Here is a 51,272-nt window from a genome sequence, read left to right as displayed (position 1 = left end):
AGTCTTCTTCGACGTCATTTGGCATCTCCATTTAGAAAGTAGCACCGGCGATATTCCTAAGGATAGTGCTACTGACTTAACGGTGTCAGAAGAATCGAGAGATCGCTGAACAGCTTCTCGTTTAAATTCGTCTGTATATTGTCTTTGTGATTTTACTTTCATTACACTCAATGCTCTGTATTAAGTGTCTACTTTTATGGGGTCACATCAAAAAGCAGATACGGGATTCGAGTGTCGAGACGCGAATAGATTAAAACGGATGCGAGATTCGGGTAACGGGATGCGAAAAGACTAAAAGCGGATACGGGATTCGAGTGTCGAGATGCGAATAGATTAAAACGGATACGAGATTCGGGTAACGGGATGCGAAAAGACTTAACAGCAAATTAGCGACACGCGCTATGAGAGGCAAAAAAAGAGCGGATAATTCCGCTCTTCGTATCTCTCATCTCGTATCCCGAATCCGCTACTAGCCAATAACGCTAATTGGGATCTCAGCCAATTGGTTGCCTTGATTAGCAGGGTAAACGATGTATTCACCGTGATACTTCACTGCAGACTTATAGTCCGTTACTTTGTGAAGCATGAACCCCGCTTCCATCGCCGCTTGGATGAACTCAGCGTGGTTACCACGAACAAACCAGTTCATAGGCTTAACCATCAACTCACCGTCAAAAGAGTCGTCGCACTGTTTGCCACACAAGGCAAAAGAGTGCTCACCATCGGTGAAGAATTGGATCTTGCCGCCAGTCGTTAGCTCGTCTTCACTCGATACGCTCCACCCCATCTCGTACATTTTGTCCATGAACGCTTCAACATCACTGTCTTTTAGTGCTTTAGGCTCTTCGCCTTCAGGGAAAAAACGTCCGTAAAACGCAGAAATACGTTTAAAGGTAAAAGTTAAATCAGAGTTGTTGCCTTTTGAGCGCCCCTGTTTCTGCCAACGAACCAAGTCCGGCACAATCACACGATCATACGCTTGAGACTTAATCGCTTTTGTTACCCAGCGAACAAGGTAAAGGTTGTTCGCGATAGGCGCATCGATCGCTTTACCTGACTTATGTAGAGCATACAGTTCGCCTAACGCATCGTTCACTAACTTCTGAATTTCAATATAGTATTTTGACATTATGCCTTCTTTCCTAATGTCCAATATAGTAATGCTGACAGTATTGCACAAACTGCCATCACCATAGCCATTGGCCCTGCAGTGTCACTTGGTAGCATTGCAACAATTGCCCCTACCACAGAACCAGTACCAAATCTTAATGTGCCCGCAAGCGAAGACGCTGTGCCGGCCATATTCGGGTATCCGCTTAAAAGCAGTGCCATTGAGTTACTACCAATAGTAGACAGTGTGCCGATAAACAGCATCACAAACGGCACAATACCCCACAAACCGATATCCAGCATCCAACCGACGAGTAGGCCTAAGCCAGCAAATAGTTGAATGGTTAAGCCCACTCTAAGCATGGCATGAGAGCCCACTTTCTTAACGATTCGACCATTGATGCTCGTCATCAAGATCATCGCAACAATGTTCAGACCGAACAGGTAGCCAAACAGATCAGGGCGAACACCATAGATATCAATGTAAACGAATGAGCCAGCCGTTAAGAACGCAAACATGCCTGAAAAAGAGAATGCACCAGAGAAAATCAAGCCCATCGCCGTTGGGTTCTTACACAAACGCGCGTAATTACGAATCGTTGTTTTAAAGCGCAGTGGCTGTCGCTTTTCTGCGGGGAGCGTTTCAGGGATCTTCATCGATACCGCTAGAATTACGATCACAGAGAAGATAGCCAGCACCCAGAAAATAGAGCGCCAACCGAACCACAACGCTAAGTAGCCGCCAATCATCGGAGCGACCAATGGCGCTACCGTCATCACTAAGGTAACGAAAGACATGGTTCTCGCGAAATCTTCACGATCGAACATGTCTCTTACCACCGCTTGGATAATAACCGCTGCGGCAGCACCAGCAAAACCTTGAGCAGTACGGATGTAAGTCAGCGCTTCAATGCCGTGTGTTGTCGCACTCACCATAGACGCGATAGCAAACAAGAACACACCAATGAGCAATACAGGTTTGCGACCGTAGCTATCTGCCAACGGACCATGCAGCAACTGCCCCAGTGCGAAACCCGCGGTATACGCTGTTAGCGTAATTTGTACCTCACCCGCCGTCACACCAAGATCTTTGGCAATGGTAGGCATCGCAGGCAGATACATATCAATGGCGAGCGGAGTCAGTGCACCAATCGCACCTAGAATCAAAAACAGCACTAAGCCTAATTGAGGGGGTTCTGGTTGGGAGCTTGGGCTCTGTGGGGGCGATGTTTGCATAACTCTCCGGCTAAGTACTAGGTTTTATTTGTGCACGAGCATGCACGCAGCAATATACGAATACGCACAGTGATACACGAATATGCGCACACATACATGAACATATAGTAATAATGGCTGAAACTGTCCTAGTACCAGTCAAAATAATCAGCCGACGCTATCCTTGGTCGGCTACATCCACGATTGAAAGGATTACTTCCAGATAGAGTCGACTTCTTCTTGCGTTAGGTAGCGGTATTCACCTAGCTCTAAAGATTCGTCCATTTCAATTTCGCCAATACGTTCACGGTGCAGCGCTTCTACCTTATTACCAAGTGCAGCAAACATACGTTTAACTTGGTGGTATTTGCCTTCATGAATCGTTAGCAATACTTCGCGCTCTGCACGAACTTCTAGGTGTGCTGGAAGTGTTAGGCCATCTTCGCTCTTAAGCTGAATGCCTTCTTTAAATTTTTCAACGTAATCGTCTTCAACCGGTTCAACCAACCACACACGGTACGTCTTCTCGCACTTATGCTTTGGTGATGTGATACGGTGAGACCACTTACCATCATCAGTAATCAACACAAGACCCGTTGTATCAATATCTAGACGACCAGCGAAATGCAGCTTATCCATTTTGATTTCATCGAGTAATTCAAACGCGATACGATTTGCGCCATCTTCATGCGAACAAACAAAGCCTTCTGGCTTATAAAGCATGATGTAACGAGGGCCATGCACATTCAGTTCATTGCCTTGCCATTCGACAACACACTCTTCAGTTACCTTGAGTGAACCGCTTTTTTGAATGACATCATTAACTGTCACTGCCTTGGATTTTAATAAGTGTGTTGCTTCTCTTCGAGTGACGCCTAATGCATCGCACAGAAATTTATCTAAACGCATGAATACCTCAACTAATCTAAGTCGGGTATTATAGTCACCTTTGCTCAATTAGTTGAGCTATTTCACACTATTTGTTTTCCACCTTACAAGACGCGATATGTATACACTCCGCCCGTACCAAGCTGATTCCGTAAAATCAGTGATTCATTACTTCAGAAAACACCAAACTCCGGCTGTTCTTGTGCTTCCGACAGGTGCTGGAAAAAGCCTTGTAATTGCAGAACTGGCAAGGCTTGCGAAAGGTCGTGTACTGGTACTTGCTCACGTAAAAGAGCTGGTTGAGCAGAACCATGAAAAGTATGAAGGCTACGGGCTGAAGGGTTCGATCTTCTCTGCGGGTTTAGGACGTAAAGAGACCGACCAACAAGTCGTGTTTGCTTCGGTGCAATCCGTCGTTCGAAACCTCGACTCATTCTCTAACCAATTTTCACTATTGGTGATCGATGAGTGTCACCGTGTTCCCGATGAAAAGACCAGTAGCTATCAAAAAGTAATCACTCACTTGCGTGAGAATAACCCGGGCATCAAGGTGCTTGGATTAACCGCTACCCCTTATCGTCTTGGTATGGGGTGGCTTTACCAATACCACACACGTGGACAAGTTCGATCTGAAGAACCTCGCTTTTTCAGAGACTGTATTTTCGAACTTCCAATTCGCTACCTGCTCGACGAAGGCTTCTTAACCCCTGCACGTATGATCGATGCGCCAGTTTTAAGCTATGACTTTTCACAGTTAAAGCCAGCGAGCACTGGTCGCTATAAAGAAGCCGAACTCGACATGGTGATCGAGCAATCTAAACGCGCTACTCCACAAATTGTCGACCAAATCATTGAACTGGCCAAAGACAAACTCGGCATCATGGTATTTGCTGCGACGGTTCGACACGCACAAGAGATCCTTGGCTTATTGCCAGAAGGCGAATCATCAATTGTAATTGGTGACACGCCTACGCTAGAGCGCGATCAAATCATCAACGATTTCAAAGAACGTAAGATCAAATTCTTAGTCAACGTATCGGTATTAACCACAGGCTTTGACGCGCCGCATGTCGATTTAATAGCGATTCTACGCCCAACTGAATCCATCAGCTTGTACCAGCAAATCGTTGGTCGTGGCTTACGTTTGTCTCCTGGTAAAAAAGAGTGTTTAGTGCTCGACTATGCGGGCAACAGTTACGATCTATACCAACCTGAAGTGGGTGACCCAAAACCCGATTCTGACAGTGAGATCATCACCATTCCCTGCCCTGCTTGCGGCTTCAATAATAACTTTTGGGGTAAATTAGACAGCAACGGCTTCTTACTTGAACACTTTGGTCGTAAATGCCAAGGCTACTTTACCGACGAAGACACAGGGGAACGCGAGCACTGTAACTATCGTTTTCGCGCAAAGTATTGCGGTGAATGTGGGGCCGATAACGACATTGCCGCGCGTATTTGTCATGAGTGCGATGCAACCTTAGTCGACCCAGACAAAAAACTTAAAGAGGCACTGAACCTAAAAGATGCTTTGGTATTCGAGTGCTTAGAAATGGACCTCAACGTGCTTAAAGATGATAAAGGTAAATCACAACTTAAAGTCACCTATCGCGGTGAAAACCAAGCGCAAGTGCATGAGTTTTGGTCATTAACCACCAAAAAGCAGAAGCAGAACTTCAAAGACCAGTTTGTTCGCCCTCACCTTGCAGACAGACACCGCCCTTTTGAAGAAGCGTCACCAACGAAAGTGGTTGCTCACCAACACAGATTCCGGCCACCTCAATTCGTCATCGCACGTAAAGTCGGACGCTTTTGGAAAATGAGAGACAAGATATTCGAAGACGAGCTTCAACAACGCTAGATATTATGTTCTTAACACTCAATGGTTAGTCTGCTGTTATCAAGCCTTTAACCAATAAGTTTGAAGTTTTTAGGTTCAAATTCTCATTATTAATCAGGTTCACTTTCTGTTCAGAATTACTTTTTTATACTGAACGCTATCAACCTTCTCTAGGATTCGCTATGTTTAGTAAAGCTATGATTTCTTTGTTTTCTATAAGCTTAGGCTTATTTGTTTCTGCTGGCGCATGGGCTGACTCACATCATAATGGTCACGACCTAGTACAAGACGTTCACAAAGCAGGAACTCGTATCGAATTTGAAGAAGATCAAGACGAAGTCTATGAAGCGGTTCGAGAAGGTTATATCCGCCCTTTCTCAGAAATGTATGCAGCGGTTGAAAACGATCTTCATGGTCGAATTATTAAAGTAGAGCTAGAAGAAGATGACGACATTTGGGTGTATGAACTAAAAATCAATTACCAAAACAACATCATCAAAGTCGAATACAACGCTGAGACGTTAGAAATGCTCATGATTAAAGGACGAAACTTTAAAGACGCAATTAAACACGGTGAATAAGTAAGAGCCGCAACTTTAAAGACACCATTAATCACGACGAGCAATTAAGCACAACGAACAGTCATTACAAGAATTAAGAAGAAGAACAATTATGAAAATTTTAGTCGTTGAAGACGAGCCTCGTTTGGGCCAACAAATTATTGAAACACTTGAGGGAGCCGACTGGGTTCCAGAGCTTTCTCAAGATGGTATTGATGCACTCTACCGTGCAACATCAGAAGAGTGGGACGCGATTGTTCTCGATTTAGGTTTACCTAAGCTTGATGGCCTTACCGTATTAAAAGGCATTCGAGACGAAAACATTAACACACCAGTAATTATCTTAAGCGCTCGTGACACCCTAACTCAGCGTGTTGAGGGCTTGAATGCAGGTGCAGATGATTACCTAACTAAGCCATTCGAAATGGTTGAACTTATCGCCCGCATTCGTGCTCAACTACGCCGAGCGTCAGGCAGTGCGGCACCGATACTTCAAATTGGTGATTTAAGCCTAGATACACGCAGTTCTAAAGTGTTATGGCAAGGCCAAGCCGTCAGCTTGACAGCATTGGAGTACAAAGTTGTTGCTTACTTCATGCATAACCAAAACAAGGTTATCTCGCGCACTGAGTTGGTTGAGCACATCTACAAACAAGACTTCGACCGCGATTCAAACACCGTGGAAGTGTTTATCGGGCGTATTCGTAAGAAAATCGCACCTAAGATCATCAAAACCGTTCGTGGCCTTGGCTACCAACTGAATGCTGAATAATGCTGTATTTAATTAAGCTAAGAGCAGTCGTCAATTTAAGCACAACCATCAATTAAGTGGACAGCCTGTGCTGACCATCGTTGTTCTCATAGCAAGATGAGCAAAGACAGGCTGATAACGTATGAATCTAAAAAAACGAACACTTAAAAACGTCAGTCTAAAAAGCCGCTTGCTCCTCGCCGCGGCTTTTTGGCTAGGTGCGATGATATTAGCGGCAGGCGTTGGAATACCTAAGTTGGTTAACGATTACTTGGTCGATGACGTCAAGCAACAGCTCAGCCTAACCATGGACGAGTTAACCGCCAACATAGAAACCAACGACAATGGTAACCTCATCATGGCAGAGCGTCTGTCTGACCCTAGGTTTAACCAACCCTACAGTGGTATTTATTGGCGAGCTGCTACCCAAGACCAGATTATTCGAGCTCGATCTCTATGGGACAAAGACCTCACCATCAAGCGTTCTCCTATCCACACATCGGTCAAAGGGCCACAAGATGAGAAGCTGATTTACATTGAGCAAGACATCTACTTACCTGAACTAAATGAGCCCGTTACCATCACCATAGGTATTGATGAAGACCCACTAGAATCCACATTGACCGAGCTTACTAGTCAAGTATGGTTGATTCTGATGTTGTTGTTTGTGGGTGTACTACTGCTCATCGGCATTCAAGTCAGTTGGTCACTATTGCCACTCAGTAAGATGCAACGTGAACTGGTGATGTTAAGAAACGGCGAGCAACAAGGTTTAAGCGACAACTACCCGAAAGAGGTTTCTCCATTAGTTTCTGACCTCAATGCCCTACTCTTCCACTATCAAGAGTTATTGGAGCGAGCGAGAAACCATGCAGGAAATCTATCTCACGCGTTGAAAACGCCACTGTCGGTTCTGAAAAATGAGATAGAGCGACTGCCCGAGGATGACAAAGCACTGCTGCAACAGCCCATTCATCAGATTCAAAGCCAAATAGATTATCACCTTGGCCGAGCGCGTATGGCCGGTGCAATGAACATTCTTTCAGTGAAGTCTTCACCTTGCGAGCGTGTCGAAGCGATCTCAATGGCGTTTGATAAAGTGTATGCCGCCAATGAAGTCACCATGATTAACGAGCTAGACTCTGAGATTGAAGTGGCGGTAGAAAAAACCGATCTTGATGAAATGGTCGGTAACCTACTCGAGAACAGTTACAAGTGGGCGAGCAGCATTATTCGAGTCCATGCAAATGAACTCGACGATGGCAACATAGAATTGGTGATTGAAGATGATGGCCAAGGCATTCCTGAAGAGAAACTTGAGCAAGTGACCAAACGTGGCGTTCGACTCGATGAAACCACACCAGGAACAGGCTTGGGGCTTAACATCGTAAATGAAATGGCGCACAGTTACCGAGGCAGCTTAACGCTCGGCAAGAGCTCAATGGGCGGATTAAAAGCCTCTCTGGTACTTAAAATAAGTAAAGGCTGAACAAGCTAAGTAAAAGTTAAACACAATAAGCCCTAACGTAATGCTAGGGCTTAGTTCTATCGACCTTATATACAACTCTATATATCGTTCACAGCGACATCCCAAGCTTGGGAATCATCACTCAGGGTCGTTGCTCCAATCATTAAAATTCTACCATCAGTATAATAATCATGATCTTCATCGATCACTTCCACAGTTGCCAATGGATACTTATCTAACTCAATATCAGGCAGTAACGTACGAATCTGATTAGCGAGCCTATCTCGCTCTTCATCAACATTAGGGTCAATGTTGTGAAGTATGGTCACAATACCTGAATAAGGAGTGACTTTAAGGCCATCATCATAGCTGATTGCGCCTAACCATTGAGGCTGATTAGTTTGAATATCAACACCAGCACGCCACCAGCGAATATGGCTGCGCTTCATCAGGTTACCCGGCAATTGAAACGCCATATCTTGCGGCTTGTCTCGCCAATATAAATCGGACACTGGCGGCGTTTTGTCTCTGAGCAATGCGAGATAACCAGCCCATTCAATCTCATTTCTAGAAAAGGTTTGATTCTCTATCCAGCCTAATTGCTGCATTAAATCTCTTGGGGTTGAGCCCACATAAATCACGTTGATCGCTTGTGCTGAATAGAATGACGATTTCCCTGGGAATGCTTTATAGGAAACCGAGTTCCAATCTACTTTACTAATTTGAGCCGTACCTTGTTGATTCTGAAAATCATCGGCCTTCCAGAAAAAGTGTGCGTAGTTTGCAAACAACACCCACGCCAACAACAGCGCACTCGACTTAAGAACCAAGCGTCGCCACTTCATTCGGTAACCGATAATGGTGAAGACCAATACCGCGAACACACCCACGATCAAGCTATTATGCTCAGAGATAAATATCTTAAGGCTATTAAGCCACGGAAAGCTTTCAACGCCATGCGCCAGCAACATGCCCCAAACAATGAACTGTCCACCACCAAGAACCAAACCAGTAAAGGCCAACACACTGAAATTGCGCCACGGTACACGATGCGAGCCAGCAATAAATGGTACAACCCAAGCAATAGGTCCTAACAAACGAGCAAAAAGAATGATATATGTGCCTTTGCGAGCAATCAGATAGCGGCAGCGCGCAATTAATCTTTTGGTTTTAGGGCGAAACTTAATGAGCCTTCGTTGCGCCTTAGCACCGTATTTATAACCTATAAAATAACTGAGTTGATCACCAAGCAAGCCACCTAGCATCACTAAAACTAACGCCATCCATGCACCTGAATACAGTTGAAAGCCCGCTGCGATAAAAAAAGGCTCTCCCGGTACAAATAGGTTTGGGCCTATGAGAGCATCACCCAATGCTCCCAAAAACAGCCCTAGTCCATCAAACATAACAACCTCAAAGCTTACTGTTCTTTATAGTGACCAAACTTGTAATTCATCTCATTGTTACGCATTTCTCCTTTAAAGAAGCGTCTGACATTGGCTTTAAGGTAAGTTGAGCCTGTCTTCACAACGCCATCTTGATCTAATCGACGTGGGTCAAACCCAAAGGTCAGATTTAGAAACCTAAAGCGCCATGTCTTGCTTGCACGTTTAACGTAGTCACAATCTTCACACAGTACGATCTCTTCATCGAAACCACCGATTTCTTCATGTGCTCGTTTCGTCGAGAAAATACACGCGCCAATCGCCGTAGGAAAAAAGAACTGGGTAGTAAACAGGCCTGCGTTAAATAGCCCATAACCAAACTTGTGCACAAGCGGCAAACCTTTCGAACTCATGTACACACCTGCGACCTCAAGCTTGTTCTCTTCTAGTTCATAAAGCGCTTTTGCAAGGAAGTTTCGAGGCAAGCTCACATCGGCATCTAAAAAAAGGATTCTGTTGTACTGAGCCAAAGAAGCCCCAGTATTTCTGCCAAGGCTCACACCACGATTTTCCATATGATGAACAGTTAATTTTGGCAACGCGCTTTCATAAGCTTGTGCCACTCCTCTTGTGTTGTCTTCACTGTTCGAGTCGACAACAATCACTTCAAACTCTTGGTGGGTTTGCACGCTCAACTCTTCCATTAAGCGGCTAATACGTTTCTCTTCGTTTAGTGTAATAACGACAATGCTGACCGGTTCCATATTTTCACCTATTCATTCTGCTGTTTAATTAACACTAAGATTAACTAACCAAGCCTTAACCAAGCCTTAGCTAAGCATTCATTTTCCGTTCATTAACTTGATGATTTAGCAGCGATATAAATAGATAAGAATGGCGATGTAATAGGGGCTAAAATGGGCTCAACAAGCATTAGCGAACGTTTTATCTCCAAACGAACCCGTTATTGAAGGAAATTCACTTTGAGGTGGGCTTCTGACTTGCTCATATTGGAATGTGATGTTAGTATCCGCGCTCGCTTAAGCATGAACTCGTTTATGCCTAGGCATTACCACATACTCAAGGTCGCATTGAGGTGTGAAGTTAATTTTTACTAATTTGAGAGTAAAACTATGAAATTTGAAGCAGTAGTACGTACTGAACTAGGTAAAGGTGCGAGCCGCCGCCTACGTCACGCTGGTAAATTCCCAGCTGTAATCTACGGTGGCGAAGCAGCAGCTGTAGCTATCGAACTTGTTCACGCTGACGTGATCAACCAAATGGATAAGCCTGAATTCTACGAAGCAATCACTCTACTGATTGACGGCGCAGAAGTTAAGGTTAAGCCGCAAGACGTTCAACGTCACGCGTTCAAGCCAAAAGTTGAGCACATGGACTTCATCCGTATCTAATTCCCTACCAAGGAATAAGATTGGATTAATCCAAGCCTTCTGCATAGAAAAGATAATCGATCTTACCAGTCGAGAAATCTAGAAATTCGAAACCCCGATGCTACCAACATCGGGGTTTCACCGTTTTTGAGCCCTCAAAAACGTCGTAAATCTCGCGCAATACACTGAAAATAATCAACTTTCCCCTTCCCCACTTTATCCCAATCTTGCTTGGGTGGATTAAGGGTGGACGAAAGGTGGACTTATACAGTAGTTTTTCTAACAGTAAGACTAGACCGCTTTTTCGCTAGGTTCAACACACTACTCAAACAAAAAGACAAAACCGACTAGCATCTAGAATGTTACTTGTATGGCCTTGTACGCACTTCTAAACGAATAGAGTAATCAAGAATAAGAACTATTCCTTTGGCATAACTCGCTAGCGCTGAGAGCCGCCTACTTACATTCATGTATATTGGATTGGGCTTTACCACCACGTAATACACTCCAGGCTAATCAAACAACACTGAAACGCGATCAAGAAAACACTTCTAGCCTTTCGTTCATTCTTAACACCACCTTCCAGTCTAATCCTTCAATTCTCATTTAATGACATAACATGCCTGAACTACCCACCAGCAAGTAAACCTAATAGTCCAGTATTGAGAACTTTAAAGGCCTATAGGCACTCACAGATCCGCACAGTCACTTTTCAAAACATAACACTCGACTTCCCTGACCAAAAATCATGGATTCGGAATCCGAATAATCGCTAGAACGTCTATGCAAACCAAAAATATTGAAGAATTTGGGTCCAAGAATTTGAGATGGTGGGGCTCTGGTCGCATCACAAGCATAAACCTCCCGCAACCCCCACCCTAGCGCACTCTAGGTGACACTTTCAGTTCACCTAGAGCGCACGGATTTAAAGGGCTAACGAGAGATTTTATTGACCAAGTAATGTTGACACTTTTTTGGAAGAAATCTCAATCCAGATTCTAGTGCTAATTCTTAAAAATCAACGGCGTTTTGAAGGAGAAAAAAACGAGTAACTCTACGATTTTCAATACAACTCGTATAATAAAACTCGTATAAGTGAGGTTGCCGAGGCAAAATTGTAGCGGATATCCGAGTTCGCGAATAAAAAGGAGGAATATTGAGATGGTTTCAGCTATGAAAAAGAAGCGGCCTGATTAGCCAACTTTCCTTAGGCTCTTCTTTCTAGAATACTCGTAATGTCTTTTTTGAGTTCCTCAGAAAGGCGTTCAAATTTTTCTGGTGCAACCAAACCTTCCTCACACATTTGCATGAGCTGGATAAATGCACGGCTTCGAGAATGGCCGTCAAAAATAAGCTTCATTTGCTTCTGAGATTCTTTGGAGTGCTGACACATAAAGTTGAACCTTTCCCCTACAGGTTCTGATTCATCAGTAATCGTTTTGATTGCTTCATCTAGCTGTCGAGTACAAAACCGTTGCGCAGCTACACTCTTTATTTCGCAAAAGATTTTCCAATCAGACTCTTTGATATTCATACCGACCTCCATAAAGTGTTATTTTTTAGGGTAGGACATGGCGCCTTAGACACTTGTTATACCGCTGAGTTCTCAGTAACAAAACCTTCCGATTCAAGATCCAACTTTTCACCACAATGCTGACAATGAGCGAATAAAGGAACTGCTTGTTTCATTGTGATATGAGCAATATCGGTTTTATCGCATTTACCACAAGTAAACTTATGAGTTGATACCTTTGGTAGAGCTGGCAAGTTTCGTAGTGCTCTGTATGCGGAATACGCTAGTTCTTCAAAATCCTCTAATTCATGATTAGTTAGTGAAAAGCCTTCTTCGTGAACAAGCTTATTCCTTATCGTAGCAACGGCTCTCAATTCTTTGACGAGCTTAGTCGGTAATATGCTAGAAACTGAAGATGTTTTCTCATGTAAACCTTTTCCTGTAGCCCCTATTTTTGCCAAGCGCCCTTCAAGGTCTTTGCTGTTCTCAATAACAATTTCGTAAGAGCTTTTCTTATGCTGAACAAGTTCAGTGCTACGCGCGAACGATAGTGAACTCGATGCTTTAGTATCTGAACTTGATTTGGAGAAGAAATTATACGTGTTCGTTGCTAGCTTAACTTTGTAAAAAATTAAGCCTGCCCCCACCGACACTCCAATGCCCATGAGTGGGTTAACTGAAAACAATATTAGAAGGATGAAACCAAAGATTACTATTAGAGAAACATGTACTAACTTTTGGATTAGATCTAACACCTAAAAGTCCTTATGTAGAGAATACAACAAGTTGAATATCTTACACTTCCTTTTATACGTCTTCACTTAGATTTTTTAAATACTGTGCAGTAGCCCAACAAGGGGTATAACGCCGCACTAAGGTGTGAGCGGCGCTTGGCTATGCTTGAGCGAAGCGAAACTGCCAAGCGTTGCGAATCACTATTAAATGCTTTGTTAGCTCTCATTTTCTTTTTGAGCCGCAGCTTTTCTTCTTTTTAGCTCCTCTTGGAGCCACTTATCATTATCAATAGCAGAAGCTATAAACTTCATTTTTACGTTTGCAGCAAGAATATCATTCTTGTTTTCAAAAAAATCATTATCACCTTGAAACTCTAATGTCGGAGCTTGGAAGGAACGTCCCTCAGCAAACATAAATGGAAGCCTCTTTTCTTTATACTCAAAGTTGTTGCTTTTTTGCCTCAATTCAGGAAGAGAGTTGATTTTCTCCGCCATGTCCTTTGTTACTGGCAAGCCAAGAGCACCTCTAAACTGTAAGTTCAAATATTGCTCAATTCCATTTATCACAGGTTTTTTATACCAACCGATAGAATAAAACATCCGATTTTCATTTCTGACCAATCTCTCTATTTCAGACTCAAGAGCCTTATTTACAAAATCAAAATGTTCCGACGGGACGTCTTCTACTAACAACAGTTCTTTAGCTCTTTTTTCAACCTGATTTGCAGTCTTGTACTGTAGATCCAGCTCTGAATAAACTCCCCAAAACCAATCGAAATGATTTTTAGCTATTTCAATCTGTCCGGTAGTACCGTAACGCTCCAATTCATCAATATAATCTGAGTGGTCTTTTAATGACTTTCGCAGGTTTTCGTGTTTTTCAGATAACTCAGAAGGAGTTAACCCATAACCTTCACCGTATAAGGCATAGAGTTCTGAATATGCATTATTGAGAGCAACCATTGATGCTGCACCTTCATCATAGAGTTTTTTATGTAGGTTGAAAGCAAATTTCTCTTTTTCACCCTCTGCCTCAAAGTATCCCTTAGCGACAAATCCTGAAGAGGCAAGAATAGCACCCACTAGCGCCATTATTAGGTTATTCTTTAAATCCAAGTTCATAACTTTCCTTTGAGAGCTAACGAATGACATAGATTCCCCCTACCGAGGATCTGCCACACTTATGTGGTACTTAAATGCATCGGAGGCACCATGTCTGATTATTCTTATTTCTGCGGTATCGACCTAGCTAAAAACCACTTCAGTCTTCATGCCGTAGACCAAAATGGTAAGGTCATACTTCATAAGTCAGTAACCCGCTCTAAACTACTGACTACAATAGCAAATATGCCACTCATGAGTATAGGCGTCGAAGCGTGTGGTGGTGCACATTATTGGGCAAGAACACTCAATAAACTGGGGCATGACGCCCGTATCATGGCCGTTAAATACGTGGTTCCTTATCGAACTAAAGGGAAGAACGACCTTAATGATGCAGTCGCTATCTGCGAAGCTGTTCAGCGTCCATCAACTCGCTTTGTACCCGTAAAATCCCCCGAGCAACAAGCCATCCTATCGGTACATAGAATGAGAGAGCATTGGGTTCGTGAACGCACCGCGCTTATGAATCGCATGCGTGCCCTGCTTTCTGAATTCGGATTAATCATTCCTGTTGGTCGCTCTTCATTGTTGAAACACGTTCCCTTAATGCTCGAAGATGCAGAAAATGAACTGCCACACCTCGCAAGAACAGTCATTGCCGATGCTTATCACCACCTTGGTGAGTTGAATCAACGTATCGCCGATACAGAACAAGTCTTTGACTCTTTTGCTAAGGTCAGCGCTAATGTTCAACGAGTGATGAAGGTTCGTGGCATTGGACCGCAAACCGCTACTGCGATACTTGCGTCGATAGGCAATGGTTCTCAATTTGATAAAAGCCGTGATTTCTCAGCTTGGCTAGGACTAGTACCAAAACAATATTCGACGGGAGGAAAGCCTCGCTTAGGTCGGATAACCAAACACGGCGACAAATACTTACGAACACTATTAGTTCACGGAGCAAGGACCGTGATTGCCAACCTTGGCGACAAGCAAGATAAATTAAGTCAGTGGTGTCGGGGCGTTCTAGAGCGGAGAGGAATGAACCGAGCAATAGTGGCACTTGCTGCGAAGAACGCACGAATTATATGGTCGCTTTTACACAATCAAACAGAATATGAAAACTATGCTGCTTAAGTAAAAACCTAAGCAGCATAAAGAGTTAAACCCACCGGGTCATTGCAGACGCTAATGATGGAGATAGGTTAAGACCACTTGCGGAGAGCCTGTTAATGCGGCGGACACACTAGATGTCATCTAACGAATTAGGCACCGCAGTCGCGCAAGTCATCAGGGCCACGACGTATGCGAATCGTCGATAAGTAGGCCGAATGTAGAGCGGCAGTCCAAAACCCATCAACATAAGTTTAGCGGATGTTTGACAACCTGGGGGGAATCCATGTAGCCCTGTTAAGATGTCAGCAACGTAATACCGAAGCTCCCGCATACCACCTTAGACACAAAACTCAACTCACAGCACAAATGCCACGCGTTACGAACCCCTCTTGAACAGTTTGTTAAACGAATAACAACGCTAATGTGAGAGCAACCAAAACATGATACTAACGAACAAACCTGCTCCCAATCCATAAGACCATGAACTCACCAAACGAGAGACAGGAATATGTATAGTTGGCGTATTCACATCAGTAGCTTCTATTAACTCTGGAGAATCGTTTTCCGGTTTCATATTTAAACAACTTAGTGAAATAAATATGGCGATAGAAGAAAGCACCCAACATAGAAACAAAACATTTCCATTAACATTGCTCTCACCGTGCTTACTAAAGTTCTCTAAGCTATGTAAGAACGAATTAGTGGAAGTCGAGTGAAACACAGCAAGTTCAACTAGCGGAGCAAAAAACACCATAGCTAGAAGTGAAAATACTACTGAAAAAGCAAGACGCTGCTCTCTACGTACAACAGACTGCCAAGAATAAACTAAAACAATCACCATTAATGAAAGTCCTATGGCGGAACTTACAAAAGAAAACTTACCACTACCAGCTAGAATAGAAACACTGCCGGCGACAGAAGCAGCAGCCAATGCTGCAATATCATTATTGTTATGAGTAGACATCTTTATATCGAAAAAACAAAAGGTGCGGAATTTTAACGAAGAAATTATAAATATCCAGAACTTTGTCTTGCTGTCACACGAAGTACTATCCCCTACCTTATTCGTTTAACACCGCACTAAGGTGTGAGCACCGTAATACCGATGCCGACGTGTACCACCTTAAACACCAAACGCAACGCAACGCAACGCAACGCATAGCAAAAATGCCAAGCGTTACGAATTACTCTTAACCAGATTTTTATATGCTTGTTTACATCGGTGCTCCAACAACCACGGACCCGCCCCAGCGCCATTGATGGTAGATCTGATTCAACGAATTAACGTATGTTTGTCCCGTCCAAGGGTCTGAAACTATAACTCCCCCTTGGTTGTTTATCCCCTGAAGAACAATGAAATGCCCTACGGCGCCACTACTAGGCCTCACAAATGCGATAAGTTTCCAACCACCAGCTAGAGTTTGGTACAGCTCACTAGGTGAAGCAGGTCTGTTAACTGCCCAAGCTCTAAAGTGGTAGTAGTTTAATAACCCAACAACTTCATTTACATGAGCCGGCCTATTTCTCGGCCAGCCATCCAATACTGTGGCAATTTGTTGTTGAGTTTGATTTACACCCGCTTGCCTTAAAACGTCTTGGATTGAAGCAGCCCAACACCAGTTCTGCTCTAGTTGACGCTCTATAGAGTAGGACGAAAATGAAGCGAGAATTAATAAAGTGAAAATTACTTTCTTAGCGATATTCATATGTTTCTCTCCTAGCCTGACGAAACATATGAATTATAGAAGGCTACACAAGTGCTGGTTGCAGATAACACCAAATTAAGTAGTGAGCTACGCCACCACGAAACCTAACTATGCCACTGTAAACACAAAACCCAACGATGGAATGAAAGATGCTAAGCGTTGGGAATCTGTCTTAAACGTTTGTTATGCTGAAGCTGATTTAGAGCTACTTCTGAAACTGCTTAGGAATGTCCCTACCATTGCTACAATTACGGAAATTAATATACCGAAATAGACCTTAAAATTATCATCAATTTTCGATGACATGTCTTTAAGATCATTATTTAGTCTATCGATCTGCTTCTCTTGTGATGCAACTTTGTTTAACAAAGCGTTTAACGTTAACTGTTCCTCAGAGCCAATTGATAGTAGGTCTTTAATCTTGCTCATTTCGCCCCTCAACTCTATTAGCTCAGCCTGTTCGCTTATAATTGCTTCAGGCTTTGTTTCATCACTTTCTTTTAATTTCATCGGAACTAAGTGCACGTTGATTGAGTTAAATCGCTTCTTTCTAACAATTTCACTGAAACTCTCCGTTGAATAAAACCCATCTTTCTCAGCTGTTAATTTATAAATGCCGGGGTTTAATTTAATTTCAAATGGAGTGACTCCAACTGGCTTATCATTAATCGTAATCAATGCTCCTGATGGTGAAGAGCCGACCTGAACTACTTTTTTCGATAACCCCCGATAATTATCTGCGACCCCTAAAAGCACAATAGCTGTAAGCAACCCTAACACTACTATTAACTGACTGATTTTATGAAACATTAATTATATACTCTCAAACAAAAGCTTATGGCACTCTGAAACATAACGCCGCGTTAAGTGGTGAGCAACGCCAATCACCCAGCCTAACGCATTGTGACATAAACACTTACCCCAAAGTAAGCTGAAAATGCCGAGCGTTGGGAATCAATCTTAAACACTTTATTAAGTAGCATTCAAATTGCGTGCACTGCCTAGCGTAAGCAAGATTATCTTGTTGACCATAGGTACCATTAGCTTAGACTACTCACAATATGAAACTTGGCTCTATATAACGTAATGAATACATGCATTGAAGTGCTCTCCTCCGAGCAACTGTCAGCAATTTATGCACAGCAAACATCTGGTTTGATGGCTCAAACTTATTCTTGTGGCATAAAGTGGAACGATGGAAAAAGCTCTAAAGCGTTTGTTAAACGTTTTAGCAAAACACGTACATTGGCTTTAGTGAACGAAATCACAGGTTATATCATCGCCAAACACTGTGGTTTGCCTGTCCCGCTACATGCCGGATTAATTAATACCACTCCACAACAATTTGATGATGAAACAAACCAGTATGAAAACTGGGCGTTCGTTGTTAGTAGCCTCGATGGCGCAACCCCAGGTAGCTTCTACGAAGTTGAAGATATCAAAGAATGTACGACTTTAATGAATTTGGTTGCTGGTTGGGATAAGGTCTCTGATGCAATCGCATTTGATGACTGGGTTGCCAATGAAGACAGGCACCTAGGCAATATAATGGTTGCAGGGAAAAACCGAATTTATCTTTTTGACCATAGCAATTTACCTATTACGCTGAATTGGCAAGCAAGCCAATTGGATCCTAACCACGTAGCAAAAAATGTTTTAACTAATAACCTCTTCGCTTTAAACTGCACACCATTACCAGTAAAGTCGATGGTTGCTCACGCAACGAACGCTCATGAAGAGGTCTATAATAACATAAGGCAGGAGCTATGTTATTGGTGGGATGTTTTACTTGCAAAAGATCCTGAAAGGCGTGAAGCCCTTGAAACATTTATTGAAACAAGAGCTACTTTAGGTAATGAACGTGTTTGCGAAAGCTTGAGAATGTTGGCATAAATGATGGATACCTTAAACGATATTTTAAATTCCACCGCGCGTGTGACAAATGTTTCTGGTAACTGGTATCAGTTTCAGTGGACACCAGATATTTCAACGGGCGAGACGCTAAACATTGGCGTAGGATTCAAAGAGCAATCTGGTGAGTTCAGCGTACAAATGCTTGACTACTACGAGCGCATAAATTGTTTTTACGGTAAAGAAATGCAATTTCAGCTTGAACTAGCATGTAACGTTGCCCGAGAACTGGTCTTTAGAAAAGAGTTAAACGACTCACAAAACCTAACCCCACAAATAACATTAAAACGAATTGGTTTTGCCCAAGGGAAAGACGTTGCTGACGTACTGAATAATTTATATAAAAACACTATCCCATTGGGCAAAAAAGTACGTAAAGTTGCTACTAATCGATTCTCGTCAACGTCGAGAGATAACGTTTACAATAGTTTAAAGGAAAAACTCAAAGCTAATTTGGATGTTACGTATTCAATGCATGTACCTGAGAATCCATATCAAACGGTCAGTGAAGGAAACGTAATACACAACCTGTTTTTACCTTATAAGAAAGCAAACGGTACAGCCACGCTTGTATCTACAGCCTATTCAGACGTTCAGCGAGTAAAGTGCAATTTGTTTGATGGTTATAGAGACATAGATATTGCCTCGAACCACCTAAAAACCCATGCTAATGCAGTGTTTTTAATGCTACCTAACGACTCATTAAAAAGAGAAACACAGATTGAGATTGAAAACGAATTAGACAAATTCATTTGGCTTCTAAAACCACATAATTTCCATGTTGGTTCGCATGTAGAGATAGACTCATTAGCCGATGAAATTTCGGAGTGGTGTAACGTCAACGTTGCGTAATGCTTTCGATGCAGCTTGTATCTAAGTTACTGTTTACAAGCTGCTACTTAACGCCCAATTAAGTTGCGAGCAACGCTGCCACATTACCTAGACACTCATCGTAATCACCAAAGATATTGAAACCAAAAATGCCGAGCGTTGCGAGTTAGCTTGAATTGTTTGTTATGTGGTTGTTACCAATAAACATTTAGCTCGTTTATAGACAGTGGATCTAACAGCATGGTTTTCATTAACTTCAAGATACTTGTACAAGCCAAAGCAAGTTCATCAAGACCAATATCCTGCGTTTTGTTGATAGTTAAATGAGCTACACCATTGTTTGTTTTAAGCGTAACATTTTTAATAGCTGTAACTTCTTCGTCTGTTAGTGATTTAAAAATATAATTATCACTTTCAGACTCTTTAGATGGTTTCCCTAAGCCAAAACTTTCAATTGTAAGGTCATCTGGGCGAGCGCTATATTCTTGTAAAATAGAACCGCTAGCGGTTGCTTTTACCGTGTAACCTAAAAACTGCACCATCACACGTACCATTGTGATACCAGTGTCCAATATTGGATCTGTCAAGTCACGATGATCTGCACCTACATCAATGCTTAAGTCACCAAGTTTAAACTCTGCACTTTCGAAGGTTTCACTTGAATTGAACATCTTTTTACTAACCACACCGCACAATGAAATTTCTTTCAGCCGTGGTTTAATACGGTTGTTAACGGTAGCGATTTTATCTTCATCAGATGATAGTAGATGCATAATAACCTCTAGGAAAATTAAAAAGGTATACGCTATCATACTGATTTAGCATGATTTGTGATATTGCTATCGCTTTAAAATTTTATAAACTCAGACGACTACTTTCGCACCACATAACGCCCTGTTAAGGTGTGAGCAACGCAATACCGATGCTTCCGCATACCACCTAAAACACTAAACGCAACGCATAGTAAAAATGCCACGCGTTGCGAATCGCTCTTAAACAGTTTGTTATGTGAATATTTTCCCACCGGACTTCTCAATACGGCTCTTGGTAACTTCCTCAAGTTTATCGATGTTTTCAAATCTAACATCCATATTTCTATAGGCGGTTTTATAGTCATCCCAACTAAATGTAGGCTCAACATATTCTTTTTCACCACGAGCATGATCAAATATATAATTGATTAACACTTGAATTTCACAAGCATCATAGATGCAATCTCGGCAATAAATAAAATTTGCTCTTTGCTGTGTCGAAATGTCAGGCATTCTTGAATTATGTATTTGTAACTTCATAAGTATAACTGCGAGGTAATTACCAACATCCGGTTGGGCATGTCTTATACATTCTTTGAAGACGTCCAATTCAGCTAAAGGCTCTTGAGGGGTTTCAGCTTTCTTTGACTTGGATTTAGACGCAGCATTAACATAAACTTTCGTGCTAGCTTTCATAAACGAGCATAGTTGGCTCAAAGACCTAGGCAAGAAAGCCTTTGCGGCTAAATAGTCTCTTTTTCTTTGCTGTTCAGCGTTGTAACGAGAAATATTGAATGCAATTAAACTTGAAACAAAAGCTAGAACACCTACATTTAATGACTGCCAAGTATGCCAAACATCATGAACATAAGCCCAATCGCCATCAAACCAAGGCTTTATAAACATAAATACCACATACACAACAACCAATGGCAAACCAACAAAGTTCATTAGTGTCATATAAGTTTCGGCTTTTAAAAAAGCAGACTTCACAAATGTAATACCTCTATATTCACATAACGCCAAATTAAGTAGTGAGCAACGCTACCACCTACTTCAAGCATTGCGCCGTAAACACTAAAGCTGATTCAAACCAAAAGTGCCAAGCGTTGCGAATCTGCTTAAATTTATTGTTAAGTGAAATCACCAGTTTCGGAAAGGAATTGAGCTAGGACGAACTTCGAATTGGCAAGTATAGTCACCACCTACAGGAGGGTGATTCTTAGTTAGAAATGCTTCGGTCGATCTAACCGCAAGCTCAGCATGTGGCGTATGCCCTACAATGATATCGTCAATCAAAGCCTTTGTATCCTCTCCCAATGAAAAGCGGAAATAAGGCGTCAACATTGATCTTCCAGCTCTAAAATTAAGCTCCTCGAATGTTCTTGTCGAGAACAAACGCCACTCGGATTCTTCGGCAAAACTAACGTCTTTTATAATTGGAGATATTGCACCGAGCTTCTCCCTAAAACTATAGCCAACATCGAAAACATCCCACTCTGCATCAACGAGGGCGTGCTGCTCTGCCTCATTTATTACACTATCAATTGCTTCTCGCACCATTCTTACTTGTTCTTGAGGGTCATAGATGCATTTAACCAAGTGAAAGCCCTGACTTTCGGCCAGTTGTTCTAAAGCAAGTTTATCAAAACCAATAGAATACCCTCCTAGACATGTTGAATATCCTCTCCACTGACTTAACAAATCACCTTGTTCACTCAATGAACATACACAAATATTCGTATCGTTAACATATCCGATATTCTCTATAAGTTCTTCAATGATCTCTTCCTCAGACTCATCTGCTGCAGAATCAAGTAACTCCTTTAAATATTCATCAGCTAAGCTAAGCGCTAATTTATATTCATTTTCATCATTGAGGTACTGTATCTTGGTTGCCCAAAGCTCTTTGTTCTCGATAATACTCATGAATGCGTTTTGATCCGCATAATGATAAAGCAACATTTTATCTCTTACCTTTATTGTGATTACACTTAACGCCCAATTAAGGGGGGAACAACGCTACCACCCATACCTAAACACTAAATTTGAAGTAGAAGCAAAAATGCCAAGCGTTGTGAATGATCTTCACCCAATAAAATGGACACCCTATCTTCTTTAACCCGTCATGACTTCATATTCATGCGGGCTTCGATATAATTATTCGCTTCTTCAAAGCCAGCTCTTCTTGAGCATAGCGACTTGGCTTTCTGCCTAGCCATGCGTAGTAGCCCGACTTAGAAACAGATAGAAAACGGCACATCAATACAATGGAATAACGTGTTTTGTAATGGTCTATGAATCGGAATTTTGTCGATTTTCTTGGGCAACGAATCGTTGCCACTTTTTTAGCAAGTCATTCTCGAGCTTAAGTTGTTCGTTCTGACGTTCAAGCTCTGCAATCCGACTCAACTCTGTTTTCTGGCTCGGGATCTTAGTCCTTTTCTTACGTTTATCTTCCATAATAACCCCTTCTCTATAGTCCTTTCGCCATTTAGAAAGCATATAAGGGTGGATATCTAATGATAGCGCCACGCCTTTAACTGTAGCTCCTTCTCGAAGCGAAAGTCGGACAGCAGTTACCTTAAATTCCGTAAGATATTGTTGAGTTTTTTTACCTGATTTATAAGCTGGCATAAACACCTCCAATTGCTATTAAAGGTGTCCACTAGATCGGGTCAACTACAGAATCCCTCTTAAATTGCTTGTTATATGCCCGCTAAAAAGGAATGTCATCGTCGAAGTCCATCGGAGGTTCATTGTACGAATTAGGAGAATTCGGCATTAACAAAGGCAGATTCAAAACCTTATGAGCACGCTTGGTTGTATCACTTATATCTTTGGTTAAAGATAATGCACTCTCAGGCAGATTTTTTAGGTATGTGAGTTTTTCGATCCCCAAACCTACGTCACGTACAATATGAGTTAATTCTTGTCTAATTGACTCTTCTCTGGTTCCGAGGTCGTATACTTCAGATGTTAGCCTCTGAATTTCTTCTCGATAACTGGATATTTCGTTATCAATCTTAGCCATTTTTTCAGCATGTTCGGCTCTAAACTGGATGATAGTTTCTGACATTCGTTGCTTTTCATCAGCCCATGTATCTAGCTGTCTATCGCGCAGCTTTCGGTTTTCTTCTTCGTCTGAATCCAGCTTGGCGATAGTTGTTCTTTTAACGGTATAATAATGCTCTTGCAAAGTTTTTTGCTTAAATGCGTTACGATACTTATTAATTACTCCATCCACTATACGCTCGTAAAGCATATTTAAGATAGGCACCACTAGCAGATAAACAAGAGATATACCTAATGGAAATAGTAAGTCATTAGCTAATTCAAAGGTAGATTCATTGATCATCTTTATTTTCTCAGCATTACTGCTGAGAATAAACAGCATTACATCTGCAATATTCCAGATTGTCCATGAAAATACGTAGGCTCCTACCAACGGATTCTTAAGTCTACTGACAGTATTTTCTTGCAACGAATTGATCAATGTTTTCAAAAATATACTCCTAAAATTATCACGTCACCCTTGGGCATATAACGCCCAATTAAGGTGTGAAGCACGCTACCACAAAACTCAATTTGACTACCGTAAACACTAAACTAAATCCAAACCCAACATGCCAAGTATGCTGAATCACTCTTAAATTGTTTGTTATGCAACCAAATTGTTGACGGCCATACCACTTAAAGATAGTATACATAAAATCAATAACTTAACGCCATATTTCATGAGCTGCAATACCTTTTGTGATTACGCTTTCTCCATTGTTAGTGGGTTTGCACTATCCCTACTCCTTACAATTTTAAAAATGAACGAATTTCATGTAATCGGATTTTCTGCAATATATATTATTGGTGGACTGGCGACTACAAATGCATATAAAAACTATACCTCCATGAGTAAGAACGAGTTTGATAAGGCAACTAAAATTCGTCTCTTCACATTAACGGTCGTAGTAGTGCTAATTTGGTTGGGTTTTGAAGCAGCAAGCAGCTCAATTGATATAGAGATACGCAAAAATTTTAGTCGTTTAAAAGATAGTGGAATTGCCATACTTCTTGTATATCTCGCTATCTGGTTTGCTTTCCTTTCGGACAAAAATCGTACTAGTGATACTTTAACAACGCCCCAAAAAGCCAATATTTTCTTCATTATTTCAAACGGTATATGTGCGTGCTTTGGGTTGTTCACTGAAGGCTACATAAACCTAATAATACTAGCAATATTAACTTTGGTCTTAATTGGGGTTGAAACCTCATTTGGCCTATCTAACATCAAGAATAAAAGCCTTGTTCAAGTTGGGATTACTAGTTTTGCTGCAATCATCAATTTAGGTTATTTAAATTATGCTTGGCCACAGCATTAAGCCAGACATGCTAGTTGCATAACGCCCAATTAAGTTGTGAGCAACGCTGCCAACGCATTCAAATACTTCACCTTAATCACCAAACAAGTTGAAACCGAAAGCGCCGAGCGTTGAGAATCAGCTTGAATTGTTTGTTATGCGGATTCTACGGTGAGACTGCTTTAAGAAAAGAGTCACCCGAGCTTGTTCTATGCAGAATAGTTACACCATTTGAGTACCGTTCTGTATCTACGGCTAGCAAACCAACAAAACGAAACTCATGCAACAAAATACAAGAATAATTCCACTCGTTTAACTTATTTTCATCACCATTTATTATCCAGTGAGTGAAACTGTCATCGTTATATGAAATATATCCTCCACTATGTACGGTAACTTCATCTTTAGATCTTAGTGATACCAATAAACGCGCTTCACTCGGGCTAAAGTGGGAAAGAACTTCTACAAAATGAGGGTGAAAAGTATGGCTGACTAACTGTTCTGCCAACAAGTTTTCCCACATTTCATGTAATAGCGGGTCAGTCTCTTTAGATGCTTCATCTAGTGTTTTAACGAAACTCTTATAATGTATTGGTGGCGAAATTGCTTGCCCTGAAGCAGCAGATTTCTTTTGCGCTTTTAATACTGCATTTTCTAATGTATATGTTGCAACCGCTTTCTCAACATCTACCATATTGTCAAATTTCTGCCTTATATATCGCCCCAAACCATCAGTTGTTTCTGTTATTGGGGCTACCAACTTATTAAAAGTAGATAAAACAGTTCCCGTAGTTTGAACATATACTTCTGGTGGTATTGATTTTGCTACCTCTCCCAAACCAGTAAGATCCAAACCTTTGTTTTCATTTGTCATATTATTATTCCTGTCTTACGCATAACGCTTAAGTATTTATCCGTTGTCGTAGCACAATGGATAAATACCTGTTGGACTTGGCCGCTTCTATCTATGGAGTTTGCTTTTTAGGACTGACTTGCGTTCTACTCTTATCATTAAGACCGGCACCCCGTCAGCCGTCCATTTCCCACTTCTAGCCGCCAATTTATCCACATCGAATATACCCGTTGCATAATCTTTTTAAAAGCGAACAATGCCCCTCTCTCGCCATAACACAACGATGATTTTATTCCTTACAATCAGACAACTAGGTCAGTCGGTGCTCTGAAACGACTATCCTAGGTCTAATATTGATGCACACGAGTACCATAATGTTGTTATGGCAGTTCGGACAACACGGTTTATCTTTCGACACTTCCGACTTCTCTGCGGGTCGCTTTCGTAAGCTTTGCCTAATTTCCGCTATCGCTTTTACCCGTACAGCATTAGCTAAAAAGCCATAGTAGCGTATTCGCATTAGCCCTTTAGGCAACACATGTAAAAGTAAGCGTCGAAGTAACTCGCCCGCATTACAACACATTCTTTGAGTCCCATTGGTTCGATAGTCTTTGTAACTCATCGTGATACGGCCATCCACGTTATAACTTAATTGGTTTGGATTTAACAAGATACGATTGCAATACCGAGATAGATAACCCACCACCGCTGTGGGCTCCTGAAGTACAGGTTTACTGTACACAACCCATCTCTTACTAGCGGCTTCCTCTTATCAGTTCTTGATAAATGAAATTCGGATTCCGAATTCTGAAATGACTTCATAATCACGAAACAGGGCACTATCACCTGCTCTTAGGGCTGAGGCCTCTAGTCACTCCAAAAGCTCAATAACAATTTATGTGTGTGCTTTTCTCTGCAGCAATGGCTGCGTATCACCTCTTATTGTTGCGCCACCATTACCTATTTACAACTTTCATGGCGCTCACAACGCCTTACCACACTCAATAACTTGATACCTAACAAACACATTATTAAACAGCGGGTTGCAGGTTTCCTACTCTCTACTTCGAGCTTTCGAAAAGAGATATTTCACAATTTTCATCAATAACAGTGTTCGAAAAAGAACATATGTCTCAAAAACATACACACTATCAATATGAACAAGACTGCATGGTAAACTGCTTTTATAAAAAAGCAGGAATAAAGAATGATTACTAAGGATAGAGATTCAAAAATCGACAATAGTCTTCAACAGAAAGCTGGCGCAAAAGTAGAGCAAGATGTCGCGTTTTACTTACGCAGAGAGTTTGGAGATGCAAATGACGTTTTCATTATCAATGACCTACGCATACAGTTTAAAAATGAAACTGCTCAGATCGATCACTTAGTCCTTTATAACAAAGGATTTATCATTATTGAGTCGAAATCGATTCGTGGTGAGGTTAAGGTCAACAATCAACTCGAATGGAGCCGAACCGTAAGAGGGAATTGGACTGGAATGCCCTCGCCTATCGAGCAAGCTAAGTTACAAACCAAACTATTGAAAGCACTTTTAAATGACAACGCTAAGTCGTTACTAGACCGAATTGCATTTGTACAAGCGTACTTTGGTGGTCGCTGTTGGGATCAACTCTGTGCCGCGTCTAATGACGCTCTAATCGATCGAACTTCTATACCTAAGGATATATCGAAGAAGCTCATTAAAGCCGAATCTATTGGTAGCTGCGTTAAGAGTCTCATCAAAAAGCACCGCGTAGGTTCAATACTAAATCCGAATCCTACGTTTAATCGTGATGAACTGTACCGCCTAGTTCACTTTTTAAACGAACAACATGTGCCTACGTCTTCTCCGGTTCCCAAAGTACATATCGCAGAATTGAGCGAAACTGAAAAGGTAGACTTGGTTCCAGCTCAAGAAGCAATTGAAGAGGCCAAAGTTCCACAAATAAGGCATGGTTTTAATTGTAAGAAGTGTCAGAGCCCGCAGACCGAACCGAGGTATGGAAAGTATGGGTATTACGTCTACTGCCCACAATGTAAGGTGAATACTGCAATGCGTATTAGTTGCCATTCTTGCCAATCTAATTCAGCTAAAGTCAGTAAGAAAAAGAACACGTACTCAATTGCATGCTCTTGTGGTGAAGGAACTCAAGTCGTATTTCCTTAATCTAATAATTCGGAATCCGAATTGTGCCGCTATTTAAAGCGATACGGATTCGAATTCGGATTCCGAATTCCTCCAAAACTAAACAACTAACACAAATCACTTCAGGCCACTTTTCGGCATAACCTCAACAGGTGGTACTTGGTGCCAAACAATGTCACTTGTGCCTGTATAGATTTTTGTTGTTTTAGCGTTCGCGTGTGCCATTCGCTCGGTAGCACTCTGCCCTTGTTGTTCAATCATTCGAGCAGCCAGCCCTCTAATTTCATGATAGGTCGGCCTCAGCGATTTCTTTAGGTGGCTATAAAGCCCTAATGAGTCTCGAACCTTACTGAACTCTTTACTTATATTATGGTGATGCACTTGGTAAAGATGGTCGGTCTCTTTTGAAATACCACGTTGCTGCTGTTTGGGTTTACGGTGAACGATATAAGGACAAATCAATCTCGATGTTTTAGAAAGATCGACAATGTCTTTAATCGTCTGAGTGACAGGAATGGCAACAGTGGAAGCATCGGACTTTTTCACCTTCTCTCGGTGAACATAAAGCATTCCATACACTGCATGCCCATCCACATACTCCACCTCTTTGTCAGGGTTCCAAAGAATCCCACAAACACCTTCCCGTGGTTTGTATATACGATAACGAAGCCTATAGATCTCCCTCACAGCATGAGTCGTTTCAAGTGTTAAGCTCATTGCGACCTTAAGAAACAGTGGCGCTGTATCGTAGACCTTTTGGTAGTTTTCGATATCTAGGTCGTGGCGAGCTTTGGTGTAATCTTCTCTGGTCAATCGACGCTGTTTTTTATTGAGTACAAAATTACTCTCAATAGCGCTCTCATCAGCAAGGTAGGAAAATACCTTTTTAAGATTACTGATCTTATTGTTGAGCTGACGATTACTTAACTCTGAATAGTATTTCGAAAGGAACTCATTGATGTGCTGTAACTTGATCGATTTGGTTGGCAACCGCCCCATGAACTCATCAAGGCGGTAACAGTCCCTCTCCAAATTTCGATAAACGTCTTTGGAAAGCCGTTCTTCTTTCTTCACACGAGACAACACTAATGGAAGCCACTCTTTTAAAGGCCGATTGAATTTGTCCTTGCGGCCTTTAGAGACAGCTTTGCGGAATGGGGTCATCTCAGAAAGCGAAAATGCGCTTCCTAGTTCAGGACGATATTGCAAGTTATAAACATGCGCAGCTTGTATCGCTTCTTGCTCTACCGTCCCGATAGGAAATAACTTCTTCACACCATCTACGGTCGTAAACCGAAATCGAGATTGACCCCTATGGCTCATTTTCACCAAGAATGGAGGGTAATGAGCCGTTTCTTTGCTTCTAGCTCTACCAACCATTTATGACTCCAAGAATCTCAGAAGTTCACTCACCCTGTCTGCAGGGTTCCCTATCTCGTCGTCAACACAAACTAAATATCGGCCCGTTGGCGTTCTAGTACCCTCAAGCTTGCCGTGTTTAATCCAGTTTATGATGGTGGTATTGCATATCCCTGAATCAGGGTAAAACTCATCAATAAATTGTCTAGGTCTGATTTTACGCGTCGCCATGTCGTTCTCCTTACCTTTCTCACTACGTGAAAATTAAGATTTTTCATCTACTGGTAGAAAAACTATGCACGATTTTTTCAGTGACATTCTATTTGCGCAGCAATTAACGAAAAGGATTCCCGAAGCGTAAAATGATTCAACGAATCGATTTCAAGCCCACTTTAGGGTGGACTAATACAGTAGTACCCAGTTGCTAATGTATTGATTTTATTTGACTATCTCATTGGCCTTTTTAACCGTTTTTTAGGCCAATTAGAGTTTAATCACCAGCTCTAAACACATGAAATTCATATAAATCAATACCATACAGCTAAGATTACTACCAACATCGGGGTTTCACCGTTTTTGGGCCCTCAAAAACGTCTTAAACATGTTATCGAATCCAAACTAAAGATAACTACCCACTCGCTCCACTTCTCTCAAAGCAATACCATCGGCCGCTATACCAACAGGAGCAGTATTTAGCGAATACCACGCGATGCTGTCAGCTTCTTGTGCGATTATCTCCCCTTCCCATTGGGTTACCACAAAGTAATGAATCAACTGGGTCTCTGTTGTTGGGTGGTAAAGTGAACATAAGAACGTGTATTCAGTAGGAGTAACGTTGAGCTCTTCTTTAAGCTCACGAAACAACGCCTGTACCTGACTTTCACCGCGCTCAATATGACCGCCAGGTATGGTAATCAATCCCGGATCCGTCTCTTTAGACTCGCTGCGTTTTTCTAACAATACTTGTGATTCGTTCAGCAAGATAAAAGAAACACACTCATGGACGTCCATCGATTTTTCCTTAGGCCGAAGTTTAGATAATTAGACTTTCTTTACGACAACAGAACCTGCGATGAAATCATGAATCGCTCTGCGTTTGTGATTAAATAGCATCGAGATGAACTCTAAAAGAACCCAACCAATCATTGCGTAGCCAACAAAAATAAAGGCTCGTCCTTGCTCTAAACTTTCCCAAGTTTGTCCGTAGAAAGACAGCTGCGCATAAGCATAGAGACTAAAAGGTATAAGCATGATTGGGACAATATCTCTCATACAAGACTGTTTGAGGGTTAGGTTTCGACTTTCAGATACATCGACTACTTTCACTCGTGTGACCATTTTACCGATCGTTTGCCCAAATTTAGCATGCATGCCAACGTAGTAAACGATACCAATTAGTGAATTCACCACACCCCAAGCAAAAACACCACCCGAGCTAATCACGCCAGAAAGTACGTAGTCGTCTATCCATTCCAAAGGCAAAAATACGATTGAATCTATCCAGATAGCAAAAAAGCGTCTCCAAAAATTAGAATACTTATTGGCGTACATTTTTGTTCCTTGGTCTCTATTGGCAATAAAGCACAGACCCTACAGCACATCAGTTTTTAATACATTCAACTAGCTATGATTTATACAACAAATGCGTAGCGGTATGCATATGCCAATGATTTACCCCACTGATTTGCAGGTTCACTAACGCTCACGACAAGTTCTTGCTTAGTCTTTCATACAACTCCAAGACTTTAACTTTTGAGGTTAATTGCCCGAGAGCGTATTGATGTGCTAATTCAATATCGTCACTTTGCTCTGGATAATAACGCTTAGCTACTGCAGTACACTGGCTCAAGTTGGTGTGCCAACTTCCGTCTTTCTCAGCGGCAAAGTAGTACGCCGCCCGCACTAACTTTTTGCCAATCAGCTTAGCGACATCCGCATCTGTCATTGTTTTAAGGGCTGGACTCATTTGATCCAGAAAAGTAGACAAGTCACCATTAAGCGCTAGGGCTATTTCACGACTAGGTTTGTGGCGTGGAAAATCAATAGATAGATCATTACCCCAAATACAACAGCAACAGTGCTTGAGCCAAAACTGCCAATGGAATTTTTCTTGTGGTTGCAGCACTTCCGAAAGAAAGCCAGGGTCAATATCAAGCTTACTTACTTGGGGATATGCTTTGGGAATACAGTCAGAAAGGCGTTGAAATACTCGCTTCTCTTTTTTGCCAATAGGTGTATTGAGTACGATAGAAACATCCAAATCCGAGCGACCAACAACCGCCGAGCCTCTCGGAACACTTCCATATAGGTAGATACCATCAATTTGATTCGGCAGGTCACTTAACAACGAATCAATAACAGCAGTCACAACCTCTTGGAATTCGGGAGCGATATTCTTAGGAGAGTATAGATTTTCGATGAACCCGTCTTTGTCGAGACCTCTAGTTTGATTCAGCATGCCACTTTCCAGCTAGATTAAGATCCGTTTCACAGCCCGAGATCGTACATAGAACAATGCCACTCTCTTTTGAGTTTGCACTGATCACGAGCTCTCCTTGCGAACTCCAAACCGAGCTCTTGCCACACGTTTCCCAATCTCCCGTCATAGAGATATGGTTACTCAGTAATACTGGTATACCGTGTTCCGACGCAATTCCAGATAAGATTTTAGAATCCGGATCAAAGCCATTCTCAGAGATTAAAGCGCTCGCTAAATAGATATCAGCATCTAGATGTTTAGCTCGTTGGGAGTGATCCGCCTCTATGAAGTCAGCACATATTGCTAGCGCGATTTTATGCCCATTCACATCAAATACATAATCAACATCGCCAGCGGAGCAGTATTCACCCTCACCATCATGCAGGTGCTGTTTAGAGTAGAACTCAACTCTGCCATCGGGAAAGCAAACAACGGCGCCTATGGTGGGATGGGATAAGCCAGGAACTCGCAAGGGACACCCAGCCACAACAATCATCTCACTTTGAACTGAAGCACGGGAGAGTTCTTCAAAATTTGATGGCTCAAGAGACAATGCAAGTTCTTCAGCCAAATCAAGCTCATAGCCAATCAGTGATAGCTCGGGGAAAACAACCACATCCGCATTGTACTTTGACGATTGCTCTACCATTTTTAGATGTTGCTTAAGGTTTTCTCTCCAGTTGCCTCTTACGATAGGAATTTGGGCCAAACTGATAGTGACACTCATTTCAAACTTCTCCAAAGAACAAAAATCGCTACAGAAATCTCTACATAGTTAAATGCGGTTTACGTTAAGGTGTTGTGGTTATAATTTGGCTTCAAACACTGCTAATCAAAGCGACATTAACTCTCGCTTAATTTCATTGTCCAACTTTTCAATCGCGTAACGAAAAGCCACTCTTGGTATTGCGGCATGCTTAGCATTCAGATAACCAATAACCTGTTGAGGTTCTCTTTGACTGAGTACTTTAAGCATCCAACCATAGCCTTTCTGTACTAAGTCATGGTTATCTTCGAGCAATAGATTCGCCACGCGAAACGGATCCAACGCAGAGTATCGATTCTTATTGATAGGATAAATTAAGATGACCGCAGCGGCCCTGCGTACAGCAAAATTCGAATGCTCGACCCATTTGGTTGTGAGATCAAACAAATCATTGTATTGAGACAGTAATTCCCCAAAAGCATGAGTACAAAAGTCGTCACAATCGCTCCAGTCTGTGACGAACTCTTTTAACCAACGCTCAAAAACAGGAAACGTGTCTCTTGAATATTGTTTTCTTACTCTAAAAGCCCAATCGTACGCGATAACTCCTAGCGCCCAATCTCTTTGTTCCAATAATTGAGTACACAGAGACAACACGTGAGAAATATCTTTGTCTTCAATAGTCTTAAAAATCTGAGCAGAAATGGAACGAACCTGAGCTGTTTTGATACCCACTTTTGGATAACCCACTTCTGAAAGATGCCGCTTTACCGTTTCGACCATATTCACTACAACAAACTCCTTGTCTATCTAAATTCAACATTCAAGTGGGATATCCGGCACTTAAGTTATGTCTCAATTGAGTTTTATAAAATAAAGCCATGTAAATCACAACATTCATAATTGGTTTATAAAATCACCCCTGAAATATAGAAATTTCCTTTGGCAATAGTCACTTATGGTGCATACTTGCCGCCTTCAAAAGAGGTGCATAATGAAAAAGAACGGTTTTACAATTATTGAGCTTGTTGTCGTTATTGTGATTCTTGGAATAATCGCCGTTACGGCAGCGCCCAGATTCCTGAATGTGAGTACAGATTCGCATATTGCAGCCGTGAAAGGTACTGGCGCTGCTTTCAAAGCAGGTGTCGATCTTGCCTACTCAAAAAATTTGACCTTAAACGGTGGCGGTCCATCTACGAACATCCCTATCTATGATGACTCTGCCACTGGCCAGCTTGACTTCAATGAATGGGGATACCCAGTACAGCAATGGCCTTACGCAGAAGATTTTCCAAGATTGGATAATCCGGAAGACTGTATTTCGGTATGGGGAGCTCTCCTGCTTGATCCACCGAGCGTTTCTAGTTTCAACTCCCCGACTAATACTGACTATATCGCTGAGTACATCCACACCGACCAATGCCGTTATCATTATCGAGTCGTACCGGGGATATCTATTTACTACAACTCGATGAATGGCGATGTCACCGTGGATGACGAACCAGACAGCTAAGCTCTAGTTTAATACTCAACGTGTTGGTACACACAAATAAACTTAGAGAATGCCAAGCATCAAGATCCAGCCATCCTAGAAATTAAGACAAGCACGTTTTGGCGAAAACCAGCGTGCTGTTTAGCTTACTTGATGGCAAACACCTCACATTAGCATAGCGCACTTCTGCAGGTGACCACATCATTCCCACTCTGAGCGAAGCATTGCTAATACAACGGTATCCCACCACTTATTTTTGAAGAATCGGTGCTCTTTAAAGCAAGCTTCTTGTCTCATTCCAAGTGACTTGCACAGCCTTATCGCCGCTAGATTCTCACCAATAGTTTCCGCATAAATTCGATGAACCCCTAACTCTGAAAACCCAAAACCAGCCAGAGCTTTGGCCGCTTCTATGGGTAGCCCTTTCCCCTGAATTTCTCTCGCAAAAGCGCAACCCATTGAAGCTTGCTGGTTATCTTCAAGGCGTAAACACACGGTTCCGATAAACTTCCCTGACTCTTTACTTTCAACAGCTAATTGATAGGACTGGCGAGGATCTTCCTCAGCCTGTTCAACAAATAATTGGGTGAGTTGATAGTATTTACTAGGCTCACAATCACTCTCATCATAGAAGCGCTGATACTTAGCGTCTTGAGACATGGTAACAAAGGCGCTCTCATCTTGGAGTGTCATGTCTCGAAGAATCAGTCTGCTGGTTTCGAGTTTGAACATCAAAACTCCTTTTTCACGTTAAAACAAAACGAGTTGTCACTTACTCGTATACTTTCCCATTATGCTTTAACCAACCATGAGCATGATGATTGCGAGGATCTTTGTGCGTCCAGTGCATTACGCCACCTTTCTTGTTCCATTCATATTCACCATAAAATTCAACTCGATCGCCCTTTGCCAGATCCTGAACACGAGGAGCTAAGTCAATATTATGTGCGACTAACAATGTTTGTCCGCTATCAAGTCGTAAAATGAATTTCTGATGCCGAGAACCTTTATTATCATCTGGCAGTACTCGATACACCGTACCCGAACCGCGCACCTGAACGTCGCTGTGGTGATTTTCGTAAGCTTGCTTAAGTCGCGTATCATTCGCTTGAACATGACTGATGCCGAAGCTAAGCAGCACTAAAAGTAGAGCACAAAATTGTTTCATTACCTTCATTTCTTTCATTCCCCATATCTGAGTATTGATTTGGGATACTGACTTGGCATCCCCTCTTTTAACGATGCTTGTACTGAGTTGGACAATAACCTCTCGACACTTCAGAGCTACGAAGTTTTACATGTTTTGTCGCACGACCTGCGACGCGAGCGCGCCACAATTTGAAGCTACCCGGCTTCATATGGCTACGCATAAAACGAATCACCTGTGATTCATTTAAACCAAATTGGTGTTCAATTGCCTCAAATGGCGTTCGGTCTTCCCACGCCATTTCAATAATTCTTGATTCACTCTCTTTAGATAATTTCATTGTCTACTCATCCTTTAAAATCTGAGTAGAAGTACGCTCACTCTCACTTTTTAGATCAGGGTGTTACCACTGAATCGATAGGGAACCGTCAAGCAGGAAAACAGATATTTGTCGCTATCCTCTCTCCATCCACTCGCTACGCAGCACCCCATACTTCACCGAGTCATAATACTCGCCTTGGTAATATCGCACCTTTCTCAGCTTCGCCTCTTGCTGGAAACCTAGCTTCAAAGCAAGAGACATCATGCGCGGGTTACCTGACCAAGTAGTTAGCCCAACACGCTCAATCTGTTTGTTTCCGAATAAGTAAGTAACCCAAAGCGGAAGTGCCAATGCTGCGATCCCCTTCCCCCAATAATCAGAGTTATAAATGACCACGCCAGCTTCGAGCCAACGTGTCTCTTCACACTCCCAGTAGCAACTCACGGTTCCAACAGGTACACCGTCGACAACCACCAGCTGTAGATCATCGCCCTCGATCAGTCGTTTGAACGAATGCGCTTCAAAACTTTCTAATGACGGATGAGAATACGAAAAATAAGGGCCATTAAACTTAGTCCACTCATCGTTTGAGATAACCAAAGCATAAATGGTAGCCAATTCGCTCGGCATTGCTGGTCTTATCGTTATGTCCATTCACTTTCCTTATCCTGTTTTCAAACGCCATCGTACTATTTGATTATTCTCGGCATTAGCTCGACTAATTTTTGTTGGAGTCTATTAGCTTTAAATGAGTATTTGCGAACTCTCTAAGCACTCTCGCATTATTGTGATGCGCGTTATCTCCACATTGCTGTCCGTTCACTCTAATTTCAGGACTAGAGTAGGCAGGAATAATATCACGCTCGTAAGACATTACAGTGCCTCTCTCTGCACATGTAGCACCGAATGAATATGCGGGCGCTTTCGGGTACCTGTCAGCGATAAAATGTTCAATAGTCGCGTAATCTTTTAACACCGTTTTATAGTCATGGTTAGCACCACTCAAATGACCAACTTCATGTTCCATTGTCGAGTCTGGGCAGTTTATCGCTAAAGAGAAAAAATAGGATACTGGAGATGAGGTACCACAATATCGAGACTCGAACGCAGAATGATAATTAGAAAACACAACCCCTGAAAAAACAGGATGACCGTCTTCTGTGATTTCTTTAATTGGCTCTTCCATCGATAATTTGAGTAGCCTCTCTGCTGCGCTCAAATCTTGAAACCAGAGGCTATCGATTACCGAGCTATAAGTCACCTTGGTTACTTTTCTCGTCATAGGAATGCATGAGTTTTTCAACACCAAATTCGAATAGCTTTCCCATGTCGCTATTTTAGAGGCTATAAATTCTTTGGAATATTCGGCTAACACAGATTCATCAACATAAAGGTGGATCTCTGTATTCAAAGCCTCGCTCTGTGCACAAGTAGGAAACTCTATGGTTTGAGCATTGGAAAATCGGCTAAAGCTCAACACCATAATCAAAGCGTAACCAACTAGCCGGATAAGTCTCGTTAAAAAACTCTTATTTACTCGCGTATTCACCGCCACCCTCTCCCTAAGTTCAAAGTCCTAAAGACCACTATAAGTACCGTGACTTAAGATTCATAAAGATCACCATTACCAACATCGTCGTTGGCGTACAAAAGTAACCTGCTCTATCTATGTTTTTCAGAAAATAAAAAGCTCGCCAACGAGTGACGAGCCTTGTTTATTATTGAACCTAACTTATTACGACACTCTGCTTACTAAGAAACTTGGTCTCGTAACGTCAATTCGACGTTTTTCAAAATTTTGAACTCTTCGCGAGTACAACCACGAGCTACAGATACCCAGTGATCACCGGTTTCGTCTGCCCCTTTGAACTCTGCACGCAACTCGTATTTTCGCCATGAGACAAAAGCCAAAATAAAAGTCAGCGCAAGCATAGGCAGTCCAAACTGAGGAACAAACGCCCAAGTCGCAGCGGAGAGTACTAAAGCCAGTGAAACGATATTGATAGCGTTTTCTTTGAAGCCCAATTGACGAATTTCTAACTGTTTAATTTTACGCAAGCTATAAACATCTTTCTTAACTCGTAGTTCATTAGAACTGACAAGGAAGTCTGTTGCCTTATATGGTTTACGAAATCGCATTAAATTCGCTAACCCGTTGCGTGTTTGGTTCTTATTCATCGCCTTTCTCCATGTTATTTAAAGGTTAGTAAAAACTAATATAATCATGAAGTTATTGATGCGCAGAGAATTTATAAATCAAAGAAATGTTAAAATCAAGCTTATGCAATTAATAACACTTATAACAATACCCACCTAACATTGACAACCCCGATAGATACTACCGGTCGTGAAGCTTAGATTTCACCTCGAACGATAAGTTCTAAGTAGTTCGCTCCATTGATTACGAGAAAGAAGCAAAGCAAAAAATTAAGTAATGCCTAGCCGTTTTGTAACCACTTATTTCAATCCAATTTGGGTAAGAAATAACTATCGTAAAAGTTGTTGAAGCCTTGTCACAGAACACCGCCGTAATCATAACCACTGTAATGACAGGCTTTCTCGTCCATTAGCTATTTGAATGATCAAATCATTCATCCAGAGGCATTAACGCGGCTTATGAATTAAGCAATTGATCTCATAATGTAGAGTCTGTACGCTTACACTATGCACACGGTTACCTAATGGAGATCACGATGAACGAACTACTGACATGCGCAATGGAACAGAAACAACGAACAACGGTGACGAGTCTGTTCGCAAGGAATGGATTTAAGATAGCAGCTACTGACTTTGATGATGTGACTTTCGAACGTGAAAGTGTGTTGGTCAACGTTCGATTTGATTCCTCTTCTAACATCGAATCGATTTCGGTTTTGAACGAATAACGTTGATAGACATCGACGCTAGATTACAAGCAGGTCACAGGACTCAATAGAAGGTGTGACTATCAGCACCTTCTACTATGACGAAGTACAATCACACGATAAAGCCGGTCGCCTGATCGTTCGCCCATCCCCTCAAACAATTGAGTTACAAACTCTGAAATAGCCTGAATTGGTGTACCTAACGCCTTTTCTTAGCTTGATCCTCATTCTTACTTCGCCAAAATAATATCGTTAGTGATATTTTTACCAATAATTAGCAATTCCATGAGCTTGGCTTATATTTGTTAGTACCCTTTGAACAAAAATCGAAGTGATGCCTATGCTCCTAACTCGGTTAATTTATGTCAGTACGCTCTGTGAAAGTTGCGACTCTCAGGCTTTGAACGACATTCTTCAGATTTCACACGACCGCAATAAGCAAAGCCATTTAACAGGCCTTCTAAGCCACAATGATAAGTATTTCCTGCAATGTATTGAAGGTTCGAGAACCGCAGTGAACCATACTTACAATCATATTTTGAATGACAAGCGACACAAAAACGTCATGATTTTATATTTCAAAGAGATCGATTGTAGGCAGTTTGGTGATTGGTCTATGGGTGATATTCCTCAGTCGAGCCTAACTGAATTGGTGAACTTACAGTTTTCGACATCGAACCAATTCAATCCATATGAGATGTCTGGAGAAAGTGCTTATCGAATGCTTCTGGAGTTAAAGCAAAACTTACCGTCTCAATAGATGTTTTACCCTAGTTAGTCCATAGAGCAGGCAACAAAAAGCCCCAATGCATGGGGCCTTTTTGTATTTAAATCCAATGCTAACTATTGATTATCAGTCGAAGTTTCCTGCTCGCTGCCAACAAGAGCTTGCTGTTCCGCGTTAATATCAGACTCTTTAAACACGATAAACGCTCGGCGGTTCAACGCATCCGCTTTCTCTGAGCGTTCGTTTATGGCTGGCTGCAATTTACCGAACGATTTTACTTCCCAAATGAACTGCTTAGGGTCGAGTTTGGTTTTGAGGTATTTCACCACGCTTTCTGCTCGGCGTTCCGCTAACTTCTCGTTGTAAGAGACCGAACCGGCTTGGTCAGTATGCCCTGCCACCATGATGTTGCCTTGTAAGCCTCTCAATTGAGATGCCAAGTCATCTAACTGAGTTAAGTCCTCTGGTTTTAGCACTGACTTATCAAAATCAAAGTGCGGTGTGATCGCCATATACACCTTCCGTTCGGGTTTTGGTGGCTCACAGAAAGGCATCTCTTCGTATTTCTGCGCCTCTTCAAACACAATAAATGCACGGCGATTTTCCGCTCGGTCTTTATCGGTTTTACCCAACAACAGAGGCTGCGTTTCACCGAGGTGTTTCACTTCCCAATCGTAATTCTTAGGATCCAAATGCGTCTGAAGGTAGTCAGCCACTGACTTAGCGCGTCGCTGTGAAAGGCGTTCGTTATATTCCAGAGAACCTTTGTAATCAGTATGGCCGACAATCGTGATGCGCCCTTTGAGGCCTCTGATCTCTTTAACAAAGCTATCTAGGTTGATCTTGTCGAGGTCGCGTAGCTTGTACTTATCAAAAGCAAAATGCTCTGCGATAGCGATATGCACCTCACGCTCTGGCGCCAAACACTCGCTAATTAAAAACTTAGATACGTCTATGCCAGCAAACTTGTCTCGGTTCTCCTGACTCACGTACGTGTCGGTTGCACAGCCGGAAAGCAACAAAGTACTCATCACTGCGCTTATTAGGAAAATAATTGTTTTCATCTTACTCTTAACTGTCACTTCGAATTCTCAACTCTTAACTTTCAACCCACTTTTGAGCAGGCTTAGATCTTACCGACTAAGTTAATAAACACACCGGATGCGTCGTAGTCGTCATCATTGGTTAGATCGCTATCAAACGCAGAGAAGTTATAACCAATCCCCATTTTGAAGTTCTCGCCGATGTGCTTATTCACCGAAACTAACGCGCCGTGCTCTAACTCATCATTGAGTGTGTCAGTTTTCCAGTGATATTCACCCGTTACATCCCACTCTTTCATCACTCGGTAAGAAGCACTAAGTCCGTATAAATCAATGTCGCTTTTCACCATCTCATTCGCACCAGAAGCACGCTCGAAGGCCTGCTCTTTATCTTTATGCGCATACTTCGTGCCGACATCCCAGTGCTGGTCGATTGAGTAGATCGCTTCAACTTCAATGATCTGGCTGGTTTCGTCTTGATAATCCACATCGCGATCCAGTTGATCGAAGTCTGCAATATAGGTGTAACGGCTCAGTAAGTTGAGTCGATCGTTGTAGATCGGACGATACGCTAGCCCACCCGTCGCCTCGGTAAATTGCGCCATGGTTTCGCCAGTGGTTTCACTCTCTGTGATTGAGTAGTTATACTTACCAAACAGCGTGTACTCTTCCGTTAAGTGGTGCGTATAACGGTTGGTCGTCACGATTTGTTGCAGCTCACGCTGTGCTATCTCTGGGTCATCTTCACTCTTATCCACTCGGTATTCAAATTTGTGGCTTAGGGTGATGTCGTCTAGGTCAATCGATGCATTGAAGCTGATGGACTCACGCTCTGTGGTGATGTTCTGGTCATCTTCAATTTCACCAAGCTGATAACCAATGCCCATCTCGACATCTTCCGTCACGTCGTAACCAAAGCCATAAGAATCGATTCGACCGTGGCCATCGTTTTCATCAACGAATTGGTTCTCTTGGTAGAAATCGACACTGCTGGTGAGGTCCGCACGTTGCCCGACAATCACGTTATTTTGGCCTTCGTAGTTATCATCAACATAAGTAAGGTACGTTGAATGATCATCGGATACATCGTAAGTCACCGTCGCTTCAGCGACTTGGCCTCGATCGCCGTCGGTATATTCGCCGCCAAGAGACAAGTCTTCCAACACTTGAAATTCCGCACCAATCGACGCGCTGTCGTTTTCGTCATAGTCATCTGACTGGTCGACGGTCTTTTGCCCTTTGACGTAAACGCTATTGTCGCTGTCCCACATGTATTCCAAACGCACACCCGCTAAGGTCGCATCGCTGTGCTCGTCGTTTTGGTTTAGCTCTTCGGTTTGTTGCCCGGCCGCTGAAACCTTGATGTGCTGAGTGATTTTGACTTGAGTTTCGATCTCAATCGTTTCTGTATCTGTTTCTAGATTACCATCAACATCGCGCTCTTCATTGGTCGAGAAACGAGACAGAACCGCTAGACGGTCAGTCGCTTGCAAACGAAGCTCAGCACCGTAGGCTTCTTGTTCTAAATCATCGCTGCTGCTCGCGTAGCTGTATCCTGCATCTTTGTCTCGATACCAAAGTTTCAAATCATTACCAACGGCACCAAAAATGGTTGGAGCAAGGTCATAAAGGCTGGTCACTGCGGTGATTTGAATGCTGTCACCTTCGCGGTCTTCTAGCGTGTCGCCAATCGGCGTAAAAGTTAAACCACCGTCAGTAGAGACGAAATTTGACTCAGTTTGAGTACCTTCACTGTGGGCAAACTCGGCTTTAATGTAAGTACCTTCCGTCGCACGCAACGTTAGGTCAGTACCGTAAGACTCGTAATCTTGGTTATCTTTCTCTTGCGTTGCGTAAGTGACACCCACACCAACGTAATCATTGATCCAACCTTTGGCTCGTCCACCGTAAGACATCGCATCCAGCGAGTCTGAACCTTGTGGGACATACTCATAATCAACGACCAGAAAGTTTTCGTAGTCGTCGCCGTTTTCAATCACGCTACCGAAACTGTCAGACAAGATATTGTCGAGTGGTTTAGTCAGAATGATGCGGCCTTGGTACGGGTCGAAGTCATAGTCAACACCCGGCTCCAGTGGAATTTCATTTTGTACTAGACCAGATTCATCTTTTACTTTTACATAAACCTTGTCGCTCCCCGGTACCGCTTCACCGTGACGAAGGAAATACAGAGAACCACCTGTACCTAAGAACTCATCATGTGCATATAAAGAGTCAGCTTCTGCCGTAAAACCAACTATATTCAATCGGTCTTCACCATATTGTGTGGTATCGCGAGTACGGTAATCAGCTTTGAAACCATAGAGGCTACGGTTGTAATCGTTGTTCTCGGTGCCTGTTAAACCCGTGTTGTAGTTACCCCACAAGTATTGAGACTTATCGTATTCAACATTGAGGTAAACCTTGCCCTTGGTGTTAACCACTTTTTCGATGTTTGAGCTATCACCATAGTTACCGTAATACAGCTCATCGTCGTCTTCGAGAATATCGAACACATCCGAATCGTCTGATGCGAACGGATGTTTAAACATGTCTTTGATTTCACTTTCTCGAGTGTCGAAGTGAGTGGTCACGCGAAGTTTGTCGCCAAATTTACCCTGACCAAAGTACGCTAAACGGCCTTGGTTATAGATGTCATCTTGGTACTGGTCATCGACGCTCAGCGCACTGTTATTACCAGACACATTGTTCTTACCAACATAAAGATCAGCCAAACCCGTTTGTGCGTAGTACGTATCTGGAATACGAACGTACAGCTTGTAACGACGTTCATCACCGTTATCAAACACAACCTTGGTTGGGAAAATGTAGGAGTCTGTAGGTAAGTATTGTTCTGCGTATAAGTTGCCGTCTTCAACGTCAAATTCGTCTTCACCGATGATGACTTTATCAACGCCTTTCAAACCGGTACCAATGAACTTTGCTAAGCCCGCATTGGTCGGAATGTTGTGACGCATCAACTTAGCTTGGCCATAGCTCTTGTCTTTGCTCTCTTCATCGTCGTTATCGTTGCGATCGATATCGACTTCAGAGTCAGGCTTCACCAGATCTGTCACACCAACCGTGGTCACATCCATGTTGCCATCTTTGTCCCACGCTTTTAGGCGGAACATCAGCTGCTCACCGACTTCAAACTGGTAGTCAATATCAGTTTGACCATCCCAATTGATGTCAGAATCGTTTGCCAGTTTATCGCCATCAAGCACAGCGATTGGCTCAGACAAACCAAAGTCACCCACACGGTACACTTCCAATTGGTATTTTTTGATGTAGTAACCATAGTTGGTGGTGATGGTGAAACCGACGCTGTCACGCAGTGTGCCTTGTTCCACTTCTAACTCATCGCTGACGCTAACATCTAATACGGGATCAAAGCGAGTGATGTCGCGGCTTGCCCAAATAGCACCTTGCTCTAGGTATATACGCGAGCTGTCCTGGTCTTGGTTCGGCTTAGTGATTTCAATGCCCGTTGTCTCAGAACCGAGCTTTTCAAGCTTACCTGTGTCTTTGGCCATTGCCATTGCCGGGATTGCCGCCAACACACACGTGGCTACACGGGACTTACTAAATACTTTCATACAATTTCCAGATACGGTTCCAATGGCCTACTGCTGTTCACTTTCTTGGTCTTTGCGATGCACGCTAAAGTTGAACTTGGTGAGCTTGTTCGGGGTAATTCGCAACACTTTCGGGTTCTCGCTCACCACTTCCATGGAGGTGGATAACGAATCAGTGTCCAACTTCACGAGGAAGTTCTTACCTTTCTTATTGAGTACCCATTGGTCGGGCACGTGGTAACGACCGTACTGGTCTGTGTAAATAACGATTCCCTCAACCGTCATCAACTTAACGCCCGGAACACCATCTTCGTAAATACCTTTATTCTCGATAACGATTTCCCACAGGTAATCCTCGCCATCACGATATAGGTTTCTGGTTACGTTGAGATTCTCCGCGCTCAGTCCCTTTTTCTTGTCCGATTCATGCTTAAATTGAATCTGACCTTGTGCATCAAACTCGATACGGGAGCCCGCATCGGTCGTGACATAGAAATCAAAGCTCTGTTGTGTGCGAGTCTTGAATTGAATCACCACTTTGCTGGTTTCTGGCAGCGTTCGGTTGACTGAGTGACCCCAAAGATCACCAAGCTCCAAACCTTGCTCAATAGCTGTGGTTATTGCGCCATCTTCAACAGCAATATCTTGTCCATCACGAATGATGTGTGTTGAATCCGCTATGTAGCCTTGTGTTGCTAGGTTCGCGGTTAACTCCACATCAAAGGCTGTAGCGTCGGCTTGGAATCCATCTTTGTTGTGATCTTCAAAGACTTTGCCGATTATCGATGAGGTATCGAACACCTTGTCCGGTTCTACGGTCACTTTGGCGGTGTCTTCATTGGAAACTATCGCTCCATCCACTTTCGCTACTGCGGTGTTGATGTAATCACCAAAAGTGGCTCCTACCGATACTCGCAATAAGTAACGAATACGCAGCTTCTCGCCCGGATCAAAGTTCAGCGACATGAACATAAGCTTGCCGGTGTCTGACGGCTCTTGAGAGATCACTTGATCGTCTTGTGTACCAAACTCACCATCAGTACCGCTCAACACGATTTCTGACGTGTCCACGATATATTTCAGACCACCTGGGTAACGGTCCTCTACAGTCACGTTCTTAAAGTAAGATTCATTGTTGTTCTCTACGAGAATCTCGTATTCAACCGCGTCACCGACTTGCGCGGTATCTTGCAACGCAGATTTCGTCAACTCGAGGACACCAGAATTATCCGGAATTTTTTTTATGTGATTGGTGACGCTATCACTGGTTTCGGTACCGTCCGATTCCGTCGCGGTGAAGGTATTGGTGATGTCGTCATCCAAACCTTTACCCAATGTACCCACAACTTCAAACGCGAAGGCATTTCGCTTTTGAGACTTAAGATTAACGGTGGTGTCTAGGTCTGTGCTTGATGGGAAGCTATGACGTTGAATAACTGCGCCCGTTTCATCAACTTCGACCCCTTCAATGGTCCAATCGGTAAACACTTCGTTGCCAGCGCTGTTTTGCAATTCGCTGATTTCATCGGTTAGGCGAACGTTCGCAGCATTACCCAAGCCATTATTAGTTACGGCTAAATAGTAAGTCACACTGTCATCATCTTCGGTGTATTCAGGTTTATCAGAACGCTTTTCAACAACCAGATCAGCACCCACTGGCGGTAGATCCAGAGCTGATACTTGGTCTGCTACTGCCTGCATCGAGGTTTCTGATGCCAACATGCCTTTCGATCGAGCACGCATCGTTGGGCTGCCGGTTAAATCAAGGTAGTAACCAAGCACATCGATGTTAGTCAGCATGTCTTCATTGACCGTCAATGTGAACGTGTAGTCAATCTTGCCGCCAGGCGCGATGTCGACCAACGTGAAGATATCTTTATCGTTATCAAAAGTACCCGGTTGGGTTTCAGCTCCTTCTGATGATGCAGTTAGTGTCCAATCATCAAAGGCATGGCTGTGTGAACCATCAATATGGTCACCCATGGATTCAGAAAACTGAGTATAAAGCGCGACATCTTTGGCTATACCACGGCCAATGTTTTGCACCACTAAGTGATACTCAACTTGCTCACCCGGAACGTAATACGGAGCATCGGTAAACAGCTCGGCTTGAACCACAGCCGCCACAGTGTGAACTGGAGGGCTGACCACATCACCGCCGTCTACTTGCGCGGTATTAATAATGTGTCCAGTCGCGATATCGACTACGGTGCCTTTTGAGCGGAACACAACTGTGCCGTGTGGCGCGATATCTATGTTGTATTCCGTCGGGCTAACTTGCTCGGTGGTAGTGCCTATTGTGGTAGAATCGACCACCAAAGAGGTGGAACCAGCCACAAAAGCAGGCCCCGTCGAACCGTCGTAATACGACACCTCAATAGATTCCATGTCATCAACAACACTTAAGTCACTGATGTAGTTGTTCGAGGTGTTTTCTATGGTGATCAGGAACTCCAGCTCACCACCCGGCTCATACTCGGTTTGGACATTGGTTTTGGTCGCAACAAACTCAGATTCTTTCGGTGTGATCGTAACGGTAGAGTCTTGTGGGGCACCGTTGTAAGTGATGGTTGCCGTATTGCTGATATCACCAATCGCTGTCGTGCGAATTAACGCCTTAACATGGAAAGTCACTGTGCTATGTGGCGCAACATCCATACTCACATCGATGTTTTCACTCAAGTCGAACGTCTTTGGAGTTACAACGGAGCGATCATCCGAGGCGTCAAAGCTCACTTCCCATAGTAGGAATGCCGACTCTTGTTTATCAGCCGTCGTGTCGACTTGAATGTCACTGATGATGTCTTGAAGTTGCACACCAGATGCAAACGCATCAGAGCTATTGATTACGGTGATGTCGTAGTTAATCAGCTTGGTTACTTCATACGATGGCGTATCAACCGTCTTCTTGACCGAAACCGTCGCCAACACTGGTGAACTGGTAGCACTTCCATCAAATGTTGTGCCGTCAAAGGTCGCTGATGCGATGTTAGTAATATCACCTGTCGCCAACGGATTAGTCGTCACTTGAATCGTGAAAACAATGCTGTCTTGAGGCGCAATATCGAGCGTCTCATTAAGATCTTTACCACTGGTTGCATCCGGTACTGGGGTTTCACCCGTTGTCGATACCGCAGATATTTGGATTGAAGCAGGGTCAAAAGCTTGCTCAGTCGCACCGCCTGCAATCGTGGTTTCAACCGACTTAAGCGCATCTTCAATAGCCACATCTTCAGCCCAACCTAAGCCATTATTCTTTACGGTCACGGTGTACTGAAGCGACTCTCCCGGAAGATACTCTGCTTTATCGACGTCTTTAGTGATCTCAACTTGCGCATCTTCTGGAATGTAGGTCGCGTCTGCAGAGTGCTCACCGTCGTCGCTATCAACTTTAACGACGTTAGTGATCTCGCCTTTGGCTTTATCATTAACAGTGTTTGTCACGACAAATGAATAACTGTCACCCGGGTGAATGCTGTAAGTCGCACTATAACCCTGCGTGTTATTAACCACATCTTTGCGAGCGTTCAGGACTGGATCGCCACTGCCATCAAGCTGTTCGTCGCTAATGACCCAATTACCTGTCAACGCTTGTTCTTGATCTGGGCTGTTAGCCACCTCTGTCATGATGGTGTCGATACGATCGGTTAGGACTTGATCGACAAGGTAACCTTCACCCGTGTTAGCCACAGTGATCTTGTATGAGATTGGTTGACCTGGTTGGTATTTGGCATCGGGTTCTGCAATTGGCGTCGTTTCTTTGGTGAGCACCAATTGACCCGGTTTCGGAGTGATAAAGCCTTCACGTAAGCGAGCGATCTTCGAATCGTCCAAACCATGTCGTAGATAAACCGTATTGGTAAAACGTCCAATCGCGTCATCACGAACCTTGCCTTGAACGTGAATACGGACAACTGTGTACTTATCGCCGCCCCCCGTACCTGCATCGTCACGCCCAGCCATCTTGATCGATTCAACAGGTAAATCGATGTCTGGGCTATTTTGACCTACTAGCTTGTCGAGCTCAGAGAAATCATTAGCGTTAGGATCTGATGGCGCGGAGTTATAAAGCACATCATAATCAACCGTCCACTCCGTGAGTGCGGTTTTCATTGAGCCATCGACAATTTCAACTTCAAAGCTGCTAATGATGTCACGAATCGAGAACAAGCCAGTGTCCACATCGTTATTGGTTATATCGATGTAGTAATTAACCATTCCGCCCGGCACGTACTCAGGCGTATCTGTCCATTTATCTATCAGGATATTCGAGCGACCCGGATCAAGTATGATGTCGTTGGTGTTGCCGTTATTCACTTGTGCCGTGTTGGTGATTGTGCCTGTCGCTGATGCCGAGACCGTACCTCTCACATCAAAAACGATACGCTCACCAGGGCGAAGGTCGACAGTTGCATCCAATGGTACGCTGCCGCTGTAACTACCTTGCACGTCATAGGTACCAACAGGTTCGACCGCAATCGCCGTTGCCCAGCCAGAGAACGCATCGTCACCATCTTCGGTTTTGATTGCGTGAATAGCGTCAATAACAGGTACATCACCGGCGATACTGTCTCCGATATTCTCTAACGTAACTTGATACTCAACATCACCACGTGGTGCATAAGTACAACCGCTACCATCGTCTGAAGGAACAGAACACCCTGCCGATTCACCATCGGTATACACCAAGGTTTTGAAGTAATCGAGCTCGGCATCTTTAGGAGGAATCTCTTGCGACGTCGCTGAGTCACTTCCTGCTGTCACTCGGTTGGCATCAATAGTGCCTAAAGCATCGTCGCGAACAATACCCGTTAAGTTAAACGTCAGCACTTCTCTCGCGGCAATATCGGTTTCAATATCAAGGTTGCCACTTGTGTTGTAGCTTGGTACATAGGTATCAATATTGGCATCAATACCATTGCTAATCTCATGAGAAACATCACTGGAAACAAAAGCTGGCATTCTCTTATTATTCCCAATAACCTCGACTTCAATATCCGTTATTGTGTCTTTGATCTGAACATCGTTCGCCCAACCGTTTTCTTGGTTAGTCACAACAAATTCATACTCAACTTCGTCACCCGGAAGATAGGTATCACCATCACTGAACGGGTTGCCGTTGATCGACACCACTCGTTTTTCGACATTGGTATTATTTTCAAGCGGCAATAAATTCGCACTTTGAACACTACCGTCGTAAGTCGCTTTATTTTGAATGTCACCCAATGCATCTTCACGAATTTGAGCATGAATAATGAACATTAGGCCTTCTTGAGGCGCGATAACAATTTCGTTATCAATATTTATGTTATTGCCCGGTACAAAATCAATCGCGTCAGTAATAGAGCCTGTCGCAGCGGTTTTATCTAGGCTAACTTCCCAGCCAGCTAAGAACGGTTGACCAACAGGATCTCCAGCTGAAGTGGTGCTGTCTTCTGCAATACGAGTTTGAATTTCCGAAATCACATCTTCTAGGCGAGAACCATATTCAATACCATCACCCGTATTCTTAATCTCAACGCGGTAGTAAACCTCACTCTCGCCAGAAGCTTGGGAATATTCAGTTTTTTGCGAAGAGAACCCAGCGTCATAAAACGCTTTTTTAGAGAACGTGACTTCAGGATCCGCCATCGTTGATGGTGGTGATACCGCGATCAGTTCATTACCATTGTCTTCATCGATGAAAGCTTTGTTGATAAAAGAACCAACCGCTTTCGGACTGATCTTGGCTTTTATGACATAGCGGACAAACGCTGCCGATGCAGCTCGGCCAAAGTTGTCTGCCGAAATATCGAAGTGAGTATCAATCGGCTTATTGTCTTGGATTGAGTTATCAACATCTGGGTTGGAAATACCTGAGCTATCAGTGAATGTTTCAATCGTCCAGCTATCAAATGCAGGGCCACGCGTTCCATCAAAGTATTGAGTGTTAATTTGGTCGATGTCATCACGCAAGCTCATATCATCAACGTGGGCGCTTGCGATGTTCTCAATTAGGATTTCATATTCAACGTACCCCCCTGGCATATAATTGGTTGCGCCAACCAGTTCGTTACCATTCGTGTCGTAGTACGCCAGAATGTTTTTCTCAAAATCGACTTTACGCGCTTCTTGCTGAATATCATGAGAAATGGTGTCACCATCGACGGTTAAAACGTTAACCACGTCTCCATTGGCTTTGTCATTAATGGTCGCTACAACTTGGTACTCAAGCTTAGCGCCCATCGGGATATCGGCTTCAACATCTAGGTTACTGTTGGTTGATGTGTAAACATTGCCAGCACCTGCGCCCGCATCCACATACTCAGAATCGGTTCCGGTTGCGATCGATGTAATGGTCCAATCTGAATACGCGGGTCCTGTATTACCGTCCACTAAGCTGACCGTGATATCTTCGAGGTTATCGACGATTGGAATATCGTGAGCGTTACCTTTGCCATCATTCTCAATCACCAAGTGATAGGTCACGGTTTGAGCTGGCTCGTACACCACTTCATCGGTCGTTTTATCAAAATCTAGATGATAGTCATCGGGAATAACGACGGTATCTCGATAATGAATATCACCGACCGCATCCGGTCTTACTGTACCTGTAACTGTGTAAGTCACGTCTTCGCCAGCATCGATATCAATCGAGGTTACGATGTCAGTGTCGTTCGCAACATCACCGTCTTTGGTACCATCTGTTGTTCCTGAGTTCGCAGGATCACTCTTAGCAACCGCAACCGTAAACTTGTTTAAGCCTACTGAATCATCGAAAAATGGATTGCCTGAACTGTCATCCTGTAACTCCACTGATATCTCATTAATCAGTTCATTGACATCAACATTGTTGCGATAACCGCGCCCGTCTTGAGAGTTGTACTTGATGGTATAAGTCAACTCATCACCCGGAGAGTAACGGTTAATATTGGTTGTACGAACAACGCCACCGTTATTGTGTACCTGATGGTTTTCAGCCACAGCGCGTTTAAAATATTCGCAATCTGTCGTACACCCAGAATCTCTACTATCGAGGAGTAACGCTTCATTACGAATAACATTTAACTCATCCGCATCAACCCCATTTGACACCGCATTCTCTTTAACAAGGGCATTGATCTTTATTGTCTTCAATTCACCGGGAGCGAGTGACAGCGGAATTCTTACATCATGGGTAGATTGACTTCCATAGCCACTCCCAGTATCTATCAACCAATGCTTGAATGCAGGCTGGTTTTCTACGTCCTCAACATACGCATCTTTATCATTGGCAAGTGTTGTGAAGACCTTCGTTAGTTCGTCTCTAAGCTCAACTTCAGCGAAGTTTTCTTCATCATTGTTCTTGACCAAAATAGTATATTCAACATATTCACCAGGCATATAGCGAACTACATCCGTCGTCTTTGTAAGTGAAACATTGATATCAAAAAGGCTATCTGCGTTATCAATTTGCGCGGAAGAACTATGATCTCTGTCTGTAATCGGATCATAGACATCTACACGGTTGGATACTTGATCATGTGGATAATCGGCATTAACAATACCGCTCACCTCATAGTGAACCCACCCTCCGGGAGTGATATCAACGTCGGTATCGATGTCAGTGTCGTTAGCAATGTCACCGTAACGAGAACCCGGTTTATCTGTATTGGTCGAACCGACAATCGTCCAACTATCAAAGAACATAAGTGCTGAAATACTGTCCTGTACCGTTGCATCATTTGCGTAGCCGATGCCGCGGTTATAGATATAAATATCGAACGTAGCACGCTCTCCAACCACAAAGTCTGTATGTCGAGCAGTCTTAGCAACAACAAGGTTTGGTTCATTTGGGTAAGTACGAACCGTATCAGATAGATTGGTTTCTGGTCCCGTCACTGTTGCAGTATTGTTGAACGCTCCCCAAAGAATCTCATTGTCATCACTGCGATCCAGCTGTCCAAC

At 42.9% G+C, this 51,272-nt stretch carries 47 protein-coding genes and 2 pseudogenes (1 of these 49 cut by a window edge); 14 read left to right on the top strand and 35 right to left on the bottom strand.

Annotated features, from left to right (window positions below):
• From FTW16_RS17030 to rsuA, 4 genes are all read right to left on the bottom strand, one after another.
• On the bottom strand, window positions 1-162 hold a 162-nt coding region (locus FTW16_RS17030), incomplete at its 3' end, for a transposase (RefSeq protein ID WP_146491931.1).
• 307 nt (window positions 163-469) lie between these two features.
• Entirely contained in the window at window positions 470-1,129 is a 660-nt protein-coding gene (locus tag FTW16_RS17025) for a DUF2913 family protein (RefSeq protein ID WP_010441495.1), read from the bottom strand.
• Window positions 1,129-2,346: a Bcr/CflA family multidrug efflux MFS transporter gene (locus FTW16_RS17020; protein ID WP_146491930.1), complete on the bottom strand. Its 1,218-nt coding sequence runs from the start codon at window positions 2,344-2,346 to the stop codon at window positions 1,129-1,131. Before FTW16_RS17020 ends, FTW16_RS17025 begins: the two co-directional genes overlap by 1 nt.
• Before the next feature lie 192 nt (window positions 2,347-2,538).
• Window positions 2,539-3,234 carry a 16S rRNA pseudouridine(516) synthase RsuA gene (gene rsuA / locus FTW16_RS17015; protein WP_017060380.1) on the bottom strand — a complete coding sequence of 232 codons (696 nt, stop codon included), beginning with the start codon at window positions 3,232-3,234 and terminating at the stop codon, window positions 2,539-2,541.
• Between the two features lie 97 nt (window positions 3,235-3,331).
• On the opposite strand from rsuA, the gene FTW16_RS17010 reads away from it, so the two are divergent.
• From FTW16_RS17010 to FTW16_RS16995, 4 genes are all read left to right on the top strand, one after another.
• Window positions 3,332-5,074, top strand: coding sequence for a DEAD/DEAH box helicase (locus tag FTW16_RS17010; RefSeq protein ID WP_146491929.1), 1,743 nt, complete (start codon window positions 3,332-3,334; stop codon window positions 5,072-5,074).
• 161 nt (window positions 5,075-5,235) lie between these two features.
• Window positions 5,236-5,634: a PepSY domain-containing protein gene (locus FTW16_RS17005; RefSeq protein ID WP_017108242.1), complete on the top strand. Its 399-nt coding sequence runs from the start codon at window positions 5,236-5,238 to the stop codon at window positions 5,632-5,634.
• Window positions 5,635-5,725: 91 nt separating this feature from the next.
• Window positions 5,726-6,385, top strand: a complete 660-nt coding sequence (locus FTW16_RS17000) for a response regulator transcription factor (protein WP_017060377.1) — start codon at window positions 5,726-5,728, stop codon at window positions 6,383-6,385.
• Between the two features lie 121 nt (window positions 6,386-6,506).
• On the top strand, window positions 6,507-7,853 hold the full coding sequence (locus tag FTW16_RS16995; protein ID WP_123325945.1) for an ATP-binding protein: 1,347 nt from the start codon (window positions 6,507-6,509) through the stop codon (window positions 7,851-7,853).
• A gap of 77 nt (window positions 7,854-7,930) precedes the next feature.
• Here the strand turns inward: FTW16_RS16995 and FTW16_RS16990 are convergent, their stop codons facing one another.
• Both FTW16_RS16990 and FTW16_RS16985 read right to left on the bottom strand, forming a co-directional pair.
• On the bottom strand, window positions 7,931-9,238 hold the full coding sequence (locus tag FTW16_RS16990) for an LssY C-terminal domain-containing protein (protein WP_146491928.1): 1,308 nt from the start codon (window positions 9,236-9,238) through the stop codon (window positions 7,931-7,933).
• A 14-nt stretch (window positions 9,239-9,252) separates the two neighbouring features.
• Window positions 9,253-9,981: a glycosyltransferase family 2 protein gene (locus FTW16_RS16985; protein WP_146491927.1), complete on the bottom strand. Its 729-nt coding sequence runs from the start codon at window positions 9,979-9,981 to the stop codon at window positions 9,253-9,255.
• A gap of 369 nt (window positions 9,982-10,350) precedes the next feature.
• Here FTW16_RS16985 and rplY point away from each other — a divergent pair, with 369 nt between their 5' ends.
• Window positions 10,351-10,629 carry a 50S ribosomal protein L25 gene (gene rplY / locus FTW16_RS16980; RefSeq protein WP_010441516.1) on the top strand — a complete coding sequence of 93 codons (279 nt, stop codon included), beginning with the start codon at window positions 10,351-10,353 and terminating at the stop codon, window positions 10,627-10,629.
• 1,186 nt (window positions 10,630-11,815) lie between these two features.
• Here rplY and FTW16_RS16975 read toward each other — a convergent pair.
• The 3 genes from FTW16_RS16975 to FTW16_RS16965 all read right to left on the bottom strand — a co-directional run bounded on the left by FTW16_RS16975 (window position 11,816) and on the right by FTW16_RS16965 (window position 13,977).
• Window positions 11,816-12,142, bottom strand: a complete 327-nt coding sequence (locus FTW16_RS16975; RefSeq protein WP_146491926.1) for a hypothetical protein — start codon at window positions 12,140-12,142, stop codon at window positions 11,816-11,818.
• A gap of 56 nt (window positions 12,143-12,198) precedes the next feature.
• Window positions 12,199-12,876: a hypothetical protein gene (locus FTW16_RS16970; protein ID WP_261383475.1), complete on the bottom strand. Its 678-nt coding sequence runs from the start codon at window positions 12,874-12,876 to the stop codon at window positions 12,199-12,201.
• Between the two features lie 195 nt (window positions 12,877-13,071).
• The gene (locus FTW16_RS16965) at window positions 13,072-13,977 is read right to left on the bottom strand and encodes a hypothetical protein (protein WP_146491925.1); all 906 of its coding nucleotides are present in this window, start codon (window positions 13,975-13,977) and stop codon (window positions 13,072-13,074) included.
• Between the two features lie 90 nt (window positions 13,978-14,067).
• Here FTW16_RS16965 and FTW16_RS16960 point away from each other — a divergent pair, with 90 nt between their 5' ends.
• On the top strand, window positions 14,068-15,093 hold the full coding sequence (locus tag FTW16_RS16960) for an IS110 family transposase (RefSeq protein ID WP_146491924.1): 1,026 nt from the start codon (window positions 14,068-14,070) through the stop codon (window positions 15,091-15,093).
• Window positions 15,094-15,490: 397 nt separating this feature from the next.
• On the opposite strand, the gene FTW16_RS16950 is transcribed toward FTW16_RS16960, so the two are convergent.
• The 3 genes from FTW16_RS16950 to FTW16_RS16935 all read right to left on the bottom strand — a co-directional run bounded on the left by FTW16_RS16950 (window position 15,491) and on the right by FTW16_RS16935 (window position 17,588).
• Window positions 15,491-16,036 (bottom strand): hypothetical protein, encoded by a 546-nt coding sequence (locus FTW16_RS16950; RefSeq protein WP_054541000.1) that lies wholly within the window; start codon window positions 16,034-16,036, stop codon window positions 15,491-15,493.
• Between the two features lie 250 nt (window positions 16,037-16,286).
• Window positions 16,287-16,778 carry a papain-like cysteine protease family protein gene (locus tag FTW16_RS16940; protein ID WP_146491923.1) on the bottom strand — a complete coding sequence of 164 codons (492 nt, stop codon included), beginning with the start codon at window positions 16,776-16,778 and terminating at the stop codon, window positions 16,287-16,289.
• Between the two features lie 183 nt (window positions 16,779-16,961).
• Window positions 16,962-17,588 carry a PEGA domain-containing protein gene (locus FTW16_RS16935; RefSeq protein WP_146491922.1) on the bottom strand — a complete coding sequence of 209 codons (627 nt, stop codon included), beginning with the start codon at window positions 17,586-17,588 and terminating at the stop codon, window positions 16,962-16,964.
• 276 nt (window positions 17,589-17,864) lie between these two features.
• Between FTW16_RS16935 and FTW16_RS16930 the strand changes: the two genes are divergently transcribed.
• Both FTW16_RS16930 and FTW16_RS16925 read left to right on the top strand, forming a co-directional pair.
• Window positions 17,865-18,671, top strand: a complete 807-nt coding sequence (locus FTW16_RS16930) for a HipA family kinase (RefSeq protein WP_146491921.1) — start codon at window positions 17,865-17,867, stop codon at window positions 18,669-18,671.
• Window positions 18,672-19,541, top strand: coding sequence for a hypothetical protein (locus FTW16_RS16925; protein WP_186728086.1), 870 nt, complete (start codon window positions 18,672-18,674; stop codon window positions 19,539-19,541). It abuts the gene before it with no gap.
• A 173-nt stretch (window positions 19,542-19,714) separates the two neighbouring features.
• Here FTW16_RS16925 and FTW16_RS16920 read toward each other — a convergent pair whose 3' ends face one another.
• The 5 genes and pseudogenes from FTW16_RS16920 to FTW16_RS16895 form a co-directional block, all read right to left on the bottom strand.
• Window positions 19,715-20,293, bottom strand: coding sequence for a hypothetical protein (locus FTW16_RS16920; protein WP_146491919.1), 579 nt, complete (start codon window positions 20,291-20,293; stop codon window positions 19,715-19,717).
• A gap of 231 nt (window positions 20,294-20,524) precedes the next feature.
• Window positions 20,525-21,265 carry a hypothetical protein gene (locus FTW16_RS16910; protein WP_146491917.1) on the bottom strand — a complete coding sequence of 247 codons (741 nt, stop codon included), beginning with the start codon at window positions 21,263-21,265 and terminating at the stop codon, window positions 20,525-20,527.
• 150 nt (window positions 21,266-21,415) lie between these two features.
• A complete protein-coding gene (locus FTW16_RS16905; protein WP_146491916.1) occupies window positions 21,416-22,237 on the bottom strand; it encodes a DUF2971 domain-containing protein in 822 nt (273 codons plus the stop codon).
• Between the two features lie 193 nt (window positions 22,238-22,430).
• Window positions 22,431-22,909: pseudogene (locus FTW16_RS16900) on the bottom strand (transposase); the annotation flags it as partial.
• An 82-nt stretch (window positions 22,910-22,991) separates the two neighbouring features.
• Window positions 22,992-23,777 carry a hypothetical protein gene (locus FTW16_RS16895; protein ID WP_146491915.1) on the bottom strand — a complete coding sequence of 262 codons (786 nt, stop codon included), beginning with the start codon at window positions 23,775-23,777 and terminating at the stop codon, window positions 22,992-22,994.
• Window positions 23,778-24,090: 313 nt separating this feature from the next.
• Between FTW16_RS16895 and FTW16_RS16890 the strand changes: the two genes are divergently transcribed.
• Window positions 24,091-24,648: a hypothetical protein gene (locus FTW16_RS16890; RefSeq protein ID WP_146491914.1), complete on the top strand. Its 558-nt coding sequence runs from the start codon at window positions 24,091-24,093 to the stop codon at window positions 24,646-24,648.
• Between the two features lie 145 nt (window positions 24,649-24,793).
• Here FTW16_RS16890 and FTW16_RS16885 read toward each other — a convergent pair whose 3' ends face one another.
• A complete protein-coding gene (locus tag FTW16_RS16885; protein WP_146491913.1) occupies window positions 24,794-25,501 on the bottom strand; it encodes an Abi-alpha family protein in 708 nt (235 codons plus the stop codon).
• A 353-nt stretch (window positions 25,502-25,854) separates the two neighbouring features.
• On the opposite strand from FTW16_RS16885, the gene FTW16_RS24820 reads away from it, so the two are divergent.
• The gene (locus FTW16_RS24820; RefSeq protein ID WP_261383477.1) at window positions 25,855-25,986 is read left to right on the top strand and encodes a hypothetical protein; all 132 of its coding nucleotides are present in this window, start codon (window positions 25,855-25,857) and stop codon (window positions 25,984-25,986) included.
• Window positions 25,987-26,024: 38 nt separating this feature from the next.
• On the opposite strand, the pseudogene FTW16_RS24815 reads toward FTW16_RS24820, so the two are convergent.
• Window positions 26,025-26,186 (bottom strand): annotated as a pseudogene (locus FTW16_RS24815) (transposase); the annotation flags it as partial.
• 501 nt (window positions 26,187-26,687) lie between these two features.
• Here FTW16_RS24815 and FTW16_RS16875 point away from each other — a divergent pair.
• Window positions 26,688-27,647 (top strand): nuclease-related domain-containing protein, encoded by a 960-nt coding sequence (locus tag FTW16_RS16875; protein ID WP_146491912.1) that lies wholly within the window; start codon window positions 26,688-26,690, stop codon window positions 27,645-27,647.
• 96 nt (window positions 27,648-27,743) lie between these two features.
• Here the strand turns inward: FTW16_RS16875 and FTW16_RS16870 are convergent, their stop codons facing one another.
• From FTW16_RS16870 to FTW16_RS16840, 7 genes are all read right to left on the bottom strand, one after another.
• Window positions 27,744-29,006, bottom strand: coding sequence for an integrase (locus FTW16_RS16870; protein WP_146491911.1), 1,263 nt, complete (start codon window positions 29,004-29,006; stop codon window positions 27,744-27,746).
• The gene (locus FTW16_RS16865; RefSeq protein WP_010434910.1) at window positions 29,007-29,216 is read right to left on the bottom strand and encodes a hypothetical protein; all 210 of its coding nucleotides are present in this window, start codon (window positions 29,214-29,216) and stop codon (window positions 29,007-29,009) included.
• 387 nt (window positions 29,217-29,603) lie between these two features.
• Window positions 29,604-29,996 carry an NUDIX hydrolase gene (locus FTW16_RS16860; protein ID WP_146491910.1) on the bottom strand — a complete coding sequence of 131 codons (393 nt, stop codon included), beginning with the start codon at window positions 29,994-29,996 and terminating at the stop codon, window positions 29,604-29,606.
• Window positions 29,997-30,026: 30 nt separating this feature from the next.
• Window positions 30,027-30,536 (bottom strand): RDD family protein, encoded by a 510-nt coding sequence (locus tag FTW16_RS16855; RefSeq protein WP_146491909.1) that lies wholly within the window; start codon window positions 30,534-30,536, stop codon window positions 30,027-30,029.
• Window positions 30,537-30,687: 151 nt separating this feature from the next.
• Window positions 30,688-31,443 carry a nucleotidyltransferase domain-containing protein gene (locus FTW16_RS16850; protein ID WP_146491908.1) on the bottom strand — a complete coding sequence of 252 codons (756 nt, stop codon included), beginning with the start codon at window positions 31,441-31,443 and terminating at the stop codon, window positions 30,688-30,690.
• Window positions 31,427-32,191, bottom strand: a complete 765-nt coding sequence (locus tag FTW16_RS16845) for a carbon-nitrogen hydrolase family protein (protein ID WP_146491907.1) — start codon at window positions 32,189-32,191, stop codon at window positions 31,427-31,429. The genes FTW16_RS16850 and FTW16_RS16845 overlap by 17 nt, the downstream gene beginning before the upstream one ends.
• Window positions 32,192-32,296: 105 nt before the next feature.
• A complete protein-coding gene (locus tag FTW16_RS16840) occupies window positions 32,297-32,959 on the bottom strand; it encodes a DNA alkylation repair protein (RefSeq protein ID WP_146491906.1) in 663 nt (220 codons plus the stop codon).
• Between the two features lie 205 nt (window positions 32,960-33,164).
• Between FTW16_RS16840 and FTW16_RS16835 the strand changes: the two genes are divergently transcribed.
• Window positions 33,165-33,686, top strand: coding sequence for a prepilin-type N-terminal cleavage/methylation domain-containing protein (locus FTW16_RS16835; protein WP_146491905.1), 522 nt, complete (start codon window positions 33,165-33,167; stop codon window positions 33,684-33,686).
• Between the two features lie 180 nt (window positions 33,687-33,866).
• Here the strand turns inward: FTW16_RS16835 and FTW16_RS16830 are convergent, their stop codons facing one another.
• From FTW16_RS16830 to FTW16_RS16805, 6 genes are all read right to left on the bottom strand, one after another.
• Window positions 33,867-34,397, bottom strand: coding sequence for a GNAT family N-acetyltransferase (locus FTW16_RS16830; RefSeq protein WP_146491904.1), 531 nt, complete (start codon window positions 34,395-34,397; stop codon window positions 33,867-33,869).
• A gap of 40 nt (window positions 34,398-34,437) precedes the next feature.
• Window positions 34,438-34,833, bottom strand: coding sequence for a DUF3465 domain-containing protein (locus FTW16_RS16825; protein WP_146491903.1), 396 nt, complete (start codon window positions 34,831-34,833; stop codon window positions 34,438-34,440).
• Between the two features lie 67 nt (window positions 34,834-34,900).
• Window positions 34,901-35,152 (bottom strand): TIGR03643 family protein, encoded by a 252-nt coding sequence (locus FTW16_RS16820; RefSeq protein WP_048658368.1) that lies wholly within the window; start codon window positions 35,150-35,152, stop codon window positions 34,901-34,903.
• Window positions 35,153-35,266: 114 nt separating this feature from the next.
• Window positions 35,267-35,788 (bottom strand): GNAT family N-acetyltransferase, encoded by a 522-nt coding sequence (locus tag FTW16_RS16815; protein WP_146491902.1) that lies wholly within the window; start codon window positions 35,786-35,788, stop codon window positions 35,267-35,269.
• A 64-nt stretch (window positions 35,789-35,852) separates the two neighbouring features.
• Complete coding sequence (locus tag FTW16_RS16810; RefSeq protein WP_123305309.1) at window positions 35,853-36,683, bottom strand: hypothetical protein; 831 nt, start codon at window positions 36,681-36,683, stop codon at window positions 35,853-35,855.
• 203 nt (window positions 36,684-36,886) lie between these two features.
• Window positions 36,887-37,312, bottom strand: coding sequence for a hypothetical protein (locus tag FTW16_RS16805; protein ID WP_048658365.1), 426 nt, complete (start codon window positions 37,310-37,312; stop codon window positions 36,887-36,889).
• Between the two features lie 515 nt (window positions 37,313-37,827).
• Here FTW16_RS16805 and FTW16_RS16800 point away from each other — a divergent pair.
• Together FTW16_RS16800 and FTW16_RS16795 are read left to right on the top strand one after the other, a co-directional pair.
• On the top strand, window positions 37,828-38,019 hold the full coding sequence (locus FTW16_RS16800) for a hypothetical protein (RefSeq protein ID WP_261383472.1): 192 nt from the start codon (window positions 37,828-37,830) through the stop codon (window positions 38,017-38,019).
• A 319-nt stretch (window positions 38,020-38,338) separates the two neighbouring features.
• Window positions 38,339-38,758: a BLUF domain-containing protein gene (locus tag FTW16_RS16795; protein WP_146491900.1), complete on the top strand. Its 420-nt coding sequence runs from the start codon at window positions 38,339-38,341 to the stop codon at window positions 38,756-38,758.
• 83 nt (window positions 38,759-38,841) lie between these two features.
• On the opposite strand, the gene FTW16_RS16790 is transcribed toward FTW16_RS16795, so the two are convergent.
• From FTW16_RS16790 to FTW16_RS16780, 3 genes are all read right to left on the bottom strand, one after another.
• A complete protein-coding gene (locus FTW16_RS16790; protein WP_146491899.1) occupies window positions 38,842-39,789 on the bottom strand; it encodes an OmpA family protein in 948 nt (315 codons plus the stop codon).
• A 62-nt stretch (window positions 39,790-39,851) separates the two neighbouring features.
• Window positions 39,852-43,367, bottom strand: a complete 3,516-nt coding sequence (locus tag FTW16_RS16785; protein ID WP_146491898.1) for a hypothetical protein — start codon at window positions 43,365-43,367, stop codon at window positions 39,852-39,854.
• 27 nt (window positions 43,368-43,394) lie between these two features.
• Window positions 43,395-51,272, bottom strand: partial view of a DUF11 domain-containing protein gene (locus FTW16_RS16780; RefSeq protein ID WP_146491936.1) — the 3' portion only. Its footprint extends 2,520 nt past the window's final position; the window shows 7,878 of its 10,398 coding nt (coding positions 2,521-10,398); its start codon lies beyond the right edge, outside the window; it ends in the stop codon at window positions 43,395-43,397.

This window comes from Vibrio sp. T20, assembly GCF_007858795.1.
Lineage (GTDB): Bacteria > Pseudomonadota > Gammaproteobacteria > Enterobacterales > Vibrionaceae > Vibrio > Vibrio satsumensis.
Note: the sequence above shows the minus strand (reverse complement) of the source record. Positions and strands in the feature narration are given on the sequence as shown.

What these genes read in the sequence shown, in the direction of transcription:
- FTW16_RS17025 (WP_010441495.1), bottom strand. Translation starts at nt 1,129, where the DNA reads ATGTCAAAATACTATATTGAAATTCAGAAGTTAGTGAACGATGCGTTA.
- FTW16_RS17020 (WP_146491930.1), bottom strand. Translation starts at nt 2,346, where the DNA reads ATGCAAACATCGCCCCCACAGAGCCCAAGCTCCCAACCAGAACCCCCT.
- rsuA (WP_017060380.1), bottom strand. Translation starts at nt 3,234, where the DNA reads ATGCGTTTAGATAAATTTCTGTGCGATGCATTAGGCGTCACTCGAAGA.
- FTW16_RS17010 (WP_146491929.1), top strand. Translation starts at nt 3,332, where the DNA reads ATGTATACACTCCGCCCGTACCAAGCTGATTCCGTAAAATCAGTGATT.
- FTW16_RS17005 (WP_017108242.1), top strand. Translation starts at nt 5,236, where the DNA reads ATGTTTAGTAAAGCTATGATTTCTTTGTTTTCTATAAGCTTAGGCTTA.
- FTW16_RS17000 (WP_017060377.1), top strand. Translation starts at nt 5,726, where the DNA reads ATGAAAATTTTAGTCGTTGAAGACGAGCCTCGTTTGGGCCAACAAATT.
- FTW16_RS16995 (WP_123325945.1), top strand. Translation starts at nt 6,507, where the DNA reads ATGAATCTAAAAAAACGAACACTTAAAAACGTCAGTCTAAAAAGCCGC.
- FTW16_RS16990 (WP_146491928.1), bottom strand. Translation starts at nt 9,238, where the DNA reads ATGTTTGATGGACTAGGGCTGTTTTTGGGAGCATTGGGTGATGCTCTC.
- FTW16_RS16985 (WP_146491927.1), bottom strand. Translation starts at nt 9,981, where the DNA reads ATGGAACCGGTCAGCATTGTCGTTATTACACTAAACGAAGAGAAACGT.
- rplY (WP_010441516.1), top strand. Translation starts at nt 10,351, where the DNA reads ATGAAATTTGAAGCAGTAGTACGTACTGAACTAGGTAAAGGTGCGAGC.
- FTW16_RS16975 (WP_146491926.1), bottom strand. Translation starts at nt 12,142, where the DNA reads ATGAATATCAAAGAGTCTGATTGGAAAATCTTTTGCGAAATAAAGAGT.
- FTW16_RS16965 (WP_146491925.1), bottom strand. Translation starts at nt 13,977, where the DNA reads ATGAACTTGGATTTAAAGAATAACCTAATAATGGCGCTAGTGGGTGCT.
- FTW16_RS16960 (WP_146491924.1), top strand. Translation starts at nt 14,068, where the DNA reads ATGTCTGATTATTCTTATTTCTGCGGTATCGACCTAGCTAAAAACCAC.
- FTW16_RS16950 (WP_054541000.1), bottom strand. Translation starts at nt 16,036, where the DNA reads ATGTCTACTCATAACAATAATGATATTGCAGCATTGGCTGCTGCTTCT.
- FTW16_RS16940 (WP_146491923.1), bottom strand. Translation starts at nt 16,778, where the DNA reads ATGAATATCGCTAAGAAAGTAATTTTCACTTTATTAATTCTCGCTTCA.
- FTW16_RS16935 (WP_146491922.1), bottom strand. Translation starts at nt 17,588, where the DNA reads ATGTTTCATAAAATCAGTCAGTTAATAGTAGTGTTAGGGTTGCTTACA.
- FTW16_RS16930 (WP_146491921.1), top strand. Translation starts at nt 17,865, where the DNA reads ATGAATACATGCATTGAAGTGCTCTCCTCCGAGCAACTGTCAGCAATT.
- FTW16_RS16925 (WP_186728086.1), top strand. Translation starts at nt 18,672, where the DNA reads ATGATGGATACCTTAAACGATATTTTAAATTCCACCGCGCGTGTGACA.
- FTW16_RS16920 (WP_146491919.1), bottom strand. Translation starts at nt 20,293, where the DNA reads ATGCATCTACTATCATCTGATGAAGATAAAATCGCTACCGTTAACAAC.
- FTW16_RS16905 (WP_146491916.1), bottom strand. Translation starts at nt 22,237, where the DNA reads ATGTTGCTTTATCATTATGCGGATCAAAACGCATTCATGAGTATTATC.
- FTW16_RS16890 (WP_146491914.1), top strand. Translation starts at nt 24,091, where the DNA reads ATGAACGAATTTCATGTAATCGGATTTTCTGCAATATATATTATTGGT.
- FTW16_RS16885 (WP_146491913.1), bottom strand. Translation starts at nt 25,501, where the DNA reads ATGACAAATGAAAACAAAGGTTTGGATCTTACTGGTTTGGGAGAGGTA.
- FTW16_RS24820 (WP_261383477.1), top strand. Translation starts at nt 25,855, where the DNA reads ATGTTGTTATGGCAGTTCGGACAACACGGTTTATCTTTCGACACTTCC.
- FTW16_RS16875 (WP_146491912.1), top strand. Translation starts at nt 26,688, where the DNA reads ATGATTACTAAGGATAGAGATTCAAAAATCGACAATAGTCTTCAACAG.
- FTW16_RS16870 (WP_146491911.1), bottom strand. Translation starts at nt 29,006, where the DNA reads ATGGTTGGTAGAGCTAGAAGCAAAGAAACGGCTCATTACCCTCCATTC.
- FTW16_RS16865 (WP_010434910.1), bottom strand. Translation starts at nt 29,216, where the DNA reads ATGGCGACGCGTAAAATCAGACCTAGACAATTTATTGATGAGTTTTAC.
- FTW16_RS16860 (WP_146491910.1), bottom strand. Translation starts at nt 29,996, where the DNA reads ATGGACGTCCATGAGTGTGTTTCTTTTATCTTGCTGAACGAATCACAA.
- FTW16_RS16855 (WP_146491909.1), bottom strand. Translation starts at nt 30,536, where the DNA reads ATGTACGCCAATAAGTATTCTAATTTTTGGAGACGCTTTTTTGCTATC.
- FTW16_RS16850 (WP_146491908.1), bottom strand. Translation starts at nt 31,443, where the DNA reads ATGCTGAATCAAACTAGAGGTCTCGACAAAGACGGGTTCATCGAAAAT.
- FTW16_RS16845 (WP_146491907.1), bottom strand. Translation starts at nt 32,191, where the DNA reads ATGAGTGTCACTATCAGTTTGGCCCAAATTCCTATCGTAAGAGGCAAC.
- FTW16_RS16835 (WP_146491905.1), top strand. Translation starts at nt 33,165, where the DNA reads ATGAAAAAGAACGGTTTTACAATTATTGAGCTTGTTGTCGTTATTGTG.
- FTW16_RS16830 (WP_146491904.1), bottom strand. Translation starts at nt 34,397, where the DNA reads ATGTTCAAACTCGAAACCAGCAGACTGATTCTTCGAGACATGACACTC.
- FTW16_RS16825 (WP_146491903.1), bottom strand. Translation starts at nt 34,833, where the DNA reads ATGAAACAATTTTGTGCTCTACTTTTAGTGCTGCTTAGCTTCGGCATC.
- FTW16_RS16820 (WP_048658368.1), bottom strand. Translation starts at nt 35,152, where the DNA reads ATGAAATTATCTAAAGAGAGTGAATCAAGAATTATTGAAATGGCGTGG.
- FTW16_RS16815 (WP_146491902.1), bottom strand. Translation starts at nt 35,788, where the DNA reads ATGGACATAACGATAAGACCAGCAATGCCGAGCGAATTGGCTACCATT.
- FTW16_RS16805 (WP_048658365.1), bottom strand. Translation starts at nt 37,312, where the DNA reads ATGAATAAGAACCAAACACGCAACGGGTTAGCGAATTTAATGCGATTT.
- FTW16_RS16800 (WP_261383472.1), top strand. Translation starts at nt 37,828, where the DNA reads ATGAACGAACTACTGACATGCGCAATGGAACAGAAACAACGAACAACG.
- FTW16_RS16795 (WP_146491900.1), top strand. Translation starts at nt 38,339, where the DNA reads ATGCTCCTAACTCGGTTAATTTATGTCAGTACGCTCTGTGAAAGTTGC.
- FTW16_RS16790 (WP_146491899.1), bottom strand. Translation starts at nt 39,789, where the DNA reads ATGAAAACAATTATTTTCCTAATAAGCGCAGTGATGAGTACTTTGTTG.
- FTW16_RS16785 (WP_146491898.1), bottom strand. Translation starts at nt 43,367, where the DNA reads ATGAAAGTATTTAGTAAGTCCCGTGTAGCCACGTGTGTGTTGGCGGCA.